This window comes from Salmonella sp. 741265116_PST, from assembly GCF_046567715.1.
Lineage (GTDB): Bacteria > Pseudomonadota > Gammaproteobacteria > Enterobacterales > Enterobacteriaceae > Salmonella > Salmonella enterica.
The window spans coordinates 1-57671 of the sequence record NZ_JBKFPH010000023.1; the positions used below are offsets into that span (position 1 = coordinate 1).

Genomic DNA, 57671 nt, shown 5'->3' on the forward strand with positions numbered 1-57671 from the left:
AGTCCGGTTGGTGATTTGTGATGTTTGGCGATTGATCAGATCGCACAATCCGGGCTGAGTTCCCTCAAAGTGATCTACTATTTGGCGCAGCTATTTAGTCTTAATAATAAGCAAATACTTTATCTTGAAATAGAGGACGAATGGTGGGCATAAGAGAAGGATTTTGGCGATCACAGGAGTCGTATTTGATATCTTGGTCTGTTGAATTTATTGACTTTTATCGTGTTGGATTTTTGTTGGTACCCCCTATTGTGCCCCCAAATGATTTTGCTTGTGGGGTTTGGGGACATCCTGAGCTACTTTTTAGGCTCTGTTTTCCACTGTAACAAAGCGGCGATATCTTTCTCACCTTCGGCTTCTTTTAAGCGCCGTTGTTGTTCAGCAAACTGACTGTATTCCGCCTGCGCTTTTTCATCGGCCATTTTCTTACTGACTTTACCTGCCCCTTGCAAAACCTCACGGTCGTTAAATTGCAGGAACTGATCCAGCTTATCCTGCCAGTCGCGTAAAAAGACCTGTTGACGACGACGGGCCTGATCTTCGGCGAAATCCAGCCACATGTTAACTACGCGGTTAAGCTCGCTGACTTCATCCTGAGTGAGATAATTTTTTGCCACCGTCACGTCACATTTGCGCACCTCTTCACCTTTATAGCTGGTCAGCCCCATATGCGGCTGGCAGGCGTCAGCACGCTGATGAATGAGTTCAGCGGCGGTATACCCGGTACAGGCAAAATGTAACTTGTTCTGGATGGTTTGAAAAAACTGCGTGGTTTCTTTGAGGGACGGTTGATAATCGGCGGCCAGAGCAAAGATCTCGCGTACCCGCAAATAAACCCGACGTTCGCTGGCGCGGATATCGCGGATACGCTCCAGCATCTCATCGAAATAGTCGGGTACAGCCGATGAACCCACGGGCGGATTTTTCAGGCGCTCATCGTCCATCACAAAACCTTTGATCAGGTATTCCTGGAGCGTCTGGGTTGCCCACTGGCGGAACTGCGTGCCGCGCGGGGAGCGAACGCGGTAGCCGACAGCAAGGATGACAGGCAGGCTGTAGTGAAGCCTGTTGCGGCTTACCTGACGGCCACCTTCCTGTTGAACTTGTAAGTAAGACTTACAGGTTGCGTTTTGCTCAAGTTCGCCTTCTTCATAGATCGCTTTAATGTGCTGTGTAACGGCCTGGGGAGTGATCTGATAAAGGTTTGCGATGATTGCCTGAGGGAGCCATAGCGTCTCTTGCTCAAAGCGGCATTCAACGCGTACTTCACCGTCATCGCTGGCAAACATAATGAATTCACCTGCCGGGGATTGGGTTAAGTATTTATCTTCCATGCCGCCTCCGCTTATATCTGACTCGCGATGCTGTAATCCGCTTAGTATGCCAGAAATTCCTGGTGAAGCTCATTACGCAGATAGCGTTTATTTTGCGGGTAGCGCCCCTGGATAGTGTTTCACCACGATATCGTTCATCTTCTCTACCAGATCCAGACGCTTGAACGTAATATGCCCGCTGCCTTTCTGAAAGTAGTGGATAGAGAATAAATCATCCTCAAAAACCTGCTGATGCGGGTTATCACGAATGAAGTCCATCAGTCGGATAGTCACATCGTATCGGTTATCGGGAATGGTTTTACCATCCAGCAGGTAGAGCATCCGTTCCAGATCGGCGAGCTGGTCGCGTCGCCAGCCCCAGTTCAGGCTGTAGCCCCATCGGTCATGCTTCACCAGATTGTTGACGATAATCTTCTTGCCGAAATAACAAGGATTATTGGTTTTGTACTCCTGGCTTAACCCCTTAAATACATTGATAATCCCACGTTCGAAAACATCCCGTTCCTTGACCGGAGGTTGTGGCTCGACACCCATCACACTTTGTAGCACGTCGTTACTCGGCTCGCCGTAGGTCGCTCCGAACGGCATCAACGCTTTCCCGTTGCCATTCTCATCCTGCTCAAGCAGACGAATGGATTCGCGTTTTACCGTACTGAGCACCTGCGGGCTATGGGTCGTGACAATAAATTGGATCTGTGGAAATGCGCTGCGCAAAGACTGGATAATTTGCTGCTGCCAGGCCGGGTGCAGGAACATGTCAACTTCATCAATCAGCACTATCCCCTGAGTTTTTAAGGCGGCTTCATCGTGTAAATGTGGGTTGAGTTTGACACAGCGAAATGCGATATCCGCAACCATCGCAACCGCATTACGCAGGCCGTCGCTGAGCTGGGATAAAGGGATTTTGCCGTGCTGTGGATGGTTCATCACCAGTTGCTGGTTATGGCTGAAACTGTATTCCAGATCGCGCCATCCCGTTACATCTTTTGTCAGACAGTTAATTGCCTGCTGAATAACCTCAATGGATTCTTTTATTTTATCAACGCGAATCCCTTCGGCGATATCAACTGCGGAGTTTTCCAGTAACCTAATCTGGAACTCACGATAGCTAAGCCATAACCAGTTATACCACTGCTCGAATTGTTTATAATTTGAGGTAGCTGAAAGGCAATTATCGTAGCCCGTTAACCGTGAATATGATCTGACAATATCGTATACCAGTTTGCCAGGCTCCGTTGGCTCATATTGTCTTTCCTGATACCACAATCGAGCCGTGCCAAGATAAAGCATTAACGGAAGATCAACATATTGTTTGTTGTTTTCGTCGCGCACATGCTTTTGAAGCCGTTCACCCCAGCGGGTAAGCTGCGCCGCCGTCTTATCTTCATGCGGCGGCTGTTCTCCTCGCTTGTCGAGCATCCAGGTTGCCGTCTTTCCACTTTCCCATTCCCCGGTAGCCGTAATCATGGCCGGAGATGACATTTCCATGTTCAACGCTTCGGGGCGGAAAACCAGACGTACATCTTCGGTACGGATCGCTAGTGATTTATCTTTCACGTAGAGGCTGGCATCAAAACCACGAATGAAGGGGAACAGCGCCAGGCGTACCGCATCCAGCACTGTCGTCTTGCCCGCGCCGTTCGGTGCAACCAGAATCGTAATGTGCTCATCAAAAGTAATATCGAGCTGTCTAAAGCAACGAAAGTTAAGCAGTGAAAGTTTGTCGATTCTCATTACACCAGCCCCACCTGTTTTTATGTTTTAGTATAATAACATTTATTGCACGCTTTAAACGGGCATGGGTTACGTCTTTTATCACGTTTTAACTATTTATCCTCTTGATTAACATGGTTTTTTAAGGAATTAATAAAATCCTTTCCTGTCGTGTCCGTAGAGTATCGACAGCCTGGAGATAAGGTGACTGTTGCTGATAACCATATTCTTTGCGATCGATACGAAATCGCTCATGTTTTTTCTTCAGAAAGTTACGGCATCGACAAACGTAGCGCCTGCGTTGATAAACGTAAGGCTATAGTGCCGTTCAAGTAGATGAGTAAGCTGCGACGTTACTGCTCGTATGAACACCATCCACCCTTATGATGTGAGCCCGTACCCCCATGTGGATGTTGACCCTTTGGGCAGGCAAGCGCACCGGATGATGCCGTGACGGTAATAAAAGCGATAATCACCGCTGTAAATAATCTCTTCATATATAACTCACATTAATAAATTAGAACATATTACTACCTACTACAGAATACGCATACTTGATACGGAATTTGGGGATAATATAACGCGTACTTTAGTTTAAATTCTATCCTTCATGTGGCATAGGTTATCAGGATAGGTTTTCGTTATGAATTTTATCTGAGATATTAAAGCAACATATTGGGGGGAATATGAGTTATAAATATGTTGGTAAGCATGGCTGTGATGTTGCATTGCGGATGGGCTATAAAGAATGCCCCGATGAAAATGCTTATGGTGATGCCTATTATATCAAAGATGGGTTAAAATGGATATTTAATATAACAGGCTTAAAAAAACGGCTTGGCGTATACAGCGACGACGATCTCCGTAAACAGAACTATGATGTAGATACCTATTATCGAGTTGAAAACCAACAGGAAGAAAGTGCAGATGATGAAATGCAATCGCTATACCATAATTTAGCGGTAGAAGAAGGAGAACCCGTGTATCTGGAGGAAGGCATGTATCTTTATCCGGATGGCTCTATACGTTGATCTCATAATTTTGGCCTGGCGTACTTTTATCCCTTCTTTGCGGACGATATCCCACGATAAATGGACGTTCGGTTTTAGCAATCGGTAAATGGTGATTAATAAAATAATATTCCACTTTCTCTCTCCACCTTTCCTTTCGTATTATATGCAAGAACTGGTCTTAATAATAAGCACATACTTTGTCCCGAAATAGAGGACGAATGGTGGACATGAGAGAAGGATTTTGGCGGAAGATCACAGGAGTCGAACCTGCCCGGGACCGCTGGCGGCCCCAACTGGATTTGAAGTCCAGCCGCCTCACCGGAGACGACGATCTTCCGCGCCTCGATTGCTACATGGAGGCGCGCGCATTATAGCTACTTCCTGGCGTTTCCACATCCCCTCCCGTGCTTTTTTAACTTCCCTTTCCTTCTGCCATGATCGGTTTCATATAAATCCCCATAAAATCCATTAGTTACATTTCATCATACTTTTTGACGCTACCCTGATCACAGAAAACAAGAATCGTAATTTGATAACCAAATAACGGAATATTCACGCTCGCAGGGAAGGTTTACAAAAACGGTAACCGGTATCAGTGAGCGTTGTGAGCGTTAAGGATGCGTAATGAAAAGTGAGATTCTCTCCGTTAAGGAGAAGATTGGCTATGGTATGGGCGATGCCGCCAGCCACATCATCTTCGATAACGTCATGTTATATATGATGTTCTTCTATACCGATATTTTCGGTATTCCCGCTGGTTTTGTCGGCACCATGTTTTTACTGGCACGTGCGCTTGATGCCATCTCCGACCCTTGCATGGGCCTGCTGGCCGACCGTACCCGCTCTCGCTGGGGCAAATTCCGACCCTGGGTGCTGTTTGGCGCGTTGCCGTTTGGTATCGTTTGTGTGCTGGCTTATAGCACGCCGGATCTCAGTCTGAACGGCAAAATGATTTATGCCGCCCTCACCTACACGTTGCTCACCCTTCTGTATACTGTGGTCAACATCCCTTACTGCGCGTTGGGTGGTGTAATAACCAATGACCCAACGCAGCGTATCTCCCTGCAATCCTGGCGCTTTGTGCTGGCAACGGCGGGCGGAATGCTCTCTACCGTACTGATGATGCCTCTGGTGAAACTGATTGGCGGCGAGAATAAGGCGCTGGGCTTCCAGGGGGGGATTGCGGTGCTCTCAGTGGTGGCGTTCCTGATGCTGGCGTTCTGCTTCTTTACCACCAAAGAGCGCGTTGAAGCGCCTGCTACCCATACCTCCATGCGTGAAGACCTGCGTGATATCTGGCACAACGACCAGTGGCGCATAGTCGGCCTGCTCACCATCCTGAATATTCTGGCGGTATGCGTGCGCGGCGGAGCGATGATGTATTACGTCACCTGGATATTGGGCAAGCCGGGCGTGTTTGTCGCCTTCCTCACCACCTATTGCGTCGGCAACCTGATTGGCTCGGCGCTGGCAAAACCGTTGACCGACTGGAAATGCAAAGTGAGCATTTTCTGGTGGACCAATGCTTTACTCGCAGTAATCAGCGTGGCGATGTTCTTCGTACCGATGCACGCCACGATCGCTATGTTCGTCTTTATCTTTGTGATTGGCGTATTGCACCAGTTAGTCACGCCTATCCAGTGGGTGATGATGTCTGACACCGTCGACTACGGCGAATGGTGTAACGGCAAACGCCTGACGGGGATCAGTTTTGCCGGCACGTTGTTCGTGCTGAAACTGGGTCTTGCCCTCGGCGGGGCGCTGATTGGCTGGATGCTGGCAGGCGGCGGTTACGACGCGGCGGCGAAAACGCAAAACAGCGCCACGATCAGCATCATCATCGCTCTGTTCACTATCGTCCCGGCCATCTGTTATCTGCTGAGCGCCGCGATCGCTAAACGCTACTACACCCTGAAAAGCCCGTTCCTGAAAACCATTCTGGAACAACTGGCGCAGGGCGCACACCGCAACGAACAAGAATTTACCCATAAAGAATTGCAAAACTAAAGGAACAGACTATGAAAATTAGCGACGGAAACTGGCTGATCCAGCCTGGCCTTAATTTGATTCACCCGGTTCAGGTGTTCGACGTTGAACAGCACGGGAATGAGATGGTGATCTATGCCGCGCCGCGCGATGTCCGCGAACGAACCTGGCAACTGGATACCCCGTTGTTTACCCTGCGCTTTTTCTCGCCGCAGGAAGGCGTGATAGGTGTACGGATGGAACACTTCCAGGGCGCTTTGGATAACGGCCCACATTATCCGCTCAATGTCTTGCAAGATATCAACGTAGAGATGCAGAACAACGCTGAATTTGCCGAACTCAAGAGCGGCAGCCTGAGCGTGCGCGTCACCAAAGGCGAGCTCTGGTCTCTGGATTTTCTGCGTAACGGTGTACGTATCACCGGTAGTCAGTTGAAAAATAACGGCTATGTGCAGGACACCAATAGCGGGCGCAACTACATGTTCGAGCGTCTGGATCTCGGCGTGGGCGAAACCGTCTACGGGCTGGGCGAGCGCTTTACCGCGCTGGTGCGCAACGGTCAGACGGTGGAGACCTGGAACCGCGACGGCGGCACCAGCACCGAGCAATCGTACAAGAATATCCCGTTCTATATCACCAACCGTGGCTACGGTGTGCTGGTGAATCATCCGCAGTGCGTGTCGTTTGAAATTGGCTCCGAGAAAGTCTCCAAAGTTCAGTTCAGCGTCGAGAGCGAGTATCTGGAATACTTCGTCATCGACGGCCCGACCCCGAAAGACGTGCTGAACCGCTATACCCAATTTACGGGGCGTCCGGCGCTGCCGCCCGCCTGGTCGTTTGGTCTGTGGCTGACCACCTCATTTACCACCAACTACGACGAAGCGACCGTTAACAGCTTTATCGACGGTATGGCCGAGCGCAATCTACCGCTGCACGTCTTCCACTTCGACTGTTTCTGGATGAAAGCTTTTCAGTGGTGCGATTTTGAATGGGACCCGGTGACTTTCCCCGATCCGAAAGGGATGATTCGCCGCCTGAAAGCGAAAGGGCTGAAAGTCTGCGTGTGGATTAACCCCTACATCGGCCAGAAATCCCCGGTCTTCCAGGAGCTAAAAGAGAAAGGGTATTTGCTTAAACGCCCGGACGGCTCCTTGTGGCAGTGGGATAAATGGCAGCCGGGACTGGCGATTTACGACTTCACCAACCCGCAAGCCTGCGAATGGTATGCCGACAAGCTGAAGGGCCTGGTGGAGATGGGAGTGGACTGCTTCAAAACTGACTTCGGCGAACGCATTCCAACGGATGTGCAGTGGTTTGATGGTTCAGATCCACAGAAAATGCACAACCATTATGCCTACATCTACAACGAACTGGTGTGGAACGTGCTGAAAGAGACCGTGGGCGTTGAAGAGGCGGTGCTGTTCGCCCGTTCCGCCTCGGTGGGCGCACAACAGTTCCCGGTGCACTGGGGCGGCGACTGCTACGCCAACTACGAATCGATGGCGGAAAGCCTGCGCGGCGGGCTGTCCATCGGCCTGTCAGGGTTTGGCTTCTGGAGCCATGATATTGGCGGGTTCGAGAATACCGCCCCGGCGCATGTCTACAAGCGTTGGTGCGCATTCGGCTTGCTCTCCAGCCACAGCCGCCTGCACGGTAGCAAATCCTACCGGGTTCCGTGGGCCTATGACGACGAGTCCTGTGACGTGGTGCGCTTCTTCACCGAACAGAAGTGCCGGATGATGCCGTATCTGTATCGGGAAGCGGCGCGCGCCAACGAAGCCGGTACGCCAATGATGCGGGCGATGATGCTGGAATTCCCGGACGATCCGGCGTGTGATTATCTTGATCGCCAGTACATGCTGGGAGATGCGGTCATGGTAGCGCCGGTATTTAGTGAAGCGGGCGACGTGGAGTTCTACCTGCCAGAAGGTCGCTGGACGCACCTGTGGCGCAACGATGAAGTGCAGGGCAGCCGCTGGCATAAACAGCAGCATGGCTTCCTGAGCCTGCCAGTGTACGTGCGTGACAATACACTACTGGCGCTGGGCAACAATAGCCAGAAGCCCGATTACGCCTGGCATGAGGGTACGGCCTTCCAGTTATTCCATCTGGATGACGGCTGCGAAGCGGTCTGCGAAGTCCCTGCTACGGATGGTTCGACAATCTTTACGCTGCAGGCGAAACGCACAGGCAATACCATTACGGTGAGCGGCGAAGGCGAGGCGCGCAACTGGACGCTGTGTCTGCGTAATATTACGCAGATTAGCGGTACCAAATGCGGTTCATATGCGGGAAGTGAACTGGGCGTAGTGGTCACCCCGCAGGGACATGAAGTGGTGATTACGCTTTAAATCTGAATCGCCGGATGGCGCCGTGAGCTGCGCTTATCCGGCCTACAGATGAGCAAGAACCGTAAGCCCGGTAAGCGCCATCGCCACCGGGCAAGCCCTCAATTACAGCGCTGGCTCCGTTGACGTAACTTCCCCGCCGGACACCACGCCCGCTTGCATCGTCTGTGTTATCTGCTGCTTTTGTGCGTTGACCGCGTGTAATTGCCCGTTTACCGTCGGTTTCAACGGCGCATCGGCCTGAATATTGCCGCTGGTCGTGAGCTGAATATTGCCATCGCCAGCAATCGGTAATGCCGGCCAGCCCCACTGTTGTAGCACATCCATTGGTACGCCGCGTCCGTTCAGGCTGATTTGCGTCTGACGCTCCGGCAGTTGCGATACGCTGGCAGTGGCTTCCAGTATCCCTTTTCCAGTAAACGCGCTCAGATCGCTGATGTTGACCGTGCTGGCATTAGCCGTCAACGACAGCGACGGGCGGCGCACGTCCACACGGTTAAAGGTTGCCGCTGCGGCGTTGAGGGTCGCATTGCCGCTCCAGACGCCCCATTGATGATGTTGTACCAGCCCCAGGTTTGCGCCGTAGCCGTCCAGAGCGGTGATTTGCCACGGGAAGGCTGGGTCGATATCGATCACCAGATTGCGGCTGGCGCTGAATTTTTTCAGCGTCAGGCTGTTCAACCAGTCGGGCAGCGGCTTCATCCATAACTGCTTCCAGTTTTCCGGCAGCGTATACTCCAGCCCGGCGATAGCGGTATCGTCCAGAATAAGCGCTTTGCCTTCGCGTAACCAGGCGCCGGAGGTTCTGACCATACCGCCTTCCCAGCGGGTGGTGAACTGGCGTAGCGCAACGCCCTGTGGTGAAAATTCGGCGTTCAGGATTGGATCGAGCAAGTGCAGCGAGCCGTAAATAAACTCGCTGGCGTTCATCGATAATTTACCTTCCTGACTTTGCCAGTCTTCTTTGTGCAGAGTCAGATTGCGCAAACTCAGGTCAAGATCGGTGACTGCCCAGTCTGGCCCTTGCAGGCTGGAGTCCGTCACTTCAAGACGACCAATCTGCAAAGATGGAACCGTAGTAAGCGGCGCGAAAAACTCGCTCAGGGATTTATCGCTTTGTAACCGAATATCATTCAGCCGCAGATTTTCAACGACCCAACTACCGTCAGCGTTACGCCGGGCGACGCCGGTTAACGCTCCGCGCGCCATATCGGCGCCGACGGTGTTTAACATCACCTGATTATGGTCGATACTGCCTTCAATAAGCACATTCGTGGCGGGAACGTCGTTTAACGTCAGCGAACCGGCGCTCAGTTGGATCTGGGCTTTATTGCCCAATACCCGACCGGCTTCGGGGCGCCAGGGCATAACGCCGCCGTTAACGCGCTGGGCGCTCAACCGCCATTCGCTACCGGGACTATTGAGCGCCATATTGCGAAGTTGCAGGCGGTCGGCCTCAAACGGGAAAGGGGCGGTTTGCACTGAAATATTCAGCGTGCCGTCCTGTAACAGAATCGTGTCGACATGCAGCGGCGCGGTTAACTGGCGAATGCTCAGACCGATATCTACGGTTTTCGCGACCAGGGTAGCAGGCTGACCATCACGACCAAAGGTCACATTCTCCAGTAAAAGATGGGATGGGGCGGAAAAACGATGATCCATCACGTCGAATGTGAGGTGATAACCGCTGTTCTCTGATACCCAGTTGCTGACATGATCTGCGCCCCAGCGCGTTTGCAGCAGAAAATAAAAGCCGAAAATCACCACTAAACAGGCGATCAGCACGTAGAGAAGCAACCTCCCAATCAATTTCATGGTCTTCCATCCCGTGAAATGCACATAGGGGATTTATGCACGATTTGCGTGCAATCCTCAAGACAGGAATGGTGAAAGAGCGTTACAGCAGCGGCGAATCGTGTCGCCGCCGCAGGGTTTTTACGGTTTTTCCGGCGGGAGAATCAGGTTCAGCACGATAGCCGTGATGCCACCAGCGGCAATTCCGGATGAGAGCAGATTTTTCACCCATTCCGGCGCGAACTGCAGGATCTGCGGCTGTTGCGAGACGCCAAGACCCACGGCCAGCGACAGGGCGATAATCAGAATCGCGCGGCGGTTCAGCGGCTCACGCGAGACAATACGCACCCCGGAGGCGGCAATGGTGCCGAACATCACTAACGTAGCACCGCCGAGCACCGGTTCCGGGATATGCTGCACAAAACCGCTTACCGCCGGGAACAGGCCGAGCACAATCAGCATCAGCGCGACGACAAATCCCACATAGCGACTGGCGACGCCGGTCAACTGAATTACGCCGTTGTTCTGACCGAAACAGGAATTCGGGAACGTATTAAATACCGCTGAAACAAATGAGTTCAGGCCGTTAGCCAGTACGCCGCCCTTTAGCCGTTTCATGTACAAGGGGCCGGATACCGGCTGCTCGGAGACATCAGAGGTAGCGGTGATGTCGCCGATGGTCTCCAGCGACGTAATCATAAAGACCAGCATCAACGGCAGTAACAGGTTCCAGTCAATGCCCAGACCATAATACAGCGGGGTCGGCACCATCAGGATGTCCTGTGAGACCGGCGCGTTATTCTCAGGCAACATGCCCATAAACCAGGCCAAAAGATAGCCAGCCGCCATGGCAATAACCAAAGAAGCCACGCGCAGGTAGGGATTACGCTGCCGATTCAGCAGGATAATAATGGCCAGGACGACGCCGGCCAGCAGCAGGTTTTTCGGTGCGCCAAAGGTGTTGTCGCTCATGGCGGCATAGCCGCCGCCGATGGAGGTTAGCCCCACCTGAATCAGCGACAGGCCAATAATCATCACCACGACGCCGGAGACTAACGGCGTGATAATCCGGCGCGCCAGATGTAGAATGCGAGAAAGCACCATCTCGGTGCAGCTTGCCAGCATCAGCGTGCCGAACAGCGCCGCCATCATCGTCGGGACGTCCGCGCCGCCGGTTTTCAGCGCGGTACCGCCCATAATCAGCGGGGCGACAAAGTTAAAACTGGTTCCCTGGATGGATAACAGCCCCGATCCTACCGGCCCCCACGCTTTGATTTGAATAACAGAGGCTACGCCGGAGGCGAACAGCGACATGCTGATAATGTGCTGCGTATCCTGCGCCGGTAAACCCAACGCCTGGCAGATTAACAGCGCTGGCGTGATTACCGCGACAAACATGGCCAGCAGATGCTGACAAGCGGCAAAAAGGGTTTGAGGGAGCGGCGGGCGATCTTCAAGACGGTAAATTAATTCGCTGTTTTGCGTCTGCGCAACCGGTTGCGCATCTGCCGGCTCGATGGCGTTAACGGACATCAGGGACATTCTCGTGGTGGAAAAGCGGTGATTTTATCTGACCAGGTGGTAAAAGCAAACGATTGCGAGCGAATATTCTTAATATTTAAAAAAGATAAATGCACCTTTTTATATAACTTTTTGCCTTTTTCTGCTTAAAATCCATGCCGAAGACTCGCAAAGAGCTAAAAAACTGACTCAGGAAATGATTTGTGCGCACATGTCACAGCGCACTACAGGAGCTTTAAATGTTTGAACTCGATACCTTATCGACCCTTGTCGCCGCCACGCTGGTGCTGCTACTGGGTCGCAAGCTGGTCCAGTCCGTCTCCTTACTGAAGAAATATACGATTCCGGAACCGGTGGCGGGGGGGTTACTGGTCGCGGTTGCGCTGCTGGTGCTGAAAAAAAGCGTCGGTTGGGAGGTCAACTTTGATATGACCCTGCGCGATCCGTTGATGCTGGCGTTTTTCGCGACGATCGGTCTTAACGCTAACCTGGCCAGCCTGCGCAAGGGGGGACGCGTTGTTGGCGTCTTCCTGGTCGTCGTGGTCGGATTACTGCTGATGCAGAATGCCATCGGTATCGGCATGGCGAGTCTGCTGGGGCTGGACCCGTTAATGGGGCTGATTGCCGGGTCAATTACGCTGTCCGGCGGACACGGTACCGGCGCGGCGTGGAGTAAACTGTTTGTCGAACGTTATGGTTTTGCCAATGCCACCGAAGTTGCGATGGCATGTGCAACCTTTGGCCTGGTGCTGGGCGGGTTGATTGGCGGCCCGGTAGCGCGTTATCTGGTGAAACACTCCACCACGCCGGATGGAATGCCTGACGATCAGGCCGTGCCGACAGCCTTTGAAAAGCCGGATGTGGGCCGTATGATCACCTCTCTGGTGCTAATCGAAACCATCGCCTTGATTGCTATCTGTCTGACCGTGGGCAAAATCGTAGCGCAGCTACTGGCGGGAACGGTGCTTGAACTGCCGGTCTTCGTTTGTGTGCTATTTGTTGGGGTGATCCTCAGCAATGGCCTGGCGCTGGTGGGTTTTTATCGCGTATTTGAGCGTGCTGTTTCGGTGCTGGGGAACGTGAGTCTGTCACTGTTCCTGGCAATGGCGCTGATGAGCCTGAAGCTGTGGGAACTGGCGTCGCTGGCGCTGCCGATGCTGGCGATTCTGGTGGTACAGACCATCTTCATGGCGCTGTACGCGATCTTCGTCACCTGGCGCATGATGGGGAAAAACTACGATGCGGCGGTGCTGGCGGCGGGTCACTGTGGTTTTGGCCTGGGCGCAACGCCGACTGCCATTGCTAATATGCAGGCGATTACCGACCGTTTTGGCCCCTCGCATATGGCGTTCCTGGTGGTGCCGATGGTCGGCGCGTTCTTTATCGATATCGTCAATGCGTTGGTAATCAAGCTGTACCTGCTGTTACCGATTTTCGCGCAATAATAGTTTGTACGGCGGCATTAAAGCCGCCGTGCTCACTAGGCGTTGGAATAACGTTCGGTTTCCGGCATCCAGCGCTCAATCAGCGCTTGTGCCTGCTGCGGATAACGTTCGTGAATATGACGGGCAATACGCTGAACTTCGGGGATCATGGCTTGATCGCGCAGCAAATCAGCTACTTTAAATTCGGCGTTCCCCGTCTGGCGGGTGCCCAGTAATTCCCCCGGGCCGCGAATCTCTAAATCTTTTTGCGCAATCACAAAGCCGTCGTTGCTGTCGCGCAATACCTGTAAACGCTTCTGCGCCGTTTTCGACAACGGCGATTTATAGAGCAGCACGCAGTGCGACGCGACCGCGCCACGGCCAACGCGTCCTCTGAGCTGGTGTAACTGCGCCAGGCCCAGTCGCTCCGGGTTTTCAATAATCATCAGGCTGGCGTTAGGAACATCGACCCCCACCTCAATCACCGTAGTGGCGACCAGCAGATGCAGTTCACCCTGCTTAAAGGCCTGCATCACCGCCTGTTTTTCGGCGGGCTTCATGCGGCCGTGTACCAGGCCAATATTTAACTCCGGTAACGCCAGCTTGAGCTCCTCCCGGGTGGCTTCCGCCGCCTGCGCTTCCAGCAGGTCGGACTCTTCAATCAGCGTACAGACCCAGTAGGCCTGACGGCCTTCGGTTGTGCAGGCGTTGCGCACACGATCAATGATTTCATGGCGACGGGTATCCGGAATCGCAACGGTAGTGACAGGGGTACGGCCCGGCGGTAGCTCGTCAATCACCGAGGTATCGAGATCGGCGTAGGCAGTCATCGCCAGGGTGCGCGGAATGGGCGTTGCGGTCATAATCAACTGATGCGGATGAAAGCCCTGCTGCTGGCCTTTTTCCCACAATGCCAGCCGCTGGTGGACGCCAAAGCGGTGCTGCTCATCGATAATGACCAGCGCCAGGCCGTTGAACTGCACCTGTTCCTGAAAGATAGCGTGGGTGCCGACAATCATCTGCACCTGACCGCTGGCAATAGCCTCTTGCTGCGCCTGGCGTGCTTTACCTTTTTGCTTACCGGCCAGCCAACCCACTTCAACGCCCAACGGTTCGAACCAGTTGCGGAAATTATTTGCGTGCTGTTCAGCCAGCAATTCGGTCGGTGCCATCAGCGCCACCTGCTTACCATGAGCGATGGCGCGTAGCGCCGCCAGGGCGGCAACCAGCGTTTTCCCTGAACCGACGTCGCCCTGAACCAGACGCATCATCGGCACATCCAGCGCCATATCACGTTCGATCTCTGCCACCACCCGCGCCTGCGCGCTGGTGGGTTTAAACGGCAACGACGCTAACAGTTGCTGCTTTAAGGTATCGTTTGTACTTAGCGGCTGGGCGTGATAGCGCTGCGCGCCTGCGCGAAGCGCCAGCATACTGAGATTATGCGCCAGTAGCTCTTCAAGAATAAGCCGCCGCTGCGCCGGGTGTTTGCCGGTTTCTAAATCGGCGAGCTGGAGTGTCGGCGGCGGGCGATGCAATGTACGTAGCGCTTTCGGCAGGCTCATCATACCCTGCGCCAGTTCCGGCGGCAGTAGTTCGGCAATGGCGCAGGTGTCGAGCAACTCCAGCGCCTGATCGGTAAGCTTGCGCAGTGTCGCTTGCTTCACGCCCTCGGTGGTCGGATAGACGGGGGTGAGCGTTTCCTGAAGTTCCGGCGTGCTGAGATCGCCCTGCAGGCGATATTCCGGATGGATCATCTCTGCGCCATACTTGCCGCGCTTCGCTTCCCCGTAGGCCAGCACACGCCGCCCCGTCGCCAGGCTGTTTTTCATCGCCGCGTTAAAATTGAAAAAGCGCATGGTAAGAATGCCGGAACCGTCGCTAATCTGGCAGGTCATCATCCGACGACCGCCGAAAGTGATATTGCAGTTCAGCACTTCACCTTCAACGGTGGCGTAGATGCCAGGCAGCAGTTCGCCAATGGGGTAGAGATGGGTACGGTCTTCGTAACGCAGAGGAAGATGTAATAGCAAATCCTGGACGGTATGCAGGCCAATTTTCGCCAGTTTACTGCTTTGCGCTGCGCCGACACCTGTCAGGGAATTGAGCGGAACAGCGTCTAACAAGCGGCCTGACATGGTGATTACCCTGCCGCCTGCATCGTCGCCCACCAGTCAGCATCGGCGTCTATTTCGCCCTGCTGATTGACGCGAGGATAAGGCAAACCTTTACGTTTAGCGACTTTCGCCAGCACCGGATAACCACCCTCAAACAGCAGGCGCTGCTGTTCATCTTCCGGCAACATGCTATTTTCACGCAGATACATGCCCGCGTTCTGTCGCTGGCGCTGGGCTTCATAAAGAATGAGCGCGGAGGCGACGGAAACATTCAGCGACTGTACCATGCCGATCATCGGAATGATGATGTCCCGATCCGCCAGGTCTAATGCTTCCTGAGTAATACCGGTTTTCTCCTGACCCATCAGAATACAGGTCGGGCGCGTGTAATCAATCTCGCGAAAGTCTACGGCCTTATCAGAAAGATGGGTTGCCAGAATCTGCATTCCCCGTCCTTTCAAATGGGCTACCGCATCGCCAATGGTACGGTGAGTTTTCACCTGTACCCAACTGTTGCTGCCCGCCGCCGCGGAAGCCATGGTGCGCATCCGGCTACCAGGCCAGATGGCATGGACTTCATGGACACCAACGGCATCTGCGGTACGAATGATTGCAGAAACGTTATGAGGTTTGTGGACTTGCTCCATGCAGACCGTGAGATCAGGCTGACGCCTGGCGAGCATTTCGCATATACGCGCATAACGTTTTGGATTCATAGCGCTAGTTTCGGTTACGGGTGACTTTAATAACGTCTGGCATCACGCGGATTTTGCGCATGATATTCGCCAGATGTACGCGATCGCGTGCGGTAAGGCGAATAAAGGTACTATAGACGCGACCATCTTTCTCTTCAGTATTCAGGCTTTGAATATTGGAGGTGGTGGTATTAATCGCTGCCGTCAGGTTAGCCAGCGCGCCCTGATGGTTAAACATTTCCACCTTGATTTCGGTAATGAATTCCTGCTCCGTCTCTTTGTCCCATTCGACCGCCATAAATTTCTCTGGCTCTTTCTGGTATCCACGGATATTACGGCAGGATTCATGGTGGATCACCAGTCCTTTACCTGGGCTGACGTGAGCGATGATTGGGTCGCCTGGGATCGGACGACAACACTTCGCAAAGGTGATAAGCACGCCATCCGCGCCTTTAATCGGCAGGTGGCCGTGATTCGATTGCGCAACGGTCGGCACCACGGCTTCGCCTTGCTGCAGATTTTTCGCGACCACTACGCTCATCGCGTTGCCGAGACCGATTTCCGCCAGCAGATCGTCAAGCGTTGCCAGCTTCATACGATCCAACTCGCGCTGAATATTTTCCTGCGGAATTTCCGCCAGCTTACGACTACCGCCTAAAGCATGGTTAAGCAGACGACGGCCCAGGCTTACGGAGTCATCACGTTTGAGGTTTTTCAGCAACTGACGAATTTTAGCGCGCGCTTTAGAGCTGACGACAAAGTTCAGCCAGGCGGCGTTGGGACGCGCGCCTGGCGCGGTAATAATTTCGACGGTCTGACCGCTGCTAAGCGGCTGCGACAGCGGATAAGGCTGCCGGTCGACACGCGCGCCGACGCAGGCGTGGCCGATGTCGGTATGCACTGCATAGGCAAAATCCACCGGCGTAGCGCCAGCGGGCAGTTCGACAATGCGTCCTTCCGGGGTGAAAACGTAAATCTCATCCGGGAAGAGATCGGATTTTACGCTTTCGATAAATTCAAACGAACTACCGGCGCTCTGTTGTAGCTCCAGCAGGCTCTGCATCCAGCGCTGGGCGCGGATCTGCGCCGTGGTGCTGGTCTCACCGTGTTCTTTATACGCCCAGTGCGCCGCGACCCCCATTTCCGCCATCTGATCCATGTCTTCGGTACGGATCTGGACTTCAACAGGAACGCCGTGCGGGCCGATCATCGAGGTGTGCAAAGACTGATAGCCGTTCGCTTTGGGAATGGCAATATAGTCTTTCACGCGTCCCGGACGCGGCTTATAGAGACTGTGCATCTGACCGAGTACGCGATAGCAAGTATCGGAGTCATGAACGATCACGCGGAAAGCGTAAATGTCCATGATCGAGTGAAAACGCTGCTCTTTGAGCACCATTTTACAGTAGATCGAGTAAAGATGTTTTTCGCGACCGCTAACGCGACACGGAATTCCCGCCTCTTGCAAGCGTCCTTCGATTTCAGAGAGGATTTTTTGGATCATCTCTTTACGGTTGCCGCGCGCCGCTTTTACCACTTCTTTGATGACGCGGTAACGATTGGGATACAGCGCTTCAAAACCCAGCTCTTCCAGCTCGGTTTTAATGTGATGAATACCTAAACGGTGCGCCAGAGGACTGTAGATTTCGAGGGTTTCACGGGCAATACGACGACGTTTATCCGGGCGTAACGAGCCCAGCGTGCGCATGTTATGGGTACGGTCAGCAAGCTTAATGAGGATGACGCGGATATCCTGCACCATCGCCATAATCATTTTGCGAAAGTTTTCGGCCTGCGCCTCTTTCTTATCGCGGAACTTGAGCTTATCAAGTTTCGACACCCCCTCTACCAGCTCGGCAACGCTTTTACCGAAAAGCTGTTCCATGTCCTGATAGGTGGCGGGGGTATCTTCAATCACGTCATGCAGCAGAGCGGCCATCAGCGTTTCGTAGTCGAGTTTCATCTCGGCCAGAATACAGGCCACCGCTACCGGGTGCGTGATATAGGGTTCACCGCTTGAACGTGTCTGGCCCTCGTGAGCGTCACGTGCAACGAGATACGCCTGCCGAAGACGCTTAATCTGGTCTTCCGGCAGGTAGGTTTGAATCAGTTGATTCAGGCTTTCAAACAGATACAAGGGCGACCCGCTTTGTGATTAACGACGACCTTCAGCAATAGCGGTAACGGCTTGTAATTCAGCGGCTTCCTGCTCTTGCTGTTCCTGGCGCTCGCGGACGTCGAGGATCTGGTTGTTAATCAGACCTTCTTCGATTTCGCGTAGCGCGATAACGGTAGTTTTATCGTTTTCTTCCGGTACCAGCGGATCCTTTCCGCCTACCTGCATCTGACGAGCGCGACGCGCGGCGACCAGTACCAGGTCAAAACGGTTACCAATTTTCTCTACAGCGTCCTGAACAGTTACGCGTGCCATACTTAAAATGCTCCACAGGTGAAGAAATGACTGGGCATGATACTGAAAGTGGGTTCAGTCTGCCAACAATTTGCTGATTAAAGCGTCATGACGCTGCTTTTGGCGGCTCATACGCAGACGTTCAGCGCGAATGATGGTTTTCAAGTCGCTTAACGCGGTATCAAAGTCGTCATTCACAATAAGATAATCATATTCGGCGTAATGGCTCATTTCTGCAACCGCTTGCGCCATTCGTTTGGCAATGACTTCTTCGCTATCTTGCCCGCGGCCGCGTAAACGGCGATCCAATTCGATCTTTGACGGCGGCAAAATAAAAATGCTGCGTGCTTGCGGCATCTTTTCGCGAATTTGCTGGGCGCCCTGCCAGTCGATATCGAGAAAAACATCAACGCCGGTTGCCAGCACTTGCTCAATGGTTTCGCGCGAAGTGCCGTAGTAATTGCCAAACACTTCCGCGTGCTCCAGAAACGCCTCCCTGCCAATCATGGTTTTAAACTCATCATGATTTACAAAGAAATAGTGCTCACCGTGCACTTCACCCGGACGCGGCGCGCGCGTGGTATGTGAAACGGAAACCTGAGTGTCATACAACGGTTGGGTTTTTAATAAAGCCTGAATCAGGCTGGATTTACCCGCGCCACTGGGGGCAGAAACAATATAAAGCGTACCTTGAGCCATGAGTATATTACGTCTGTGATTATCGAAATAGAGCCTTGATACGGGCTTATTATACACATCGCCGTTATGCGACGTAGTCTTTGTCACACTTTTTGCGCCAGATTATTGCATTTTGCGTCCCTTTTTCCGCTTTTATCGCGTCGTTGCAGCAACCCACCAAAAAATCTGGAAAGCGGCTCGGATGATGCATTTTTACCTGTCGGTTTTTATTCACTAAAGCGCTATACCTGCCGGGCAATGTGCGCAGGAGGTCGTGATGAGATTATGGAAAAGCATGGCGTGGGGAATTTTATTGTGGCATTCGCAGAGTGGGGCGCTTTGCCCGACCTGGCCGCCAGCAAGGGCCGCTGAAGAAATCGCCCGTTTACAGCAACAGCTCGCTGACTGGAATGACATCTACTGGAAACAAGGTGTTAGCGCGGTTGACGATAGTGTGTACGACCAGCTCAACGCAAGGCTGGTTCAGTGGCAACGCTGTGTTGGTCAGGATGTTTCATCTACTCCGGTTTCACCGCCGTTAAACGGTACAACAATGCACCCTGTTGCGCACACGGGCGTACGTAAACTCGCGGACCGACAGGCGGTAGAACAGTGGATGCGCGGGCGCAGCGAGCTTTGGGTACAACCAAAAGTGGATGGCGTAGCGGTAACGCTGGTTTATCAAAACGGTAAACTGGCCAGGGTTATCAGCCGGGGTAACGGACTACAAGGTGAGGACTGGACGCCAAAAATTCGCCTGATCCCCTCTATACCGCAGACAACACAAGGCGCGCTTGCTAACGCGGTGCTGCAGGGCGAAATCTTTCTACAGCGCGAGGGGCATATTCAGCAACGGATGGGCGGGATGAATGCGCGCTCGAAAGTCGCAGGAATGTTAATGCGCCAGGATAACGCCTCCGCGCTAAATTCGTTGGGTATTTTTATTTGGGCGTGGCCGGACGGTCCGGCAAATATGCCCGAAAGGTTAAGCCAACTTGCTAAGGCTGGATTCAGTCTGACGAAGAAATATTCCCTGGCGGTAAAAAATGCCAGTGAGGTCGAGCGGGCGCGCCAGTCATGGCTGACGTCAGCGTTGCCCTTTGTAACGGATGGCGTAGTGATACGCATGGCTAAAGAGCCCGCGGCACAATACTGGCGACCCGGGCAGGGCGACTGGCTGGCAGCATGGAAATATCCGCCAGTAGCGCAGGTCGCGCAAGTGAGCGCTATTCAGTTCTCGGTGGGGAAAAGCGGCAAAATTACCGTAGTAGCGTCGCTTGTCCCCGTTATATTGGATGATAAGCGGGTTCAGCGGGTCAATATTGGTTCTGTGAAACGTTGGGAGGCGTGGGATATCGCGCCGGGCGATCAGATCCTGGTGAGTCTGGCCGGGCAAGGCATTCCCCGGCTTGATGAGGTCGTCTGGCGGAGTCGTGAGCGGAGTAAGCCTGTGCCGCCTGATAGCCATTTCAACTCGCTGACCTGCTTTTACGCGTCGGCAACGTGTCAGGAACAGTTTATCTCCAGGCTGGTATGGCTGGGGTCACGGTCGGCGTTGGGTCTGGACGGAATGGGTGAAGCTAGCTGGCGGGCCTTGCATCAGACGCATCGTTTTGAGCATATCTTCTCCTGGCTTGCCCTGACGTCAGCGCAAATAGCCAACACGCCAGGCTTTGCTAAAGGAAAAAGCGAGCAGATATGGCGGCAATTTAACCTGGCGCGCCGACAGTCGTTTACCCGCTGGATCATGGCGATGGATATCCCCTTAACGCAGGCCGCATTACAGGCCAGCGGCGATCGTTCATGGGAGCAGTTATTAATGCGAACAGAGCAACACTGGCGGCAGTTGCCAGCGACGGGCGAGCGTCGTGCCGGGAGAGTTATCGGCTGGCGGGATAATCCGCAGATCAAAACGCTGAGCAGATGGCTGGCTGCTCAGCATATTCCCGGATTTGGGTCTTAGTGCCCTTCATGGCGGTAATAAAATACCGGCAGGCCAAGTTTAAGACGTAGCGCTAATAACCTTGCTGTAAAGCCAAACAGTAACGTAGAGATAACGACGACATCCGGATTCATGACGTAATGTTGTAGCGCAATATAGAGCACCGCCGAGGCGAACGAAATGCCGGCATATAGCTCTTTTTGAAACACCAGTGGAATGCGTTTGCAGAACATATCGCGGAGCACGCCGCCAAAGACGCCGGTAGTGACGGCGGCCACCACGGCGATAATTGGCCCTTCGCCCATATCAAGGGCTATCTGAGCGCCAATAATAGAGAAAACCACCAACCCCAGCGCGTCAAGTACCAGGAAAAGCTTGCGTAAATAGGGCATGACGGGGGCAACAATGGTGGTCAATACAGCGGCAGTCGCCACAATAATGACATATTCGGGATGCTTCACCCAACCCAGCGGATAGTGACCGAGCAGAATGTCGCGAACCGAGCCTCCACCAATGGCGGTGGCGGTAGCAATAATAATTACGCCGAATGTATCCATGCGACGACGACCTGCAGCGAGTGCGCCCGTCATGGCCTCGGCAGTAATGCCAATTAAATAAAGAACGTGCAACAGCATGATTTCCCCCTAATTTACTGGGGGCGAAGATTAACGATTTGTGCGCTGTATCACGATTGAGATTTTCTAAGGCATTACACGATTAATAAATTTTAGTAATGATTTTAAATTTATGATTAATAATTATTTATTATAAATATCAATAAATTGAACGTCATTTTTGTGGTTTATTGTATGCGATGTTTTTCTGTTTTGACTTAGATAAATTACCTGGACGGCGCCCTGGATGCGCCGCCGGTGAGTTATTTCATTATGGCTGCTGTGCGGTAAGTTGTGTGATGAAGCGCTGACGCGAGCGTTCCACATACTGTTGCAAGCCATTGGAATCAAAGAATGCCTGTGTATCGCCGTTACGAAGTTGCTGTCGTTTCTCCAGTAGCCCGAAGCGGTCACCTTTGTTGGCAATAAAGATATCAACATGCTGGGCGGCCAGTGTCTTAAAGCTACTCTGAATATCAGTAACCAGGTCAGGGTAATTTTTGTTGTTAATCAGCAGATAGTCAGGTGTGGCGAGACTATCTGCGTAAATTAGCGTCTTGCCGTTGCGGAGCGTTACGCGCCAGGAGGTTGAGCCGGGTAGATGTCCAGGCGTGAATAGTGCTGTCACGGTTATCCCTCCGAGGCTGATGCTTTCCTGGTTGTGGATAATTTTATCAGTGGTGACGGGCGGGAAGGGGAGCGCATCGCCAAGCGCAAAATCCTGTCGTCCACCCCTCGCCATCTGATCGGCGTTGGGTTGACTGGCGACCAATTGTGCGCCGCTCCACGCTTTCAAACGTGCCATGCCCCCCGCTTGATCCAGCCGCGCATGGCTGTTCAATAGATAGCGTATGTCTGTGAGGCGGAATCCTGCCGCTTCAATATTCGCTTTAATTTGCGGTGCGCTTTCATCCAATCCCGCATCAATAAGAATATGCCCTGCCGGAGTGGTCAGCAGAATAGAAGAGAGATTTTCCGTGCCGACATACCACACGCCTTCTGTGATTTGAAACGGCTTCATAGGCTTAGCCCACGCTTTAAACAGTGATAACGGAGGCGCGGGTGATAACGGTTGTGAAGGATCTAATGCCGCCATGGCAGGAAGTGCTGATGTTGAAAATATACATACAAAGAATAATGCATAGCGATTCATAATGTTCTCCTGATTGAAGCGCCCGCAGTATACCTGGCAGTAATTTAGCCAGGTTCAATAAGAGAGACGTTTAATGAACTTGCTGCAAATGGATATGAATCTGTTAAAAGTACTGTATGTACTGCTGGAGACGAGCTCTACGGGGAAAACGGCGCAAAAGCTGGCTTTGTCGCCTTCTGCGGTAAGTCATGCGCTAATGAGATTGCGCGATGCGCTAAACGATCCGTTGTTTCGACGGGAAGGGAACCGCCAGATTGCTACGCCTTATGCGCAGGCGCTGCGTGACAAATTGGCGCCTGTATTTGTTTCGCTTAATGAGGAGCTGTTTGGCGATAAAGAGAACGGCTCCCGTTGTTTCCGGGTGGTACTTCCTCCCGCATTGAACGCGCTGCTTACGCCCGTTCTCGCAGAGAAAGGTCATCTTCATCAGGCGGTGATCGAGTGCCTTCCTTTTGCCCGCCGACCCTGGCGTGATGAACTGTTGGATAGCTCGGTTGATTTGGTGCTGGCAATTGGCGACCATCAAAAGCAGGTCAGCGCTCTGCATTACGAGCGGGTGGGGACTACGCGTTTGATCGCGGTTTATGGCGCGCCATTGCGTTCACGTCTGGAGAATGCCACAGCGTTGAATTTTGCTGATCTACAGCATTATCAACACATTTACTGTTTGCCGTGGACAAAAGAGAACAATGAACTGGACAGGCAGCAGGCTCGTGCCGGGTTTGAACGTCCGCTGGCGTTTGTTTGTCATGATTACAGTCAACTTGCGCCTGCTGTCCAGTCGGCGCCGCTAATGGCGATTGTACCGCGCCCCTGGTATGAAAATTTATCCGATAAGCGCGGTCTTTTTGTCCTGCCGCTTGCCGGGGAGCAGGCGGAAGGCGCTATTTTTATGCAGTATCGGGCTTCAACGGTAGAGTGGAAGCGACGCCTTATCGACGCTATTCGCCGGAAATTAAAAACGTACTACCGATAAACGCGAGAGCCCGCATAAGGCGGGCTCTGTGACATATTGAGCGCCAGAATTATTCAATATTCTGGATCTGCTCGCGCATTTGCTCGATCAACACTTTTAATTCAATAGCGGAGTTAGTTACATCAGCGTTGATGGATTTGGAGGCCAGGGTGTTCGACTCACGGTTAAATTCTTGCATCATGAAGTCCAGACGGCGACCTACCGCCTCTTTTTTCTTCAGAATGTTGTAAGTCTCTTTGACGTGCGCTTCCAGACGATCCAGCTCTTCCGCCACATCAATGCGCTGCGCCATCATCACCAGCTCTTGCTCCAGACGGTTGTTTTCCAACTGAACCTGAGCATCTTCCAGCTTCGCGACCAGGCGTTCACGCTGCCATTGCAGGATTTCCGGCATATGCGCGCGGACTTTCGCTACTTCGGCGCTGACGCCTTCCAGACGTTGTTCAATCAGCGCTTTCAGCGCCTGGCCTTCCGTTTCGCGCGCGACGATAAAGTCATCCAGCGTACCGTCCAGTGCGGCTAAAATTTCTGCGGCAATCGCGTCCAGATCCTGCTCTTGCGCCGCCATGACACCTGGCCAGCGCAAAATATCAACCGGATTGATTTCCCCTTCGTCGCTCTGCATTTTGACCCAGTTTGCGGCGCTAACTAATTGTTTCGCGAGCTTTTCATTCAGAATAAGCTCGCCTTGCGCGCTGGCATCGGGTTCAAAACGCAGCATACATTCGACTTTGCCACGCGTCAGGCGTGTACGAATGCGTTCGCGCACGACGGGTTCAAGACTACGGAACTGTTCCGGCAGACGAAAGTAAGTTTCCAGATAACGCTGGTTTACCGAGCGCATTTCCCAGGTCGCGCTACCCCATTCACCCTTGATTTCACGCCGGGCGTAGGCGGTCATACTGCGGATCATAGATGTTCCCGTTTTTAAAGGAGAGATGAGGGGATTATAGCTATCCATGCCTTGTCAGGATAGGAATAACCATCGGAAGTCCGTATAATGCGCAGCCACATTCGTTTTAAGCCGGAGATCTCAATATGCGTCCAGCAGGCCGTAGCGCTAATCAGGTGCGTCCCGTAACCCTGACCCGTAACTATACAAAACACGCTGAAGGCTCGGTACTGGTCGAATTTGGAGATACCAAAGTGTTGTGCACCGCCTCCATTGAAGAAGGCGTCCCACGTTTTCTGAAAGGGCAAGGCCAGGGGTGGATCACCGCAGAGTATGGCATGTTGCCTCGCGCTACCCATACCCGTAACGCGCGTGAAGCAGCAAAGGGTAAGCAGGGCGGTCGTACTATGGAAATTCAGCGTTTGATCGCGCGTGCGCTGCGTGCGGCGGTCGATCTGAAAACGCTCGGCGAATTTACCATTACGCTGGACTGCGATGTAATCCAGGCCGATGGCGGTACGCGTACAGCGTCTATTACCGGTGCCTGCGTGGCGTTGGCGGATGCGCTGAATAAATTGGTTGCCAACGGTAAGCTGAAAACCAACCCGATGAAAGGCATGGTGGCGGCGGTTTCCGTAGGCATCGTTAACGGCGAAGCGATCTGCGATCTGGAATATGTTGAAGATTCCGCCGCAGAAACCGACATGAACGTCGTGATGACTGAAGACGGCCGCATTATTGAAGTACAGGGTACCGCGGAAGGCGAGCCGTTCAGCCATGAAGAACTTCTCACTTTGTTGGCGCTGGCCCGAGGGGGAATTGAATCCATTGTGGCGACGCAGAAGGCGGCGTTAGAAAATTGATTTTAAGGCGACTGAAAAGTCGCCTTTTTTTTGTCCGTAAATTTCGTAAATGATGAAAGTAAGAAAAGGAGCGAATCCATGAAACCGTATCAGCGCCAGTTTATTGAGTTTGCGCTTAACAAACAGGTACTAAAGTTTGGCGAGTTTACGCTGAAATCCGGGCGCAAAAGCCCCTATTTCTTCAACGCCGGGCTGTTTAATACCGGGCGCGACCTGGCGTTGTTAGGCCGTTTTTATGCCGAAGCGCTGGTGGATTCCGGTATTGAATTTGATCTGCTGTTTGGCCCCGCATACAAAGGTATTCCGATCGCGACGACGACGGCGGTTGCGCTGGCGGAACATCACGATAAAGACCTGCCGTACTGCTTTAACCGCAAAGAGGCAAAAGATCATGGCGAAGGCGGGAGTCTGGTGGGCAGCGCGCTACAGGGTCGCGTGATGCTGGTGGATGACGTGATTACCGCAGGTACAGCGATTCGCGAGTCGATGGAGATTATTCAGGCGCACGGGGCTACGCTGGCTGGCGTACTGATTTCGCTGGATCGTCAGGAACGTGGCCGCGGCGAGATTTCCGCGATTCAGGAAGTGGAGCGCGACTATGGCTGTAAGGTTATCTCCATCATTACGCTGAAAGACCTGATTGCCTATCTGGAAGAAAAACCTGATATGGCTGAGCATCTGGCGGCTGTGCGAGCATACCGGGAAGAATTTGGCGTATAAGCGAATTGCCCGGTGGCGCTTTACCGGGCCTATGTTTCTGTCGCCTGGATAAGGCGTGAGCCACTATCCAGTCAGCGTTACTGTAGCTGAGCGGCAATGAGCGGCCAGCGGGCATCGAAATCGTCCGTTGGGCGGTATTTAAATTCGCTACGCACGAACCGTGAAAGCATACCTTCACAGAAGGCTAACAGTTGGCTTGCCAGCAGATTTTCATCCGTCGTGTAGCCTTCGCCTTCACGCATTCTTTTTTCTCGTAGCACCTGGCGGAGCTGCGCTTCGATGCGTTCAAAAAGCTGATTAATGCGCCCCTGCAGGCGATCCTGTTCAAACATCAGCGCGTGCCCGGTAAGAATGCGCGTCAGGCCAGGGTTGCGTTCGCCAAAACCCAGAATCAGCAACACAATCAGGCGCAAACGTGTGCTGGTGTTTTTTTCATCTTTTAAAATCAGATTGATACGGGTAATCAGACTATCTTCGATAAACTCAATCAGGCTATCGAACATGCGGGTCTTGCTGGGAAAATGGCGGTATAGCGCCGCTTCGGAAACGCCGACCGAGGCCGCCAGTTTTGCCGTCGTGATGCGTTGGCTTCCATCGCTGGATTCAAGCATCAGCGCCAGTGACTGAAGTATTTCTTCGCGACGATTCCTTTTCGCAGTTTGTTTTTCTGCCATGTTACAAAATACCCCTGAAAATAAGCACTTGCCAGGCGAGCACCCACGCTATAACCGCAAACTCAGCGCTTGCGGCAGTATTATGACGTTATGGGGATGCGTAAAATTTACTTACGGCCAGAATGACCGAAGCCGCCCTCGCCACGTTCGGTGGCGTCAAATGCTTCCACCAGATTAAATTCGGCCTGAACGACCGGAACAAACACCATTTGCGCGATACGTTCGCCCGGTTCAATGGTAAAACTGTCCTGACCACGGTTCCAGATCGAAACCATCAGTTGCCCCTGATAATCGGAATCAATCAGCCCGACCAGGTTGCCCAGCACGATACCATGTTTATGGCCCAGGCCCGAACGCGGCAACATGACTGCCGCCAGTGATGGATCGGCGATATGAATGGCCAGTCCGGTAGGCACCAACGTCGTTGCGCCAGGCGCCAGTTCTACGGCGTCGTCGAGACAGGCGCGCAGGTCAAGCCCGGCAGAACCAGAAGTAGCATAAGTCGGCAGCGGAAACTGCTGACCAACACGCGGGTCCAGAATCTTAACGTCGATTTTTTTCATCATAACGGGTCACGATCTCGTCGAGTAATAATTGGCCCAGGAGTTCTTTCCGCTCAAGCGGTAAGACTTTATCTCCATCCTGCCAGAAAAGGTGTAAAGCGTTTTTATCGCTATTAAATCCCTGATTTGAAAGAGAAACATCATTTGCACAAATCAGGTCAAGGTTCTTACGGATACGTTTTTGTCGGGCGTATTCTTCCACATTATTCGTTTCCGCGGCAAACCCAACAACGTAGGGTCGATTGTCACTGAGTGCGGCCACCCCGGCGACAATGTCCGGGTTTTTGACCATTTTTATTAGTAATTCATCACCTTGCGCCGCCTGTTTTTTGATTTTTTCACTGGCGATAGTCTCTGCGCGATAGTCAGCCACGGCGGCGCAGCTAATGAAAATATGCTGCTGTTGAACGGCGGCCTGAACAGCGGCTTCCATGTCCAGCGCGGTTATGACATCAACCCGTTTGACAAAAGGCGGCGTCGGTAACGAAACGGGACCGGAGACCAGCGTAACATTTGCGCCGCGATGCGTTGCGGCTGCCGCAATAGCGAAGCCCATTTTACCGGAACTGTGGTTGGAAATATAACGCACCGGGTCGAGCGGTTCGCGCGTCGGGCCTGCCGTAATCATGATATTAAGATGTTGCAGATCGTTGACGGCAGCGAAATGCGCGGCGGCCTTATCAACGATAACCAATGGGTCCAGCATTCGGCCTGGGCCTACATCGCCGCACGCCTGACTGCCGCTATCCGGCCCCCAAATGAACAGGCCGCGAGAGGCGAGCACCTCCAGATTATGTTGCGTGGCGGCAGCGCGGTACATCTGTTGGTTCATGGCCGGAAGAACGGCCACCGGGGCTGGCGTCGCCAGGCAGATGGTGGAGACTAAATCATTAGCCATACCCGATGCTACACGGGCGATCAGATCGGCGGTCGCGGGGGCAAGAATCACCAGGTCGGCCCATTTCCCCAACTCGATATGCCCCATCGCGGCTTCGGCGGCAGGGTCAAGCAGACTGTCGGATACGGGATAACCCGACACTGCCTGTAAGCTCAGGGGGGTAATAAAGGCTTTTGCCGCCTCGGTCATTGCCACGCGCACGTCAGCGCCGCGCTCACGTAAACGGCGCACCAGCTCCGGCGTTTTATACGCAGCGATACCGCCGCTAACGCCGAGAACAATTTTTTTACCGGCCAGGCTCATCATGTCTTTCCTGTTGGGTGACTTTGAAAGGCGGCTATTTTATCACAATCTCTACGGCGTCGTGTCTTTGCCTGCGCTCCACTTTGCGAGGCGCTACGCAAGAACAAAATCGGGGCGTCGATCTCTCCCAAAGGCTGTGCCACTATGCCGCTTCCTTAAAAAAGGAGGTGCGCGTATGGATACGTTGGACGAATTATTGCCGCGTGAAAAAATGCTCAGATCCGGCATTGCTTCCCTCAGCGACGTGGAGTTGCTGGCGCTTTTTTTACGTACCGGCACGCCGGGAAAAGATGTTATGACGTTGGCAAAAGAGATATTGCAGCACTTTGGGTCGCTGTATGGCCTGCTGTCGGCGGACTTTGCGCAGTTTCGTGGCGTAAACGGCATCGGCCTGGCGAAATTCGCGCAGTTGAAAGGCATTGCTGAGCTGGCAAGGCGCTATTACAGCGTGCGCATGAATGAGGAAAGTGCGTTGCTGAGTCCGGAAATGACGCGGGAATTTCTGCAAAGCCAACTGACGGGCGAAGAGCGTGAGATCTTTCTGGTGATCTTCCTCGATGCCCAGCACCGGGTGCTTCAGCACAGCCGCCTGTTTTCCGGCACGCTTAACCACGTAGAGGTGCATCCGCGTGAGATTGTTCGGGAAGCGATTAAACTCAATGCTTCAGCGGTCATTCTGGCGCATAACCACCCTTCAGGCTGCGCAGAGCCAAGTAAAGCAGATAAACTTATCACTGAGCGCGTGATAAAGTGTTGCCAGTTTATGGATATCCGGGTGCTCGATCACCTGATAATTGGGCGCGGAGAGTACGTTTCTTTTGCCGAACGCGGCTGGATTTAAGATTCTTTGCGCGATCCATCGGGATCTTTGTCTGTTCGGGACTTGAGCATATCGCCGGGTCAGCGTATACTACGCCACCTTTGAGAATCTCGGGTTTGGCATTTGGGCCTGGCAATCGAGAGTTCAATAGAACTGCGCGATGACCAGGCTGTAAAGCCTGACGAGGCGCCGATACCCCATACGAAGCTCGAGCTAATTTGATTTTTGGAGAATAGACATGTCCCGAGTCTGCCAAGTTACTGGCAAGCGTCCGGTGACCGGTAACAACCGTTCCCACGCACTGAACGCGACTAAACGCCGTTTCCTGCCTAACCTGCACTCTCACCGTTTCTGGGTTGAGAGCGAGAAGCGTTTTGTCACCCTGCGTGTATCTGCTAAAGGTATGCGTATCATCGATAAAAAAGGCATCGAAACAGTTCTGTCTGAACTGCGTGCCCGTGGCGAAAAGTACTAAGTACTAAGAGGAAATAAATCATGGCTAAAGGTATTCGTGAGAAAATCAAGCTGGTTTCTTCTGCTGGTACTGGTCACTTTTATACCACTACGAAGAACAAACGTACTAAACCGGAAAAACTGGAACTGAAAAAATTCGATCCAGTTGTCCGTCAGCACGTGATCTACAAAGAAGCGAAAATCAAATAATTCTCGCTTTGATGTAACAAAAACCTCGCTTCGGCGGGGTTTTTTGTTTTCTGGCCGTCCCCATATTAATGAGACCAGCCACACAGCCGGAGACGTTATGCCTGAATTACCCGAAGTTGAAACCAGCCGCCGGGGTATTGAACCCCATTTAGTTGGCGCTACTATCCTGCACGCCCATATCCGTAACGGCCGTCTGCGCTGGCCGGTTTCAGATGAAATTTATCGTCTGAGTGATACTCCCGTCCTTAGCGTTCAGCGTCGTGCTAAATATTTACTGCTGGAGCTGCCTGACGGCTGGATAATTATTCACCTGGGGATGTCGGGAAGCCTGCGGATATTGTCGGAAGCGCTGCCGGCGGAAAAGCACGACCATGTCGATTTGGTGATGAGCAATGGCAAAATTCTACGTTATACCGATCCTCGCCGCTTTGGCGCCTGGTTATGGACCAAAGAGCTGGAAGGGCATAACGTACTGGCGCATCTGGGACCGGAGCCGCTAAGCGATGAGTTTAATGGCGAATATTTGCAGCAGAAATGCGCGAAGAAGAAGACGGCGATTAAACCATGGCTGATGGATAACAAGCTGGTGGTCGGTGTGGGGAATATCTACGCCAGCGAGTCGCTGTTTGCCGCTGGTATTCACCCTGACCGCCTGGCGTCGTCACTCTCGACAGAGGAGTGCGACCTGCTGGCGCGGGTGATTAAAGCCGTTTTGCTGCGCTCTATTGAACAAGGCGGGACAACGCTGAAGGATTTTCTGCAAAGCGATGGGAAACCGGGCTATTTTGCGCAGGAGTTGCAGGTGTACGGGCGCAAAGGTGAGCCGTGTCGGGTATGCGGTACGCCGATAGTCGCAACGAAACACGCACAGCGTGCGACGTTCTATTGCCGTCACTGTCAGAAGTAAAACGCCAGGCCCGGCAAGGAAACTTATTTCAACTTATCCATTAGCGCCTGATGCACATTGTCCGGCAGAAAGTGGGTCACATCGCCCTGATGGCGTGCCACTTCTTTGACCAGCGACGATGAAATAAACGACCACTCTTTGGACGGCATCAGGAAAACGCTTTCCAGTTGCGGCATCAGATGGCGATTCATATGCGCCAACTGCATTTCATATTCAAAATCCGCCACCGCGCGCAGACCACGAATCAGGATATTCGCCTGTCTGTCGCGGGCGAAATTGGCCATCAGGTCGCTAAAGCCCACCACCTCTACGTTACCCAGGTGTGCGGTCGCTTTTTGCGCCAGCGCCACACGCTCCTCCAGGGTGAACATGGGTTTCTTGCCGGGGCTGGCGGCGATGGCCAGAATGACATGGTCGAACATCTGCGTTGCGCGCGTCACAATATCGAGATGACCGTTAGTAATCGGATCAAACGTGCCTGGATAAATCGCCCGTTTTTGCATGACAGTCCTCAATGCGTTTTCGGTGGCAGATAAGGTTCCAGCAGTTGCAGCAGACGCTGGAGCGCGCCCTGATTTTGATACAGCACTTCAACTGCGTGACGTCCGTAGAAATTACGATAATCAGCGTCGGTCAGTAAAGAGGAAACTTCTTTTGCCAGCGTAGCCGCATCGGTAATCGTGATAAGTCCGCTCGCCTGATCCAGACGGGCGCAAATATCTTTAAAGTTAAAGGTATGCGGACCCATCAGTACCGGAATCGCATGAGCGGCGGCCTCCAGCGGGTTGTGACCGCCGCGTTCAACCAGCGAACCACCAACAAAGGCGAGATCGGCAATGCCATAGAGCAACATTAATTCGCCCATGGTATCGCCTACCACGACCTGGGTGCTGGCGGACGGCACTTCGCCCGAAGAGCGAGTGATGTAGCTTAACCCTGCCTGACGCACAAGATTGATAGCATCCGGGAAACGCTCCGGATGGCGGGGCACCAGAATCAGTAATAAATTCGGGAATTGATGTAATAACGCCTGGTGAGCGGCGATAACGATACTCTCTTCGCCATCGTGGGTGCTGGTGGCAATCCAGACCGGACGGTGCGGCGCCCACTGGCGGCGTAGCGTAACGGCTTTAGCCGCCAACTGCGGCGTAACTGAAATATCAAATTTCAGACTGCCGGTGACCGTGACCTGATTGTTCTTCGCGCCCAATGCCACAAAGCGTTCGCCATCTTCTTCGTTTTGCGCGGCAATCAGGGTGATACGGCGCAGGAGCGTACGGACAAACTTGCCAAGCTTCGCATAACCCGCGGCGGAGCGGGCGGAAAGCCGTGCATTAGCGATAACCAGCGGAATATGACGTTTGTGCAGCGCAGCAATCAGATTTGGCCAGAGCTCAGTCTCCATGATCAATACCAGCTTAGGATCAATCTCATTGAGGAAACGATTGAGCGCATCGGGCAAATCATAAGGCAAGTAAACGTGCTGAACATCGTTGCCAAAGGCGGACTGGACGCGCTCCGAGCCGGTCGGCGTCATGGTCGTTACGGTAATAGGCAGATCGGGATAGCGATGACGTAGAGCGCGGACCAATGGGATGGCCGCCAGAGTTTCGCCCACCGAGACGGAATGCAGCATGATTCCGCCCGGTTTCAACGGACGGCGGTAGAATCCGTAGCGTTCACCCCAACGTTTACGATAGGCCGGCGCTTTACGTCCACGCACCCAAAGCCGTATCCAGATCAGAGGCTGAATAAGGTAGAGAAGAGCGGTGTAAAGCAATTCGAGCATAGTAAATAGCTGACTTATGGATGTGCTGGGGATTCTATGTATTTAGCCTGGGCTTTACCATTACTTTTCCCATTTTTGCGCCAAATTGGCTCAGAAGCGAGGATTCCAGGCGCTGAACCCCATTATTTTTGCATTTTTACGCAATCCATTGAAATTTGCCGCCCTTGTCGCCCCGGACAATGGGAATGACCATTCACAAGAGAGGGATAAATTAATATCTCTTTGAATTTATGATTAAAAAAATGATTGTGTATAAAAATTATTCGTATCGGATTGCTGCGAAAGAAGTGTTACACTAGCGCATCTAAAATGAGTGCGGTATTAGCCATCGGGTTGCTGTGAAGCCTGGGGCGGTAGCGTGCTTTTTTCTGCTTATTTATCCGGACAATTTCAACCAAAGAGTCGCTTGTGGAAAAGCCATTTCGAAGAATTCTGATTATAAAAATGCGTTTTCATGGAGACATGTTACTTACCACTCCTGTCATCAGCACGCTGAAGCAGAATTATCCCGATGCAAAAATCGATGTGCTTCTTTACCAGAACACCATACCGATATTGTCGGAAAATCCGGAGATTAATGCACTCTACGGCATCAGTAACAAAGGCGCAGGAACAAAAGAGAAGATCAAAAACGCGCTATCGCTAATCAAAAAATTGCGTGCTAACTCGTATGATCTGGTCGTCAATCTCACCGATCAGTGGAGCGTGGCGCTTATTGTGCGTTTTTTAAACGCAAAAATAAAAATCTCGCAGGATTTCGGTAATCGCCAGTCTGCTTTATGGAAAAAGAGCTTTACGCATTTAGTACCTTATGCGGGAGAACATGCTGTTGAGCGCACATTATCCGCGCTAAAGCCGTTAGCGCTAAAACAGTATGTCACGGAAACCACCATGAGCTATCGCCCGGAACATTGGGAAAACATGCGACAACAGCTCAAACAACTTGGTGTGACCCGACAATATGTTGTTATTCAGCCTACGGCACGGCAGCTATTTAAGTGCTGGGATAATGATAAATTCTCTCAGGTTATTGATGCCGTGCAGCACCGCGGTTATCAGGTTGTACTGACGTCAGGCCCGGCCGCAGACGAGATGGCCTGTGTGGATGCTATTGCACGCGGCTGTGAGACAAAACCGGTTACTGGTCTGGCGGGTAAAACTCGCTTTCCTGAATTGGGCGCGTTGATTGACCATGCGGCTCTCTTTATCGGCGTTGATTCGGCCCCTGGTCATATTGCCGCAGCAGTCAAAACGCCGGTCATTTGCCTTTTCGGCGCGACGGATCATGTGTTCTGGCGTCCCTGGACCGACGACATCATTCAGTTTTGGGCAGGCAATTATCAGCCGATGCCTGAACGGCATGAGCTTGATCGTAATAAAAAATACCTTTCTGTGATTCCGGCTGAAGATGTTATCGCCGCGACGGAAAAAATGCTGCCGCATGAGGCACGCCCCATAGATTTGGACAGCCTGCTATGAGAGTTGCCTTTTGCTTATATAAATATTTTCCTTTTGGCGGCCTACAGCGTGATTTTATGCGCATTGCCCAAACCGTGGCGGCGCGAGGTCATCAGGTTCGTGTTTATACTCAGTCATGGGAAGGGGAATGCCCGGATAACTTTGAATTAATCTGCGTGCCGGTTAAATCCCGGACGAACCACGGTCGTAACGCAGAATATTATGCCTGGGTGCAACACCATTTACGCGACCACCCTGTCGATCGGGTGGTTGGATTCAATAAGATGCCTGGCCTTGATGTGTATTATGCCGCAGACGTGTGTTATGCCGAAAAAGTCGCACAGGAAAAAGGTTTTTTCTATCGCCTGACATCACGCTATCGGCATTATGCTGCTTTTGAACGCGCCACGTTTGAACACGGCAAGTCGACGCAACTATTAATGCTGACGAATAAGCAGATTGCTGACTTCCAAAAACATTATCAGACTGAAGCGGAGCGTTTCCATATTCTTCCTCCGGGGATTTACCCGGACAGAAAATATAGCCAACAGATCCCAAACAGTCGTCAAATTTATCGTCAGAAAAATGGTATCTCAGAACAGCAAAAATTACTGTTGCAAGTAGGGTCTGACTTTACCCGTAAAGGTGTGGATCGCTCTATTGAAGCGCTGGCATCGTTACCCGAATCTTTACGGCAAAATACGGTGCTCTATGTTGTCGGGCAGGATAAGCCGAAGAAGTTTGCAGCGCTGGCTGAAAGAAGCGGCGTTGGCACGAATGTGCATTTTTTCTCCGGACGTAATGATATCGCGGAGTTAATGGCGGCAGCCGACCTTTTACTGCATCCAGCCTATCAGGAAGCTGCTGGTATTGTTTTGCTGGAAGCCATTACTGCTGGTTTGCCGGTGTTGACAACTGCGGTGTGCGGTTATGCTCATTATATTGTGGATGCAAACTGTGGCGAAGCGATGACTGAACCATTCCGTCAGGATGCGCTAAATGAGGTTTTACTCAAAGCGCTGACACAGCCTTCCTTACGCAGCGCCTGGGCTGAAAATGCGCGGTATTATGCTGATACTCAGGATTTATACAGTTTACCGGAGAAGGCCGCAGATATTATTACAGGTGATTTAGATGGTTGAGCTGAAAGCGCCGTTAACTACACTATGGCGCGGTAAAGATGCTTTTGAGGAAGTGAAAACGTTACAGGGCGAAGTGTTCAGAGAGCTGGAGACGCGTCGAACATTGCGGTTTGAGCTGGACGGCAAAAGCTACTTCCTGAAGTGGCATAAAGGCACTTCGCTGAAAGAAATTGTGAAGAACCTGATTTCGTTACGTATGCCTGTTCTGGGCGCTGACAGAGAATGGCACGCCATTCATCGTCTATATGAGCTGGGCGTTGATACGATGCACGGCGTTGGTTTTGGTGAAAAAGGCGTAAACCCGCTAACCAGAACATCATTTATTATCACCGAAGATTTAACGCCTACCATTAGCCTTGAAGACTACTGTGCTGACTGGGCTGTTAATCCACCGGACGCGCAGGTGAAGTGGATGATCATTAAGCGTGTTGCGACTATGGTACGTAAAATGCACGCCGGGGGAATTAACCATCGCGACTGTTATATTTGCCACTTTCTTCTGCATTTACCTTTCACTGGTCGCGAAGAGGATTTAAAAATCTCCGTAATCGACCTGCATCGCGCGCAGATACGTCAGCACGTTCCCCTTCGCTGGCGTGACAAAGATTTAATTGGGCTTTATTTTTCTTCAATGAATATTGGTCTGACTCAGCGAGATATATTCCGGTTTATGCGTGAGTATTTCTCTCTCCCCCTGCGAGAGATTTTACAAAAAGAGTCGGGGTTGATTCATCAGGCGGATGTTAAAGCTGCTCGAATTAAAGAAAGAACAATAAGAAAAAATCTTTAATATGAAAGTTATATTTTAAAATAGCTTAGAGGCTATATGTTTCTATTCATATGCATGACTAATTTGCAATTATTGATTGCACGGTCAATTATAGAAAAAGAGCAGTTGAGAAAAGTTGATGTTTTATTTATTGGCGATGTAGATAACGTAAAAAATCAGTACTATTTAAAAAAAATTCAGCCGTTATGTCGGCACTCAGACATTGTTCCGCAGGTAGCAAAATTTTCGACATTTAAAACGATTCAAAGAACACGGTATGCTAAAAAAATCATGGGAAAGTATGCCAGAGAATATCATACCGTTTTCTTCGCGAATTTTCACGTCCCGCTTGTACACCATATTTTATCGTGTATCTCTTTTTCTGAAATAAAAACCTTTGATGACGGTACAAATAATATTAATCGAAAAAGTATAATGTACAAAGATAAGTATATAAGCGCTGCATCGAAATTTATAAGAAAAACGATGGGGCGAAAATACCATAAAGAGGAGGTATTACAGTTAGACAAAAAACATTATACATTATTCCCTGATAGAGCTAACATCATTAAAAACACAGAAGAAATTATATTAGTGCATTATACAACTACTCCCGATGAAAATAGGGGGCTAAAAAAAATATTATTAGGGACTGTATATGTTGATGCATTAAAAAATAAAGAAGATGAGAATCTTTTTCTTCAACAACTTCAGATTTTTATTAAGAAAGAAGACATCGATATATATATACCTCACCCTCGATATGATTCTCATGAATTCGATGGTGTATTAAATATTAAATCTGAAATGATAGCTGAGGATATTATTTTAGAATATCTTGAGCAAGGGCTGGCATTAAAGTTATATGGCTTTAATAGTACAGCGCAGTATAATTTAAATAATATTTCAGCGATTGAAAGTTATAAAATAATGAGCCCCTTATTAACCGATGCTTTTAATTATGGGCTGGAGCTTGATTTTAATCATATCTTAGTATAAATATAGTGTTGATTGGTTTTATTCTTACAAAATATAAAAACAACGATGACCAGATGACATCAGTGACAAAAAAATGGTGGGTTCATTGAAAATAGCGTTTATTGGTGAAGCGGTATCTGGCTTCGGAGGGATGGAAACCGTTATTAGCAACGTTATCCATACGTTTGAAAATAGCTCTCCGAAAATCAACTGTGAAATGTTTTTCTTTTGTCGTAATGACAAAATGGATAAAGCATGGCTAAAAGAGATTAAATATGCGCAATCATTCTCAAATATAAAATTAAGTTTTCTTCGTCGAGCTAAGCATGTTTATAATTTTAGTCAATGGCTGAAAGAAACATCACCAGATATTGTGATATGTATTGATGTCATCTCATGTCTTTATGCCAATAAAGCACGAAAGAAAAGTGGTAAACAGTTTACTATTTTCTCGTGGCCGCATTTTTCGCTCGACCATAAAAAACATGCAGAATGTATAACGTACGCGGATTATCATCTGGCCATCAGTAGTGGTATTAAAGAACAGATGATGGCACGGGGTATCTCAGCGCAAGATATTAGCGTCGTTTATAATCCTGTCTCTATTAAAACAATCATTGTGCCGCCGCCTGAGCGCGATAAACCCGCTGTATTTCTCTATGTAGGGCGTCTTAAATTTGAAGGGCAGAAAAGAGTTAAAGATTTATTTGATGGCTTAGCTCGTACGACAGGGGAATGGCAGTTACATATTATTGGTGATGGCTCAGATTTTGAAAAGTGCCAGTCCTATAGTCGGGAGCTTGGTATTGAGCAGCGTGTGATCTGGTATGGTTGGCAAAGCGCGCCGTGGCAAGTTGTACAGCAAAAAATAAAAAATGTCACCGCGTTACTACTTACCTCTGCATTTGAGGGATTCCCTATGACCCTGCTGGAAGCAATGTCATATGGAATTCCGTGTATTAGTTCTGATTGTATGTCTGGTCCGCGCGATATGATTAAACCCGGTTTGAATGGTGAGCTTTATACCCCGGGGGCTATAGATGATTTTGTAGGACACCTTAATCGTGTTATTTCTGGTGAAGTAAAATATCAGCATGATATTATTCCCGGCACGATTGAGAGATTTTACGATGTGCTATATTTTAAAAATTTTAATAATGCGATATTCTCGAAATTACAAAAGTGATCACTATGAGCAGAAAATATTTTGAAGAAGAAGTCATTCAACAGACTTTAGATTATAACTATGCACAACATAGTGATGCTGATAAATTTAATATAGCTTATGGGATTGATAAAAACTTTCTTTTTGGCTGTGGTGTCTCTATTGCATCGGTTCTCCTCGCTAACCCAGATAAGACGTTAGCTTTCCATGTTTTTACCGATTTCTTTGACTCTGAAGACCAGCAGCGATTTGAGGCATTAGCAAAACAGTACGCTACGCAGATTGTTGTTTACCTAATCGACTGTGAGCGCTTAAAATCGCTACCCAGTACCAAAAACTGGACCTATGCAACATACTTTAGATTCATTATCGCCGATTATTTTTCAGATAAAACAGATAGAGTACTTTATCTGGATGCAGATATTGCATGTAAGGGGAGTATTCAGGAACTTATTGATCTTAATTTCGCTGAAAATGAGATTGCTGCTGTCGTTGCTGAAGGCGAGTTGGGATGGTGGACTAAGCGCTCGGTTAGCCTGGCAACGCCTGGGCTGGTTTCTGGCTATTTTAATGCCGGTTTTATTTTAATTAACATACCTCTTTGGACCGCAGAAAATATCTCTAAGAAAGCGATTGATATGCTAAAAGATCCGGAGGTAGTACAGCGCATAACGCACCTTGATCAGGATGTATTAAATATATTGTTAGTGAATAAAGCGCGTTTTGTTGATAAAAAATTTAATACGCAATTTAGTCTTAACTATGAATTAAAAGATTCAGTTATTAATCCAGTTGATGATGAGACTGTATTTGTTCATTATATCGGACCAACGAAGCCCTGGCATAGTTGGGGGGGTTACCCTGTGTCACAATATTTTTTACAGGCTAAGAGCAACTCACCATGGTCTCATTGTACACTTTTAAATCCAGTCACTAGCCATCAGTTACGTTATGCGGCAAAGCATATGTTTAATCAGAAGCATTATACTTCGGGTATAAATTATTATATAGCCTACTTTAAACGTAAACTTCTTGAATAAAACCCATAGGTGATGTAATGGATTCATTTCCTGAGATAGAAATAGCCGAATATAAAGTTTTTGATGAAAGTAATAATAATGATGATAACGTATTAAACATTTCTTATGGCGTTGATGAAAACTATCTTGATGGTGTGGGGGTATCAATCGCTTCAGTTGTATTAAACAATAATATCCCGCTCGCTTTTCACATTATTTGTGATTCATACTCCCCGTGTTTTGTAAAATATATAGAGCGTTTAGCCGTACAGCATCACATAAAAATTTCTCTTTATCTTATTAAAGTAGAAAGCCTTGAGGTATTGCCTCAAACTAAAGTATGGTCGAGAGCAATGTATTTTCGTTTATTTGCTTTCGATTATCTCAGCAAGAAGGTAAACACCTTACTTTATTTGGATGCCGATGTTGTATGCAAAGGATCTTTGCAAGGTCTTCTACAGCTTGATTTGACAGAGAAGATTGCTGCGGTCGTAAAAGATGTTGATTCCATCCAGAATAAGGTAAATGAGAGATTAAGAGCATTTAATTTACAAGGTGGTTATTTTAACTCCGGCGTGGTTTTTGTTAACCTGAAATTATGGAAAGAGAATGCCTTAACTGAAAAGGCATTTTTACTTCTGGCAGGTAAAGAGGCTGACTCTTTTAAATATCCCGATCAGGATGTTTTGAATATTCTTCTACAGGACAAAGTTATTTTTCTACCGCGACCGTATAATACTATTTATACTATCAAAAGTGAGTTAAAAGATAAGTCACATAAAAAATATAGCAATATAATTAATGATAACACTATTTTAATTCATTATACGGGCGCTACAAAACCATGGCATGCCTGGGCAAATTATCCTTCAGTTATCTATTATAAAAATGCACGGTTGAATTCGCCCTGGAAAGATTTTCCCGCAAAAGATGCGCGTACCATAGTTGAATTTAAGAAGCGATATAAACATCTTCTCGTGCAAGGTCATTACTTTAAAGGCCTTCTGGCTGGAAGCGCATATCTTTATCGTAAACTTTTCCACAAATAATTTCCTTCCCTAAATCTTCATTATGATTATTGAAAAAAAGGTTAAAAACTATACCGTCTTTGTCAAAAAAGACGGTGAAAAATACATTGAGATATTCAAAGATTTTCTATCTTATAATCATCAGGTTATTAAAGTCTTCCGTAATATAGAAGATACAAAAGTTGTATTGGTTAATACAGACTACGGAAAATATATTCTCAAAGTATTTAGTCCAAAAGTAAAAAATACTGAACGCTTTTTCAAATCGTTAGTAAAAGGAGATTACTACGAAAAGCTTTTTCGTCAGACAGATCGTGTGCGGCGTGAAGGGTTTGCGGCGCTTAATGATTTTTACCTGCTGGCGGAAATTAAAACATTACGCTATGTAAAAACATACGTGATGCTAATTGAGTATATTGAAGGTATTGAACTTGTTGATATGCCAGAAATTTCTGGCGAGGTGAGAGAAAAAATCAAACAGTCGATATATTCTCTGCATCAGCATGGTATGGTTTCGGGCGATCCCCATAAAGGTAACTTTATCCTGCAAGGCAATGAGATCAGAATTATCGATTTGTCCGGAAAAAGACCTTCCAGACAACGAAAAGCAAAGGATCGTATTGATTTAGAAAGACATTATGGTATCAAAAATAATGTGAGAGATATCGGATTTTACTTATTGATTTATAAGAAAAAACTTCGAAATTTCCTTCGTCGTATTAAGGGTAAGGAAAAGCGCTGATCAATGTAGCACGTTTGGTTTAATTTAAGGGGCTGACTGACTTTTATTTGCTGTAGCGTTATGACATACTTGAGAGAATTTGAGATGTAATATTAGTTATTGAATATAACATTTATTTATAGGTTGCATGATAAACATACGAGTTTTTTATGGGCAGCGTTAACTTCATAACTCACGCCGATGTTCTGCAACTTATTGCGAAAAGAACGGCTGAAGATTGTATTATTTTTCTTTCTGGTCCTACGTCCAGAAAGACGCCGCTGTCCTTGTTACGAATGAAAGATGTCATTGCAGTCAATGGTTCTGTTCAATATTTGCTAAACAATAACGTCAAGCCATTTTTGTACCTTCTGACGGATGTTCGCTTCCTCCATCGCCGGCGCGAAGATTTTTATAACTTTAGCCGTAACAGTCAGTTTACTATCGTCAATCTTGATGTGTACGAACAGGCTTCAGTGGATGATCAAAAATATATTGAAGAAAACTGTTTAATTATTCGCTCCTTTTATCGCCGAGAAAAAGGGGGCTTTTTAAAGAAAATTAAATTTAATATCCTCAAGCGGGTTCATAAAGCATTACTTATTTCAGTTCCCCTTTCGAAAAGAGGGCGACTGGCTGGATTTTGCAAGGATATCAGCATCGGGTATTGCTCTTGCCATACTATTGCTTATACCGCTATTCAGGTTGCCTATTCCCTCAAGTATGGCCGTATTATATGTTCTGGGCTTGACTTAACAGGGAGTTGCCCACGTTTTTATGACGAATCTACCAGCCCTATGCCATCTGAGCTTAGTAAAGACCTGTTTAAAATACTGCCATTTTTTACTTTTATGAGAAAAAATGTGAGTGATTTAAATATCTTTAATTTATCAGATGATACTGCAATTCATTACGATATTATTCCATATATTACAGCCTCGGAACTTGAGGGTGAAATATATTACGATAAAATTGTCTAGATACTAAAAAAATCATTATTTTGCGCTGCTTCGACACGCATTTTTTCTATAAAGTTAACTATTCTGGATTATAGCTATTATGATTAAAAAAATCATATTTACTGTTACTCCTATATTTTCAATTCCTCCACGTGGCGCGGCTGCGGTAGAAACCTGGATTTACCAGGTTGCAAAACGACTATCAATACCGAATGCTATTGCTTGTATAAAGAATGCTGGCTATCCTGAATATAATAAAATAAACGATAACTGTGATATTCATTACATTGGGTTTAGTAAAGTTTATAAGCGTCTTTTTCAGAAATGGACTCGTCTCGACCCACTACCCTATTCCCAGCGCATCCTTAATATTAGAGATAAAGTGACTACCCAGGAAGATAGCGTCATTGTTATTCATAATAGTATGAAACTGTATCGGCAGATCAGAGAGCGTAATCCGAATGCAAAACTGGTTATGCACATGCATAACGCATTTGAACCAGAACTTCCTGATAATGATGCAAAAATTATCGTGCCCAGTCAGTTTCTTAAAGCGTTTTATGAAGAAAGATTGCCCGCTGCTGCTGTTAGTATTGTGCCTAATGGTTTTTGTGCTGAGACTTATAAAAGAAACCCACAAAATAACCTCCGTCAGCAATTAAATATTGCGGAAGATGCCACCGTTCTCTTATATGCCGGGAGAATTTCGCCTGATAAAGGCATCCTGTTGCTTTTGCAGGCGTTCAAAAAATTACGTACCTTAAAAAGTAATATTAAACTTGTCGTTGTTGGCGACCCTTATGCAAGCCGCAAGGGTGAAAAAGCAGAGTATCAAAAGAAAGTACTGGACGCCGCAAAAGAGATTGGAACTGATTGTATTATGGCTGGGGGGCAATCTCCTGACCAGATGCATAACTTCTATCATATAGCCGATCTGGTTATTGTGCCGTCTCAGGTTGAAGAAGCATTTTGCATGGTGGCTGTAGAAGCGATGGCAGCAGGAAAAGCGGTTCTTGCCAGCAAAAAAGGGGGGATTAGCGAATTTGTGTTAGATGGCATAACAGGCTATCACCTCGCAGAACCTATGTCGAGCGACAGTATAATTAATGATATTAACCGTGCGCTTGCTGATAAGGAACGCCACCAGATTGCCGAAAAAGCAAAATCCCTGGTGTTTTCAAAATACAGTTGGGAAAATGTAGCGCAGCGTTTCGAGGAACAAATGAAAAGCTGGTTTGACAAGTGATTGAGTCATGACGATGGAAAACGCGCTGATACCGTAATAAGTATCAGCGCGTTTTTTTATCTATTTCTTAGCGCCAGCAGAAAACCGGTAATGATACCAATTTGAGCAATATCGACCTGTTCAAAATTACCACGAACGATATAAAAACCGACGAAAGATAAAAATAGCATGAGATGAGCATTGTAGGGGCTTATCTCTACTTTCCTGAAGGTAGAACTGGCTGTTTCCCTGATGATAGCGCCATATAAATAGGCCAGGCTCGCCAGACCCAATATGCCAGCACTAAACCAGATGTACAGAATGGTATTATGCGGACCGATAGATTCTTTAAAGGTCCACGTTGGATAATCGACAACGCGTTTATTATAAACACTATCATAAACATCATTACTATAGCCGTAGCCCTTGATCGGGTTTTCCTGAATCAGTATCCACGCGGTGCCCTGGGTTCCGTTAGTATAACGATATGAGCTATCTGTCTGCTGTAATTTATACAGTAGTCGCTCCTGATCCGGTTTATGGCTTTGCTGAGTGATAACTAAAACGCCAGCAATAACCAGGATAGCAGCGCCAATTCCCATTAGTTTCCACTGACGGTTCAAAACCGCCCATAAAACGCCCACCACTAAAACTGCCAGCCATGCTCCCCGCGACAAGGTGCCTAACATTAAGAACAAGTAGACGGCGCTCAGCGCAAAGAAAGCGAGTTTGAGCGATGTTTTTCTGAATAGCCAGATATTCAACAATGCCGGGAACAGAAAAACCATTGAATCAGATATATGTCGATGGTCATAGTTTGTAAATGGCATCACCCCCCTGGAATAGTCCTGAATATAAAAGACAATTTCAACCAGCGAACGTAATCCTAAACTTGTTAAAAAGGAGAAAAGTACTATTTTCGCAACCGTTTCTTTTGTTTCATCTTTTAATAGTACGGGAATTAATAAAGTATATAATAAGAAACCCTCTAGTACCGTATTTTCAAATTCCTTGAAACTTTCTTTCATATCTGGCGATATGAGTATGGAATAAACAAGGATTAATGATAATACTGCTACGCTATAAAATACGCTATTTTTGAAAAGAGGAGGGAAACTTTTCGGTGAGCGTGAGACCTGATAAATCGCGGTGATAATCATAAGTATGATTATCAAATGTTTATAACGCGTAATACCATCCAGAAAATACGTAGCAACAAAAAGAAAAACCAGCGCTTTATTCCAGATTGGCTTCCATTTCTCTTTATTTAACGTTAATGATGTGGTTAGCATCTTTTCTCCACAATAGGTTTGGGATGAGACAGAGTCTCTTTAATGAATCTTTCCAAATACGCTTGTGGCATCTAAATTCGCCAGGTTTTGTTCTGGTGAGCAGCATGCCATTTGGTTCTTCCCATAACCTCCAATTAACCCAGGGTCCGTTGGGCCATATAGCGTAATATTCGGTCTGTCGAGCGCGGCGGTGAGATGGCTCAGGCCGGTATCAACCGATACGACAAATTTTGCGCCAGCCAGCACTCTGGCGACCTCCTCCAGGCTCATGCGCGGTAATACATCCACATAGTCAAAGCCTTCGGCCAGTCGTTTAGCCCGGGCCTCCTCATGAGGCGCGCCCCAGGGAAGTTTTATCCGTAATCCTGTGTTGCCCACCAGGCCGATAAGCTCGCGCCAGTTTGCTTCCGGCCAGTGTTTATCATCGCGGGTCGTGGCATGTAAAAACACCGCATACGGATCGCTGACCGCCTGCTGGCAATGCAGAAAATGTTTTGCGATGGCATAATCGCCCTGCGACTGCGGTTTATCGTATCCCAGACTTTTGGCGAACAGCTCGCGCGTCCGTTCAACCGCATGTTGTTGCTTTGCGATATGGTGTTTACGGTTATAAAACAGGCTGGCCAGCGGTTCGCGGGCGGTACTCCAGTCCATACCGTGCTTTATCCCATGCGCCAGACGCGTCACCAGCGCCGCGCTTTTTACCAGCCCCTGCGCATCAATCACAGCGTCGTATTGGTTTGCGCATACCGCCCGACGAAAGGCTGTGCGTTCCGCTTTGATGGGCGCGGAAAACCAGGCCTTGCGCCAACGGCGAATAGCGACGGGAATCACGCGATCGACAGCACTGTGCCAGGACGGAATTTGCGCAAACCCTTCTTCGACAACCCAATCAAATTGAATCCCCGGAATCGCCTGTTGCGCGTCGGTAAGCGCAGGCAGGGTATGTAATACGTCGCCCATTGATGATGTTTTAACGATCAAAACCCGCATTAAACGCCCTCTTCCGACAACAGCGAATGAAGCTCTTCCTTAACCCGCTGCGGCGTGATATCGATCAGGCTCTGGTGATAGCCTTGCGCCGTATCGCCTTTACGCACTTTGTGATAACCCGTAATGAGACGAATCACCCGGGCCTTATGAGACAGCGGCGGCGTGAAATCCGGGCTACTTGGGCCATACAAGGCGACCAGCGGGCGGTCGAGCGCCGCCGCGACGTGCATCAGCCCGGAATCGTTGGTGACGATGGCTTTACAGGCGGCTATCAGAATGACGGCCTGTTCCAGCTGGGTTTCCCCCGCCAGGTTGCGACACCATGCCTGCTGCTCGCTATTCAGCGCCGCCAGGATCTCATTTCCGGCTTCATGGTCTTTTGCCGAGCCAAACAGCACGACCTGATACCCTTCGTTAATGAGCTGCTTTGCCAGTTCGGCGTAGTGATAGTGCGGCCAACGTTTTGCCGGGCCAAATTCCGCGCCGGGGCAAAAGCCGATCAGAGGACGTTCAGAAGATAGTGAAAAGTCGCTGCACATCAACGACTTTTCACCCTCGCTAACCTGGAGCTGTGGCCAGAGCAGCGGCTGCGGCAGATCTTTCGCCGTGCGCATCACGCCCTTATCATAAGCCAGCGCCACGTAGCGCTCCACCATCAGCGGCCAGGCGTCTTTATCAAGGACGCGCGCATCGTTCAGCAGGCCATAGCGCATTTCGCCGCGCCAGCCGGTACGGTGCGGGATATTGGCAAAGAAAGGAATCAGCGCCGATTTAAACGAATTTGGCAGCACCCAGGCGCGATCGTAGCGCTTCTCTCGCAGGCTATGGCCCAATCTGCGACGCTCGCCGATTTCCAGCGCGCCGTGGCCCAGCGGCATGGGTATCGCCTCGTTAACTTCCGGCATACGCGATAACAACGGACGGCACCAGGCGGGCGCCATCACGTCGATTATCGCCTGGGGATAGCGCGCTTTAAGCGTGCGATAGAGACTTTGCGACATCATCATGTCGCCCACCCAGGACGGGCCAATGACCAAAATTTTCATACTTACGCGTCGCGGTTCAGCCAGGCCATATACTCCGTGACGCCTTCGGCGACGGTCTTAAAGGGTTTGTCGTAGCCCGCGTTGCGCAGATTGGTTAAATCCGCCTGCGTAAACGCCTGATAGCGACCTTTCAGCTTATCCGGGAACGGAATGTATTCAATGCTGCCTTTTTTATGGTATGCCAGCGTCGCGTCGGCGACGGCCTGGAAAGATTCCGCACGGCCTGTGCCCAGGTTAAAGATGCCGGACTTGCCGCTTTCCAGGAACCACAGGTTAACGGCGGCCACATCGCCCACGTAAACGAAGTCGCGCTTGAAGTTTTCGCTGCCTTCAAACAGTTTCGGGCTTTCGCCGTTGTTTAACTGTGTATTCAGATGAAATGCCACGCTTGCCATGCTGCCTTTATGGCCTTCACGTGGTCCATAGACGTTGAAATAGCGGAAACCGACAATCTGCGAGTTCGCTTCTGGCAGGATCTGGCGCACATATTCATCAAACAGGAACTTAGAATAGCCGTAAACGTTAAGCGGTTTTTCGTATTCGCGCGATTCGATGAAATCAGACGTGCGACCGCCATAGGTGGCGGCAGAAGAGGCATAGAGGAACGGGATTTCGCGCTCAAGACAATAGTGCAGCAGCTCTTTGGAGTATTGATAGTTATTATCCATCATATACTTGCCGTCCCACTCGGTGGTGGAAGAGCAGGCGCCTTCATGGAAAATAGCTTCGATATCGCCGAGCTCTTCTCCGGACATAATCTGGATCAGGAAATCTTCCTTATCCATATAGTCAGCAATGTTCAGATCCACCAGGTTTACAAACTTGGTGCCGTCTTTCAGGTTATCCACCACCAGAATATCGGTGATACCTTTATCATTCAGGGCCTTAACGATATTGCTGCCGATAAAGCCCGCGCCGCCGGTAACGATGATCATAACTGTAACCTTTGAATTATGGTGTCAGAGACTGTCTCAGACATGAATGCTCTTATCATAACACTATTCATCCATTCACTGATAACCCGTGAGGATACGCGTGATTTATGCTGCATTTTAAAGAAGTGATGACGCGTCATCTCGTATCAACGTATCGCTTTGGGTAATATGTGCTGAAATTTGCCCAGTCTGGAGAATCGCAATGCGTGGGGATTTTTACAAACAGTTAACCAACGATCTGGAAACCGCCCGGGCGGAAGGATTGTTTAAAGAAGAGCGCATTATTACATCTGCGCAGCAGGCGGATATCACCGTGGCGGATGGAAGCCACGTTATTAACTTTTGCGCCAATAACTATCTCGGGCTGGCGAATCACCCTGAGCTGATTAATGCCGCAAAAGCGGGCATGGACAGCCACGGTTTCGGTATGGCGTCCGTGCGTTTTATCTGCGGCACCCAGGACAGCCACAAAGCGCTGGAGCAAAAGCTGGCAAGCTTCCTCGGCATGGAAGATGCGATTCTGTATTCCTCCTGTTTCGATGCTAACGGCGGCTTGTTTGAGACGTTGCTGGGCGCGGAAGACGCCATTATTTCCGACGCGCTGAACCACGCGTCTATCATTGACGGCGTGCGTTTGTGTAAAGCGAAGCGCTATCGCTATGCCAACAACGATATGGCTGAGCTGGAAGCGCGGCTGAAAGAGGCGCGTGAAGCCGGCGCGCGTCATGTCCTGATCGCCACCGACGGCGTGTTCTCAATGGATGGCGTCATCGCCAATCTGAAAGGCGTCTGTGATCTGGCCGATAAATACGATGCGCTGGTGATGGTTGATGATTCTCACGCGGTAGGCTTTGTCGGCGAAAACGGTCGCGGTTCCCATGAATACTGCGACGTAATGGGCCGCGTAGATATTATTACCGGTACGCTGGGCAAAGCGTTAGGCGGCGCATCCGGCGGCTATACCGCGGCGCGTAAAGAGGTCGTTGAGTGGTTGCGTCAGCGTTCCCGCCCATATCTGTTCTCCAACTCCCTGGCGCCGGCGATCGTGGCGGCTTCTATTAAAGTGTTAGAGATGGTGGAAGCGGGCGCAGAACTGCGCGATCGCTTGTGGGCGAACGCCCGGCAGTTCCGTGAGCAGATGTCTGCCGCGGGATTTACGCTGGCAGGCGCGGATCACGCCATCATCCCGGTAATGCTGGGAGATGCGGTTGTCGCGCAGAAATTTGCCCGCGAACTGCAAAAAGAGGGCATTTACGTTACCGGTTTCTTCTATCCGGTCGTACCAAAAGGTCAGGCGCGTATTCGTACCCAGATGTCTGCGGCGCATACGCCTGAGCAAATTACGCGTGCGGTAGACGCGTTCACGCGTATTGGTAAACAACTGGGCGTGATTGCCTGAGGATGTAAGATGAAAGCGTTATCCAAACTGAAAGCGGAAGAGGGCATCTGGATGACCGACGTTCCGGAACCGGAAGTCGGCCATAACGATTTGCTGATTAAAATCCGTAAAACAGCCATCTGCGGCACTGACGTTCACATCTATAACTGGGATGACTGGTCGCAAAAAACCATCCCGGTTCCGATGGTCGTGGGGCATGAATATGTCGGCAAAGTGGTCGGCATCGGTCAGGAAGTGAAAGGCTTTAAAATCGGCGATCGCGTCTCCGGCGAAGGTCATATCACCTGCGGTCATTGCCGCAACTGCCGCGGCGGTCGTACTCACCTGTGTCGCAACACCACCGGCGTGGGCGTCAACCGTCCCGGCTGCTTTGCGGAATACCTGGTCATCCCGGCGTTCAATGCGTTTAAAATCCCGGATAACATTTCTGATGATTTAGCCTCTATTTTCGACCCGTTTGGTAATGCGGTGCATACGGCGCTGTCTTTCGATCTGGTCGGCGAAGATGTACTGGTATCGGGGGCGGGGCCAATCGGCGTAATGGCCGCCGCGGTGGCGAAACATGTCGGCGCGCGTCATGTGGTGATTACTGACGTCAATGAATACCGTCTGGAGCTGGCGCGTAAAATGGGCGTCACCCGCGCGGTCAACGTCGCGAAAGAGAGCCTGAACGACGTCATGGCGGAGCTGGGAATGACCGAAGGGTTCGATGTGGGTCTGGAGATGTCCGGCGCGCCGCCGGCGTTTCGTACCATGCTGGACACCATGAATCACGGCGGTCGTATTGCGATGCTGGGGATTCCGCCATCAGATATGTCTATCGACTGGACAAAAGTCATCTTTAAGGGCCTGTTCATTAAAGGTATTTATGGTCGTGAGATGTTCGAAACGTGGTACAAAATGGCGGCGCTGATCCAGTCCGGTCTGGATCTGTCACCGATTATCACCCATCGTTTCTCTATTGATGATTTCCAGAAAGGTTTTGACGCCATGCGTTCAGGCCAGTCAGGAAAAGTCATTCTGAGCTGGGATTAATATGTATATACCCAAAATAATTCGAGTTGCTTAAAGGCGGCAAGGGAGTGAGTCCCCAGGAGCATAGATAACTATGTGACTGGGGTGAACGAGCGTAGCCAACACATAAGCAACTTGAAGTATGAAGGGTATAGAGACCCGATGATATTTATCGGGTCTGATATACGTTTCATCGTAAAAGGTTGGTGTCATTCGCCAACCTTTTTTGTTAGGGAAAATCTGGAAAGCCGTAAAGAATTGTCATAGACATCAAGCATTCGTAATTGCGCTTTACTCTTATTTTACTCGCTAATGTCACGCTCTACTCTGAGTTTTGTGCTTGCTTTTTACTGTAAAAATTAATTATGGCGGCTTAATAGTTTCTTAATAGAGCCACAGTATAAAGGCAGGGTAAATTAAGGTTTTTCTGGTAATCGTTATGAAAAATAGTAAAACCAAAGTGAGTATCATTGTCCCGTTATATAATGCGGGAGCGGATTTTAATGCTTGCATGGCGTCGTTAATCGCGCAAACGTGGTCGGCGCTGGAAATTATTATTGTGAATGATGGATCGACAGATCATTCCGTTGAGATAGCAAAACATTACGCGGAACATTACCCGCATGTTCGACTGCTTCATCAGGCCAATGCTGGCGCATCTGTCGCCCGTAATCTTGGCCTGCAAGCGGCGACCGGCGATTACGTCGCCTTTGTCGATGCGGATGACCTGGTCTACCCGAAGATGTATGAAACGCTGATGACCATGGCGCTTAACGATGATCTGGACATTGCGCAGTGTAATGCGGACTGGTGCGCCCGAAAAACCGGGCACGCCTGGCAATCTATTCCGACCGATCGTCTGCGCTCCACCGGGGTATTAAGCGGACCGGATTGGTTGCGTATGGCGCTGGCCTCGCGGCGCTGGACGCATGTTGTCTGGATGGGCGTTTATCGACGTGCGATAATTATCGATAACAATATTACTTTCGTTCCCGGACTACATCATCAGGACATATTATGGTCGACGGAAGTTATGTTTAATGCCACGCGCGTACGTTATACCGAACAATCATTATATAAATATTTCCTGCATGATAATTCGGTAAGCCGTTTGCAAAGACAAGGCAATAAAAATCTTAATTATCAGCGGCATTATATTAAAATTACGCGATTATTAGAAAAGCTCAATCGTGATTATGCCCATCGTATTCCGATTTACCCGGAATTTCGCCAGCAAATTACCTGGGAAGCGTTACGCGTTTGTCATGCGGTGCGTAAAGAACCTGATATTTTGACCCGCCAGCGTATGATTGCCGAAATTTTTACTTCTGGCATGTATAGACGGATGATGGCTAACGTCCGCAGCGCGAAAGCGGCTTATCAGACGCTACTCTGGTCTTTCCGGCTGTGGCAATGGCGCGACAAAACCTTGTCGCACCGTCGTATGGCCCGTAAGGCGCTCAATCTGTCTTAGCGCTCACGTTTTTAGGCGCGGCGATTTTCCCCCAGCCTTGCCACTGGTGCTGAAACCAGACAACCACGGAACTTTGCGTAATGCTCTCGCCGATGACGCTGAAAAAGCGCGTAGCGTAGACCGGTTGCAGCGGTTTTTTCGGCTTGCACATCTTCACGCCGCGAAAGGGGTTGCGCGGTGCGTCAATTTTCTGCGGCGTCACACCCGGTCGGGACGTATCTACCTGCGGTTCGTTGAGCAGGCTGCCTGGGCGTACCAGGGTGATATCCGCCGGCAGGCGATAAACCATCTGTTGCAGCACGCGAACCGTTGCGGGATGCGGATGACCAATCGCGATAGCGGAACCGTTGCGACGGGCCAGTTCGATAGCGCGATTAAACTGACGGCGGATATCCGCCTCGTTTTGCGTATCGTCGAGGAACACTTTGCGCTTGATCACTTTCACACCCGTACCGGATGCCGCGCGCATCGCCTGGCTATTGCCAATCGTCATGCTGTCGAGAAAATAGAGATTGTAATGTTCCAGCGCCTGCATAACTTTTTGCATACCGAACAGGCTGGAAGTCATTGCGCTGCCCATGTGGTTATTAAGCCCGACGGCATACGGCACGTTGTTTACCGCCTCGCGGATAATGCGCTCGATCTCATCGCTGCTCATATCTGGTCGCAGCGTATCCTTCTCCAGCGGCTGTTTGCTTAGCGGCGCCATCGGCAGATGGATTAACACCTCATGCCCGCTATTGTGCGCTTTAGTTGCCATTTCGCGCGCGTGCGGCGCGTTGGGCAGTACGGCGACGGAGATGTTTGGCGGCAGCGCCAGAACCTGGTTTTCCGTGTGCGGGCGATAGCCAAAATCATCAATCACGATGGCGAGCTTGCCAGCGAAAACGGGATGTGCAAACGCCAGCAAAGTGGCCAGCGTGAGAATGGAGCGACGATACTGAGGCAAAACTTATCTTCCCAACCACGGCTGTGGATTGACGGCCTGACCCTGGCGACGAATTTCGAAATAAAGCGAGGGTCTGCCCTGACCGCCGCTACTGCCCACAAGGGCGATAGGTTGTCCGGCGCGCACCTGCGCGCCTACGCTGACCAGCGCGCTCTGGTTATAGCCGTAAAGGCTCATATCGCCTTTACCATGCTCCACGACCACCACCAGGCCATAGCCTTGCAACCAGTCCGCCAGAATCACCCTGCCGTCGGCGATGGCTTTGACCTCGGTGCCTTCCGACGCGCCGATCACCATCCCCTTCCAACGTAGCTCACCCTGCAGCCGTTCGCCATAGCGATGCAATATCGGGCCGCGTACCGGCCAGTATGCCTGACCGCGAGGCGCGCCCAGACCGCCGGTGCGGGACATTAGCGAGCGCTCGCTTTCCGTCGGCTTATAGGTGCTGCCTTTACGCGAGGCTTCCTGCTGCTTGTCGCGTACCGCCTGCGCTTCGCGGGCTTCACGCTCCGCTCGCGCTTTGGCCGCCGCTTCCGCCCGCGCGATACTGTTGCGCAGGCGTGATTCGTTGGCGCGTAGTTCGCTTAACTGTTGCTGGCCTTGCTGAATAGACGACTCCAGTCCGGCAAGCGTTTTCTTACGTTCATTACGCGCCTGCTCCAGCTTCGCCTGCTGGGCGCGCTGCTCATACAGCAACGTTTGTTGTTGGCTTTGCTTTTCTTCCAGCTCGGCTTTTTGCGTGGCGACCTGTTCGCGAGTCTGTTTCAGTTCGGCGATAGTCTCCTGGCGCGCCTGGTTCAGATAGCCGAAGTAGGCCTGCAGGCGTTGCCCACGCTGGCTTTCTTCTCCGCTAAGAATAAGCTGAATGCCGGTGTGTTCGCCCTGGCGGAAAGCGGCGTCCAACTGCGCGGCGAGATTACGCTCCTGGCTGGCTTTTTGCTGCTCCAGTCTGGCAATTGAGGCGTTCATCTCATCAATTTGCGCGTTTAACTGATCCAGAGTGCTTTGCGTTTCGCGCAGCTTACGCGCTGCGGCCGAGATGGCCTCTTCCTGGGCTTTAAGTTGTGCCAGGAGGCTGGCGCGCTGTTGCTGCTGCTGGCGTACGTCGCGTTCTTTCGCGGCGATATCGGCCTGAATAGATTTGAGTTGATCACGGTCATCCGCGTGGGCGGAAAAGGCGCACAACAATACGCCAGCGCTAAGTACGCTGGCGTAGAACAAAGGCCTGACTGAAAACGTTCTTGGTTTCACGGCCTGTTGAATGGTGTTAATCGCCTTTCCCCTCATGGGGAGGGATTATTCCACGATGAACAGCGGCTTACCAGTCATCTCTTGCGGGATTTCCATCCCCATCAGCGACAGCATGGTAGGCGCAATGTCTGAAAGTTTGCCGCCTTCGACCGCCTTCACGTTTTTCTCGCCGACATAAATCAGCGGCACCGGCAGGTTGGTGTGGGCGGTATGCGCCTGACCGGTCGCCGGATCGCGCATCTGCTCCGCGTTGCCGTGGTCCGCGGTAATCAACAGTTGTCCACCAACGGACTCAACCGCTTTTGTTACCTGTTCAATGCAGTTATCCAACGCTTCCACCGCTTTGATGGCGGCTTCCATCACGCCGGTATGACCGACCATATCGCCGTTTGGATAGTTACAAATGATGGTGTCGTACTTACCGCTTTCGATCGCCGCGACCAATTTTTCAGTCAATTCTGCAGAGCTCATTTCCGGTTGCAGGTCATAAGTGGCCACTTTCGGGGAGTTGATCAGAATGCGCTCTTCGCCAGCAAACGGTTCTTCTACGCCGCCGTTAAAGAAAAAGGTTACGTGCGCATATTTTTCCGTTTCGGAAATACGCAGTTGGGTTTTATCGTTTTTCGCCATCCATTCGCCAAAGGTATTCGCCAGCGACGCTGGTGGGTAGGCAACGGCAGTTTTGATGTCGGCGGCGTATTCGGTCAGCATCACAAAGTTCAGATTAACCACTTTCTTACGCGCAAAGCCGTCGAAATCGGCGTTAACGAAAGCGCGGGTGATTTCGCGCGCGCGGTCAGCGCGGAAGTTCATGAAAATCAGCGTGTCGCCGTCTTCCATCGCCGCATCAGCCTGGCCCTCGGCGCGGATAACGGTCGCTTTGACAAACTCATCGTTTTCATCACGAGCGTAAGCGGCCTGCAGGCCAGCCACAGCGGTATCCGCCTGGAATTCGCCCTGCGCCAGGGTCATCAGATCATACGCTTTTTCCACGCGATCCCAACGGTTGTCGCGGTCCATAGCGTAGTAACGACCGACGATAGACGCCACGCGGCCTTTGCCCAGCGCGGCGAATTTGTCTTCGAATTTTTTCAGCGAGGCTTCAGCGCTGCGCGGCGGCGTGTCGCGACCGTCGAGGAAGGCGTGCAGATAGATTTTTTCTGCGCCGCGATCTGCGGCCAGTTCCACCATCGCCATAATGTGATCTTCGTGGCTGTGGACGCCGCCCGCGGACAGCAGACCCATAATATGAACCGCTTTACCGGCGTTTTTCGCCTGGTCTACCGCATTGGTCAGGACTGGGTTAGCAAAGAAAGTACGTTCTTTAATTTCAACGTCCAGACGCGTCAGGTCCTGATAAACAATGCGACCTGCGCCCAGGTTAACGTGGCCCACTTCGGAGTTGCCCATCTGGCGGTCAGGCAGACCCACTTCCAGACCGGATGCGTCGATCAGGGTATGCGGACGTTTTGCCCACAGAGCATCCATCACCGGGGTTTTGGCGTTTAAGATAGCGTTATCCTGCTGTTCTTCACGGTAGCCGTAGCCATCCAGAATCACCAGTACCATAGGTTTTTTAGAAACCGACATTGCGACAACCTCATACTCAATAGACAAAATAATTGCGTAATTTTACTACAGCTGAATCGATAAAATAGCCTCAGAAGATCAAAGAAAGGGATCGCGCTGGTGTGAGAAGGCAAGCAATAGCGTGATTTTTTTTCGTAGTGCCCCGCAAAAATGCATTCCAGTGCACGCTCTGGCTGTATTTGCGCCACTGCGCAGGTATACTCCTTTCCTGGTTTTTTAATCACTACGTCGGGAGTTGTTACCCCCCATGCAAGAAATTATGCAATTTGTTGGCCGTCATCCCATACTGAGTATCGCCTGGATTGCGTTACTGGTGGCGGTTTTATTTACCACGTTCAAAGGTCTGACTTCAAAAGTTAAGGTGATTACACGCGGCGAAGCCACGCGCCTTATCAACAAAGAGGACGCCGTTGTTGTGGATTTACGTCAACGTGACGATTTCCGTAAAGGCCATATCGCTGGCGCGACCAATTTGCTGCCGAGCGAAATCAAAGCCAACAATGTTGGCGAACTGGAAAAGCACAAAGACAAGCCGATTATCGTGGTCGACGGTTCTGGTATGCAGTGCCAGGAATCCGCTAACGCGCTGACAAAAGCCGGCTTTGAAAAGGTCTTTGTGTTGAAAGAAGGCGTAGCAGGCTGGAGCGGCGAGAATCTGCCTCTGGTGCGCGGTAAGTGATTACCCGTCGTTTTCATGACGTAAGGGGAATGACTTGCCCTTGCGTCGACATGAAATCCATCGGGTAAAAAACAGGAGCGAAGTCATGGCCAATATTGAAATCTACACCAAAGCAACCTGCCCGTTTTGCCATCGTGCAAAGGCGCTGTTAAACAGCAAGGGCGTGAGTTTCCAGGAAATTGCGATTGACGGCGACGCCGTGAAGCGTGAAGAGATGATCAAACGTAGTGGCCGAACGACGGTTCCGCAAATTTTTATTGATGCACAGCACATTGGCGGTTGTGACGACTTGTATGCGCTGGATGCGCGTGGTGGACTGGATCCGCTGTTGCGTTAAGGCGTACTCAAGTATTTAAGGACAACACTAAAGGGTTTTACACATGTCAGAACAAAATAACACTGAAATGGCTTTCCAGATCCAACGTATCTATACCAAGGATGTTTCTTTCGAAGCGCCAAACGCACCGCATGTTTTCCAGAAAGATTGGCAGCCAGAGGTTAAACTGGATCTTGATACGGCATCTTCCCAACTGGCGGATGACGTTTATGAAGTTGTGCTGCGTGTTACCGTAACGGCTTCCCTGGGGGAAGAAACCGCGTTCCTGTGCGAAGTTCAGCAGGCCGGTATTTTCTCCATCAGCGGTATTGAAGGTACTCAGATGGCGCATTGCCTGGGCGCATACTGCCCGAACATTCTGTTCCCGTATGCTCGCGAGTGCATCACCAGCCTGGTTTCACGCGGTACGTTCCCGCAACTGAACCTTGCGCCGGTCAATTTTGATGCGCTGTTCATGAACTATTTGCAGCAGCAGGCTGGCGAAGGTACTGAAGAACATCAGGATGCCTGATGAACCAAAGTAATGCGTCAATGACAGTCATCGGTGCCGGCTCGTACGGCACCGCTCTTGCCATCACTCTGGCGAGAAACGGCCACCAGGTTGTCCTGTGGGGCCACGACCCAAAACATATCGCGACCCTGGAGCACGATCGCTGCAACGTCGCGTTCCTTCCCGATGTGCCTTTTCCCGATACGTTACACCTGGAAAGCGACTTAGCAACCGCGCTGGCGGCCAGTCGTAACATTCTGGTGGTGGTGCCAAGCCATGTTTTCAGCGACGTGCTGCGGCAGATTAAACCGCTGATGCGTCCGGATGCGCGTCTGGTATGGGCGACCAAAGGCCTGGAAGCGGAAACGGGGCGCCTGTTGCAGGATGTCGCTCGCGAGGCGTTAGGCGATCAAATCCCGCTGGCGGTGATTTCCGGTCCGACGTTCGCTAAAGAGCTGGCGGCGGGTTTGCCGACGGCAATCTCGCTGGCCTCAACCGATGAGACCTTTGCCGACGATCTCCAGCAACTGTTGCACTGCGGAAAAAGTTTTCGCGTCTATATCAATGCGGATTTTATCGGCGTGCAGCTTGGCGGCGCGGTGAAAAACGTGATTGCGATTGGCGCGGGGATGTCTGACGGCATCGGCTTCGGCGCGAACGCCCGCACGGCGCTAATCACGCGTGGACTGACCGAAATGTCGCGGCTTGGCGCAGCGCTTGGTGCCGATCCCGCCACCTTTATGGGGATGGCGGGTTTAGGCGATCTGGTGCTGACCTGTACCGACAACCAGTCGCGCAACCGTCGTTTTGGCATGATGCTTGGCCAGGGCATGGACGTTAAAGGCGCGCAGGATAAGATTGGCCAGGTGGTCGAAGGCTATCGCAATACGAAAGAAGTTCGTGAATTGGCGCACCGTTTTGGTGTTGAAATGCCAATAACCGAGGAAA

Annotated in this window: 52 protein-coding genes, 1 tRNA gene and 3 pseudogenes (1 of these 56 running past the window's edge); 29 read left to right on the plus strand and 27 right to left on the minus strand. The window is 50.5% G+C overall.

Going from position 1 to position 57671, the window contains the following annotated elements:
- Positions 1–296: 296 nt before the first annotated feature.
- The 4 genes and pseudogenes from rhuM to ACLD11_RS15770 form a co-directional block, all read right to left on the minus strand.
- Entirely contained in the window at positions 297–1334 is a 1038-nt protein-coding gene (rhuM, locus tag ACLD11_RS15755) for a virulence protein RhuM (RefSeq protein ID WP_411015089.1), read from the minus strand.
- 87 nt (positions 1335–1421) lie between these two features.
- A pseudogene (locus ACLD11_RS15760) lies at positions 1422–1838 on the minus strand (DUF4942 domain-containing protein); the annotation flags it as partial.
- 29 nt (positions 1839–1867) lie between these two features.
- Positions 1868–3068, minus strand: a pseudogene (locus ACLD11_RS15765) (AAA family ATPase).
- A 121-nt stretch (positions 3069–3189) separates the two neighbouring features.
- Positions 3190–3321, minus strand: a pseudogene (locus ACLD11_RS15770) (TA system toxin CbtA family protein); the annotation flags it as partial.
- A 412-nt stretch (positions 3322–3733) separates the two neighbouring features.
- Here ACLD11_RS15770 and ACLD11_RS15775 point away from each other — a divergent pair.
- Positions 3734–4078 (plus strand): hypothetical protein, encoded by a 345-nt coding sequence (locus ACLD11_RS15775; protein ID WP_411012094.1) that lies wholly within the window; start codon positions 3734–3736, stop codon positions 4076–4078.
- A 224-nt stretch (positions 4079–4302) separates the two neighbouring features.
- Here ACLD11_RS15775 and ACLD11_RS15780 read toward each other — a convergent pair.
- A tRNA-Sec gene (locus ACLD11_RS15780) sits at positions 4303–4397 on the minus strand.
- 287 nt (positions 4398–4684) lie between these two features.
- Between ACLD11_RS15780 and ACLD11_RS15785 the strand changes: the two genes are divergently transcribed.
- Entirely contained in the window at positions 4685–6067 is a 1383-nt protein-coding gene (locus ACLD11_RS15785) for a glycoside-pentoside-hexuronide family transporter (protein ID WP_411015090.1), read from the plus strand.
- Positions 6068–6078: 11 nt separating this feature from the next.
- The gene (gene yicI / locus ACLD11_RS15790) at positions 6079–8397 is read left to right on the plus strand and encodes an alpha-xylosidase (RefSeq protein ID WP_411015091.1); all 2319 of its coding nucleotides are present in this window, start codon (positions 6079–6081) and stop codon (positions 8395–8397) included.
- A gap of 102 nt (positions 8398–8499) precedes the next feature.
- Here the strand turns inward: yicI and ACLD11_RS15795 are convergent, their stop codons facing one another.
- Both ACLD11_RS15795 and xanP read right to left on the minus strand, forming a co-directional pair.
- Positions 8500–10209, minus strand: coding sequence for an AsmA family protein (locus ACLD11_RS15795; RefSeq protein WP_411012096.1), 1710 nt, complete (start codon positions 10207–10209; stop codon positions 8500–8502).
- 120 nt (positions 10210–10329) lie between these two features.
- Positions 10330–11721: a xanthine/proton symporter XanP gene (gene xanP, locus ACLD11_RS15800; RefSeq protein WP_183059662.1), complete on the minus strand. Its 1392-nt coding sequence runs from the start codon at positions 11719–11721 to the stop codon at positions 10330–10332.
- A gap of 227 nt (positions 11722–11948) precedes the next feature.
- Here xanP and gltS point away from each other — a divergent pair, with 227 nt between their 5' ends.
- The gene (gene gltS / locus ACLD11_RS15805) at positions 11949–13154 is read left to right on the plus strand and encodes a sodium/glutamate symporter (protein ID WP_000462249.1); all 1206 of its coding nucleotides are present in this window, start codon (positions 11949–11951) and stop codon (positions 13152–13154) included.
- 35 nt (positions 13155–13189) lie between these two features.
- Here the strand turns inward: gltS and recG are convergent, their stop codons facing one another.
- From recG to gmk, 5 genes are read right to left on the minus strand one after another with little or no spacing between them, the layout of a single operon-like run.
- Positions 13190–15271, minus strand: a complete 2082-nt coding sequence (recG, locus tag ACLD11_RS15810) for an ATP-dependent DNA helicase RecG (RefSeq protein WP_411015092.1) — start codon at positions 15269–15271, stop codon at positions 13190–13192.
- Between the two features lie 5 nt (positions 15272–15276).
- Positions 15277–15966 carry a tRNA (guanosine(18)-2'-O)-methyltransferase TrmH gene (gene trmH, locus ACLD11_RS15815; protein WP_001068436.1) on the minus strand — a complete coding sequence of 230 codons (690 nt, stop codon included), beginning with the start codon at positions 15964–15966 and terminating at the stop codon, positions 15277–15279.
- 4 nt (positions 15967–15970) lie between these two features.
- Positions 15971–18082: a bifunctional GTP diphosphokinase/guanosine-3',5'-bis pyrophosphate 3'-pyrophosphohydrolase gene (spoT, locus tag ACLD11_RS15820; protein ID WP_000280481.1), complete on the minus strand. Its 2112-nt coding sequence runs from the start codon at positions 18080–18082 to the stop codon at positions 15971–15973.
- Positions 18083–18100: 18 nt separating this feature from the next.
- Positions 18101–18376, minus strand: coding sequence for a DNA-directed RNA polymerase subunit omega (gene rpoZ / locus ACLD11_RS15825; RefSeq protein ID WP_000135058.1), 276 nt, complete (start codon positions 18374–18376; stop codon positions 18101–18103).
- A gap of 54 nt (positions 18377–18430) precedes the next feature.
- The gene (gene gmk / locus ACLD11_RS15830; protein WP_000046966.1) at positions 18431–19054 is read right to left on the minus strand and encodes a guanylate kinase; all 624 of its coding nucleotides are present in this window, start codon (positions 19052–19054) and stop codon (positions 18431–18433) included.
- 256 nt (positions 19055–19310) lie between these two features.
- On the opposite strand from gmk, the gene ligB reads away from it, so the two are divergent.
- Entirely contained in the window at positions 19311–20996 is a 1686-nt protein-coding gene (gene ligB / locus ACLD11_RS15835) for an NAD-dependent DNA ligase LigB (RefSeq protein ID WP_411015093.1), read from the plus strand.
- Here the strand turns inward: ligB and ACLD11_RS15840 are convergent.
- Together ACLD11_RS15840 and ACLD11_RS15845 are read right to left on the minus strand one after the other, a co-directional pair.
- Positions 20993–21610: a trimeric intracellular cation channel family protein gene (locus ACLD11_RS15840; RefSeq protein WP_000924334.1), complete on the minus strand. Its 618-nt coding sequence runs from the start codon at positions 21608–21610 to the stop codon at positions 20993–20995. The two genes, ligB and ACLD11_RS15840, sit on opposite strands and share 4 nt — an antisense overlap.
- Before the next feature lie 250 nt (positions 21611–21860).
- Positions 21861–22742 (minus strand): HARLDQ motif MBL-fold protein, encoded by an 882-nt coding sequence (locus tag ACLD11_RS15845; RefSeq protein WP_411015094.1) that lies wholly within the window; start codon positions 22740–22742, stop codon positions 21861–21863.
- A 73-nt stretch (positions 22743–22815) separates the two neighbouring features.
- On the opposite strand from ACLD11_RS15845, the gene ACLD11_RS15850 reads away from it, so the two are divergent.
- Complete coding sequence (locus ACLD11_RS15850; protein WP_001050866.1) at positions 22816–23718, plus strand: LysR family transcriptional regulator; 903 nt, start codon at positions 22816–22818, stop codon at positions 23716–23718.
- 49 nt (positions 23719–23767) lie between these two features.
- On the opposite strand, the gene ACLD11_RS15855 is transcribed toward ACLD11_RS15850, so the two are convergent.
- A complete protein-coding gene (locus ACLD11_RS15855; protein ID WP_000621352.1) occupies positions 23768–24631 on the minus strand; it encodes a YicC/YloC family endoribonuclease in 864 nt (287 codons plus the stop codon).
- Between the two features lie 125 nt (positions 24632–24756).
- On the opposite strand from ACLD11_RS15855, the gene rph reads away from it, so the two are divergent.
- On the plus strand, positions 24757–25473 hold the full coding sequence (rph, locus tag ACLD11_RS15860; RefSeq protein ID WP_001247078.1) for a ribonuclease PH: 717 nt from the start codon (positions 24757–24759) through the stop codon (positions 25471–25473).
- 78 nt (positions 25474–25551) lie between these two features.
- Positions 25552–26193: an orotate phosphoribosyltransferase gene (gene pyrE / locus ACLD11_RS15865; protein WP_000806167.1), complete on the plus strand. Its 642-nt coding sequence runs from the start codon at positions 25552–25554 to the stop codon at positions 26191–26193.
- A gap of 77 nt (positions 26194–26270) precedes the next feature.
- Here pyrE and slmA read toward each other — a convergent pair whose 3' ends face one another.
- The 3 genes from slmA to coaBC form a co-directional block, all read right to left on the minus strand.
- Entirely contained in the window at positions 26271–26867 is a 597-nt protein-coding gene (slmA, locus tag ACLD11_RS15870) for a nucleoid occlusion factor SlmA (protein WP_000818607.1), read from the minus strand.
- A 107-nt stretch (positions 26868–26974) separates the two neighbouring features.
- Positions 26975–27433: a dUTP diphosphatase gene (gene dut / locus ACLD11_RS15875; protein ID WP_000976078.1), complete on the minus strand. Its 459-nt coding sequence runs from the start codon at positions 27431–27433 to the stop codon at positions 26975–26977.
- Positions 27411–28631, minus strand: coding sequence for a bifunctional phosphopantothenoylcysteine decarboxylase/phosphopantothenate--cysteine ligase CoaBC (coaBC, locus tag ACLD11_RS15880; RefSeq protein WP_411012115.1), 1221 nt, complete (start codon positions 28629–28631; stop codon positions 27411–27413). Before coaBC ends, dut begins: the two co-directional genes overlap by 23 nt.
- A gap of 175 nt (positions 28632–28806) precedes the next feature.
- Here coaBC and radC point away from each other — a divergent pair, with 175 nt between their 5' ends.
- The 4 genes from radC (at position 28807) to mutM (ending at position 31021) form a co-directional block, all read left to right on the plus strand.
- Positions 28807–29472: a RadC family protein gene (radC, locus tag ACLD11_RS15885; protein WP_000380129.1), complete on the plus strand. Its 666-nt coding sequence runs from the start codon at positions 28807–28809 to the stop codon at positions 29470–29472.
- A 217-nt stretch (positions 29473–29689) separates the two neighbouring features.
- A complete protein-coding gene (gene rpmB, locus ACLD11_RS15890) occupies positions 29690–29926 on the plus strand; it encodes a 50S ribosomal protein L28 (protein WP_001519051.1) in 237 nt (78 codons plus the stop codon).
- Between the two features lie 20 nt (positions 29927–29946).
- Positions 29947–30114, plus strand: a complete 168-nt coding sequence (gene rpmG / locus ACLD11_RS15895; RefSeq protein WP_001051798.1) for a 50S ribosomal protein L33 — start codon at positions 29947–29949, stop codon at positions 30112–30114.
- A gap of 97 nt (positions 30115–30211) precedes the next feature.
- Entirely contained in the window at positions 30212–31021 is an 810-nt protein-coding gene (gene mutM, locus ACLD11_RS15900; protein WP_001114515.1) for a bifunctional DNA-formamidopyrimidine glycosylase/DNA-(apurinic or apyrimidinic site) lyase, read from the plus strand.
- Between the two features lie 23 nt (positions 31022–31044).
- Here mutM and coaD read toward each other — a convergent pair whose 3' ends face one another.
- Together coaD and waaA are read right to left on the minus strand one after the other, a co-directional pair.
- Positions 31045–31524 (minus strand): pantetheine-phosphate adenylyltransferase, encoded by a 480-nt coding sequence (gene coaD / locus ACLD11_RS15905; RefSeq protein ID WP_001171887.1) that lies wholly within the window; start codon positions 31522–31524, stop codon positions 31045–31047.
- 8 nt (positions 31525–31532) lie between these two features.
- Complete coding sequence (waaA, locus tag ACLD11_RS15910) at positions 31533–32810, minus strand: lipid IV(A) 3-deoxy-D-manno-octulosonic acid transferase (RefSeq protein WP_000891580.1); 1278 nt, start codon at positions 32808–32810, stop codon at positions 31533–31535.
- Between the two features lie 408 nt (positions 32811–33218).
- On the opposite strand from waaA, the gene rfaQ reads away from it, so the two are divergent.
- From rfaQ to ACLD11_RS15960, 10 genes are all read left to right on the plus strand, one after another.
- Complete coding sequence (rfaQ, locus tag ACLD11_RS15915; protein WP_411015095.1) at positions 33219–34289, plus strand: lipopolysaccharide core heptosyltransferase RfaQ; 1071 nt, start codon at positions 33219–33221, stop codon at positions 34287–34289.
- Entirely contained in the window at positions 34286–35410 is a 1125-nt protein-coding gene (locus ACLD11_RS15920) for a glycosyltransferase family 4 protein (protein WP_411012101.1), read from the plus strand. Before rfaQ ends, ACLD11_RS15920 begins: the two co-directional genes overlap by 4 nt.
- Entirely contained in the window at positions 35403–36200 is a 798-nt protein-coding gene (gene rfaP, locus ACLD11_RS15925) for a lipopolysaccharide core heptose(I) kinase RfaP (RefSeq protein ID WP_411015096.1), read from the plus strand. The genes ACLD11_RS15920 and rfaP overlap by 8 nt, the downstream gene beginning before the upstream one ends.
- Before the next feature lie 54 nt (positions 36201–36254).
- Entirely contained in the window at positions 36255–37178 is a 924-nt protein-coding gene (locus ACLD11_RS15930) for a glycosyltransferase family 52 (RefSeq protein WP_411012103.1), read from the plus strand.
- 85 nt (positions 37179–37263) lie between these two features.
- The gene (gene waaB / locus ACLD11_RS15935; protein WP_000683985.1) at positions 37264–38343 is read left to right on the plus strand and encodes a lipopolysaccharide 1,6-galactosyltransferase; all 1080 of its coding nucleotides are present in this window, start codon (positions 37264–37266) and stop codon (positions 38341–38343) included.
- Positions 38344–38348: 5 nt separating this feature from the next.
- Entirely contained in the window at positions 38349–39362 is a 1014-nt protein-coding gene (gene waaO, locus ACLD11_RS15940) for a lipopolysaccharide 3-alpha-galactosyltransferase (RefSeq protein ID WP_411015097.1), read from the plus strand.
- Positions 39363–39379: 17 nt separating this feature from the next.
- Positions 39380–40390 carry a lipopolysaccharide 1,2-glucosyltransferase RfaJ gene (gene rfaJ / locus ACLD11_RS15945; protein ID WP_411015098.1) on the plus strand — a complete coding sequence of 337 codons (1011 nt, stop codon included), beginning with the start codon at positions 39380–39382 and terminating at the stop codon, positions 40388–40390.
- 22 nt (positions 40391–40412) lie between these two features.
- Positions 40413–41111, plus strand: coding sequence for a lipopolysaccharide core heptose(II) kinase RfaY (gene rfaY / locus ACLD11_RS15950; RefSeq protein WP_411015099.1), 699 nt, complete (start codon positions 40413–40415; stop codon positions 41109–41111).
- A gap of 149 nt (positions 41112–41260) precedes the next feature.
- Positions 41261–42070 (plus strand): 3-deoxy-D-manno-oct-2-ulosonate III transferase WaaZ, encoded by an 810-nt coding sequence (waaZ, locus tag ACLD11_RS15955; RefSeq protein ID WP_015406237.1) that lies wholly within the window; start codon positions 41261–41263, stop codon positions 42068–42070.
- A gap of 79 nt (positions 42071–42149) precedes the next feature.
- Positions 42150–43295: a lipopolysaccharide N-acetylglucosaminyltransferase gene (locus ACLD11_RS15960; protein WP_411015100.1), complete on the plus strand. Its 1146-nt coding sequence runs from the start codon at positions 42150–42152 to the stop codon at positions 43293–43295.
- Between the two features lie 56 nt (positions 43296–43351).
- Here ACLD11_RS15960 and rfaL read toward each other — a convergent pair whose 3' ends face one another.
- The 4 genes from rfaL to rfaD are packed head-to-tail and all read right to left on the minus strand — an operon-like array spanning position 43352 to position 47540.
- Entirely contained in the window at positions 43352–44566 is a 1215-nt protein-coding gene (gene rfaL, locus ACLD11_RS15965) for an O-antigen ligase RfaL (RefSeq protein ID WP_411015101.1), read from the minus strand.
- A 39-nt stretch (positions 44567–44605) separates the two neighbouring features.
- Positions 44606–45559 (minus strand): lipopolysaccharide heptosyltransferase RfaC, encoded by a 954-nt coding sequence (rfaC, locus tag ACLD11_RS15970; RefSeq protein ID WP_001264622.1) that lies wholly within the window; start codon positions 45557–45559, stop codon positions 44606–44608.
- Complete coding sequence (gene rfaF, locus ACLD11_RS15975) at positions 45559–46605, minus strand: ADP-heptose--LPS heptosyltransferase RfaF (RefSeq protein WP_080095183.1); 1047 nt, start codon at positions 46603–46605, stop codon at positions 45559–45561. Before rfaF ends, rfaC begins: the two co-directional genes overlap by 1 nt.
- 2 nt (positions 46606–46607) lie before the next feature.
- Complete coding sequence (rfaD, locus tag ACLD11_RS15980) at positions 46608–47540, minus strand: ADP-glyceromanno-heptose 6-epimerase (RefSeq protein WP_000587771.1); 933 nt, start codon at positions 47538–47540, stop codon at positions 46608–46610.
- Positions 47541–47742: 202 nt separating this feature from the next.
- Between rfaD and kbl the strand changes: the two genes are divergently transcribed.
- The 3 genes from kbl (at position 47743) to ACLD11_RS15995 (ending at position 51427) form a co-directional block, all read left to right on the plus strand.
- On the plus strand, positions 47743–48939 hold the full coding sequence (kbl, locus tag ACLD11_RS15985) for a glycine C-acetyltransferase (protein ID WP_001213790.1): 1197 nt from the start codon (positions 47743–47745) through the stop codon (positions 48937–48939).
- Positions 48940–48948: 9 nt separating this feature from the next.
- Positions 48949–49974, plus strand: a complete 1026-nt coding sequence (tdh, locus tag ACLD11_RS15990) for an L-threonine 3-dehydrogenase (RefSeq protein ID WP_411015102.1) — start codon at positions 48949–48951, stop codon at positions 49972–49974.
- Positions 49975–50392: 418 nt separating this feature from the next.
- Entirely contained in the window at positions 50393–51427 is a 1035-nt protein-coding gene (locus ACLD11_RS15995) for a glycosyltransferase (protein WP_411012109.1), read from the plus strand.
- Here ACLD11_RS15995 and ACLD11_RS16000 read toward each other — a convergent pair.
- Genes ACLD11_RS16000 through gpmM form a run of 3 tightly spaced genes read right to left on the minus strand, consistent with a single transcriptional unit; the run spans position 51414 to position 55217 of the window.
- A complete protein-coding gene (locus tag ACLD11_RS16000) occupies positions 51414–52376 on the minus strand; it encodes a divergent polysaccharide deacetylase family protein (protein WP_411012110.1) in 963 nt (320 codons plus the stop codon). The genes ACLD11_RS15995 and ACLD11_RS16000 overlap by 14 nt on opposite strands.
- 3 nt (positions 52377–52379) lie before the next feature.
- Entirely contained in the window at positions 52380–53639 is a 1260-nt protein-coding gene (gene envC / locus ACLD11_RS16005) for a murein hydrolase activator EnvC (protein WP_303071804.1), read from the minus strand.
- Positions 53640–53672: 33 nt separating this feature from the next.
- On the minus strand, positions 53673–55217 hold the full coding sequence (gene gpmM, locus ACLD11_RS16010) for a 2,3-bisphosphoglycerate-independent phosphoglycerate mutase (RefSeq protein WP_025375046.1): 1545 nt from the start codon (positions 55215–55217) through the stop codon (positions 53673–53675).
- Positions 55218–55464: 247 nt separating this feature from the next.
- Between gpmM and ACLD11_RS16015 the strand changes: the two genes are divergently transcribed.
- The 4 genes from ACLD11_RS16015 to gpsA all read left to right on the plus strand — a co-directional run.
- Positions 55465–55896, plus strand: coding sequence for a rhodanese-like domain-containing protein (locus tag ACLD11_RS16015; protein ID WP_001156179.1), 432 nt, complete (start codon positions 55465–55467; stop codon positions 55894–55896).
- Between the two features lie 85 nt (positions 55897–55981).
- Positions 55982–56233 (plus strand): glutaredoxin 3, encoded by a 252-nt coding sequence (grxC, locus tag ACLD11_RS16020; RefSeq protein ID WP_001273795.1) that lies wholly within the window; start codon positions 55982–55984, stop codon positions 56231–56233.
- Between the two features lie 43 nt (positions 56234–56276).
- Positions 56277–56744, plus strand: coding sequence for a protein-export chaperone SecB (gene secB, locus ACLD11_RS16025; protein ID WP_000003370.1), 468 nt, complete (start codon positions 56277–56279; stop codon positions 56742–56744).
- Positions 56744–57671: the 5' portion of an NAD(P)H-dependent glycerol-3-phosphate dehydrogenase gene (gpsA, locus tag ACLD11_RS16030; RefSeq protein WP_001076596.1), read on the plus strand. Its footprint extends 92 nt past the window's final position; the window shows 928 of its 1020 coding nt (coding positions 1–928); its start codon is at positions 56744–56746; its stop codon lies off the right edge, out of view. Before secB ends, gpsA begins: the two co-directional genes overlap by 1 nt.

Bases quoted from the DNA above. Each gene is read 5' to 3' on its own strand.
- rph (WP_001247078.1), top strand. From the start codon at position 24,757: ATGCGTCCAGCAGGCCGTAGCGCTAATCAGGTGCGTCCCGTAACCCTG.
- gmk (WP_000046966.1), bottom strand. From the start codon at position 19,054: ATGGCTCAAGGTACGCTTTATATTGTTTCTGCCCCCAGTGGCGCGGGT.
- ACLD11_RS15920 (WP_411012101.1), top strand. From the start codon at position 34,286: ATGAGAGTTGCCTTTTGCTTATATAAATATTTTCCTTTTGGCGGCCTA.
- ACLD11_RS15840 (WP_000924334.1), bottom strand. From the start codon at position 21,610: ATGCTGTTGCACGTTCTTTATTTAATTGGCATTACTGCCGAGGCCATG.
- pyrE (WP_000806167.1), top strand. From the start codon at position 25,552: ATGAAACCGTATCAGCGCCAGTTTATTGAGTTTGCGCTTAACAAACAG.
- ACLD11_RS15995 (WP_411012109.1), top strand. From the start codon at position 50,393: ATGAAAAATAGTAAAACCAAAGTGAGTATCATTGTCCCGTTATATAAT.
- dut (WP_000976078.1), bottom strand. From the start codon at position 27,433: ATGATGAAAAAAATCGACGTTAAGATTCTGGACCCGCGTGTTGGTCAG.
- rpmB (WP_001519051.1), top strand. From the start codon at position 29,690: ATGTCCCGAGTCTGCCAAGTTACTGGCAAGCGTCCGGTGACCGGTAAC.
- rfaP (WP_411015096.1), top strand. From the start codon at position 35,403: ATGGTTGAGCTGAAAGCGCCGTTAACTACACTATGGCGCGGTAAAGAT.
- coaBC (WP_411012115.1), bottom strand. From the start codon at position 28,631: ATGAGCCTGGCCGGTAAAAAAATTGTTCTCGGCGTTAGCGGCGGTATC.
- rfaD (WP_000587771.1), bottom strand. From the start codon at position 47,540: ATGATCATCGTTACCGGCGGCGCGGGCTTTATCGGCAGCAATATCGTT.
- gpmM (WP_025375046.1), bottom strand. From the start codon at position 55,217: ATGTCGGTTTCTAAAAAACCTATGGTACTGGTGATTCTGGATGGCTAC.
- rfaL (WP_411015101.1), bottom strand. From the start codon at position 44,566: ATGCTAACCACATCATTAACGTTAAATAAAGAGAAATGGAAGCCAATC.
- ACLD11_RS15960 (WP_411015100.1), top strand. From the start codon at position 42,150: ATGATTAAAAAAATCATATTTACTGTTACTCCTATATTTTCAATTCCT.
- ligB (WP_411015093.1), top strand. From the start codon at position 19,311: ATGAGATTATGGAAAAGCATGGCGTGGGGAATTTTATTGTGGCATTCG.
- mutM (WP_001114515.1), top strand. From the start codon at position 30,212: ATGCCTGAATTACCCGAAGTTGAAACCAGCCGCCGGGGTATTGAACCC.
- xanP (WP_183059662.1), bottom strand. From the start codon at position 11,721: ATGTCCGTTAACGCCATCGAGCCGGCAGATGCGCAACCGGTTGCGCAG.
- yicI (WP_411015091.1), top strand. From the start codon at position 6,079: ATGAAAATTAGCGACGGAAACTGGCTGATCCAGCCTGGCCTTAATTTG.
- gltS (WP_000462249.1), top strand. From the start codon at position 11,949: ATGTTTGAACTCGATACCTTATCGACCCTTGTCGCCGCCACGCTGGTG.
- ACLD11_RS15775 (WP_411012094.1), top strand. From the start codon at position 3,734: ATGAGTTATAAATATGTTGGTAAGCATGGCTGTGATGTTGCATTGCGG.
- grxC (WP_001273795.1), top strand. From the start codon at position 55,982: ATGGCCAATATTGAAATCTACACCAAAGCAACCTGCCCGTTTTGCCAT.
- rfaF (WP_080095183.1), bottom strand. From the start codon at position 46,605: ATGAAAATTTTGGTCATTGGCCCGTCCTGGGTGGGCGACATGATGATG.
- ACLD11_RS15855 (WP_000621352.1), bottom strand. From the start codon at position 24,631: ATGATCCGCAGTATGACCGCCTACGCCCGGCGTGAAATCAAGGGTGAA.
- waaA (WP_000891580.1), bottom strand. From the start codon at position 32,810: ATGCTCGAATTGCTTTACACCGCTCTTCTCTACCTTATTCAGCCTCTG.
- waaO (WP_411015097.1), top strand. From the start codon at position 38,349: ATGAGCAGAAAATATTTTGAAGAAGAAGTCATTCAACAGACTTTAGAT.
- ACLD11_RS15785 (WP_411015090.1), top strand. From the start codon at position 4,685: ATGAAAAGTGAGATTCTCTCCGTTAAGGAGAAGATTGGCTATGGTATG.
- ACLD11_RS15930 (WP_411012103.1), top strand. From the start codon at position 36,255: ATGACTAATTTGCAATTATTGATTGCACGGTCAATTATAGAAAAAGAG.
- ACLD11_RS15795 (WP_411012096.1), bottom strand. From the start codon at position 10,209: ATGAAATTGATTGGGAGGTTGCTTCTCTACGTGCTGATCGCCTGTTTA.
- rpmG (WP_001051798.1), top strand. From the start codon at position 29,947: ATGGCTAAAGGTATTCGTGAGAAAATCAAGCTGGTTTCTTCTGCTGGT.
- rfaC (WP_001264622.1), bottom strand. From the start codon at position 45,559: ATGCGGGTTTTGATCGTTAAAACATCATCAATGGGCGACGTATTACAT.
- kbl (WP_001213790.1), top strand. From the start codon at position 47,743: ATGCGTGGGGATTTTTACAAACAGTTAACCAACGATCTGGAAACCGCC.
- rfaY (WP_411015099.1), top strand. From the start codon at position 40,413: ATGATTATTGAAAAAAAGGTTAAAAACTATACCGTCTTTGTCAAAAAA.
- radC (WP_000380129.1), top strand. From the start codon at position 28,807: ATGGATACGTTGGACGAATTATTGCCGCGTGAAAAAATGCTCAGATCC.
- ACLD11_RS16015 (WP_001156179.1), top strand. From the start codon at position 55,465: ATGCAAGAAATTATGCAATTTGTTGGCCGTCATCCCATACTGAGTATC.
- ACLD11_RS15845 (WP_411015094.1), bottom strand. From the start codon at position 22,742: ATGAATCGCTATGCATTATTCTTTGTATGTATATTTTCAACATCAGCA.
- coaD (WP_001171887.1), bottom strand. From the start codon at position 31,524: ATGCAAAAACGGGCGATTTATCCAGGCACGTTTGATCCGATTACTAAC.
- secB (WP_000003370.1), top strand. From the start codon at position 56,277: ATGTCAGAACAAAATAACACTGAAATGGCTTTCCAGATCCAACGTATC.
- slmA (WP_000818607.1), bottom strand. From the start codon at position 26,867: ATGGCAGAAAAACAAACTGCGAAAAGGAATCGTCGCGAAGAAATACTT.
- recG (WP_411015092.1), bottom strand. From the start codon at position 15,271: ATGTCAGGCCGCTTGTTAGACGCTGTTCCGCTCAATTCCCTGACAGGT.
- rhuM (WP_411015089.1), bottom strand. From the start codon at position 1,334: ATGGAAGATAAATACTTAACCCAATCCCCGGCAGGTGAATTCATTATG.
- waaZ (WP_015406237.1), top strand. From the start codon at position 41,261: ATGGGCAGCGTTAACTTCATAACTCACGCCGATGTTCTGCAACTTATT.
- rfaJ (WP_411015098.1), top strand. From the start codon at position 39,380: ATGGATTCATTTCCTGAGATAGAAATAGCCGAATATAAAGTTTTTGAT.
- trmH (WP_001068436.1), bottom strand. From the start codon at position 15,966: ATGAATCCAAAACGTTATGCGCGTATATGCGAAATGCTCGCCAGGCGT.
- rpoZ (WP_000135058.1), bottom strand. From the start codon at position 18,376: ATGGCACGCGTAACTGTTCAGGACGCTGTAGAGAAAATTGGTAACCGT.
- tdh (WP_411015102.1), top strand. From the start codon at position 48,949: ATGAAAGCGTTATCCAAACTGAAAGCGGAAGAGGGCATCTGGATGACC.
- ACLD11_RS15850 (WP_001050866.1), top strand. From the start codon at position 22,816: ATGAACTTGCTGCAAATGGATATGAATCTGTTAAAAGTACTGTATGTA.